Annotated in this window: 46 protein-coding genes and 1 pseudogene (1 of these 47 only partly in view); 12 read left to right on the top strand and 35 right to left on the bottom strand. The window is 43.3% G+C overall.

Annotation, left to right across the window (positions count from 1 at the left end; all coding sequences use genetic code 11):
• Window positions 1-191 precede the first annotated feature (191 nt).
• From ACFQ21_RS25165 to frr, 3 genes are all read left to right on the top strand, one after another.
• Entirely contained in the window at window positions 192-686 is a 495-nt protein-coding gene (locus tag ACFQ21_RS25165; protein ID WP_377584037.1) for an acetyl-CoA carboxylase biotin carboxyl carrier protein subunit, read from the top strand.
• Between the two features lie 251 nt (window positions 687-937).
• On the top strand, window positions 938-1,645 hold the full coding sequence (gene pyrH, locus ACFQ21_RS25160; RefSeq protein ID WP_377584034.1) for a UMP kinase: 708 nt from the start codon (window positions 938-940) through the stop codon (window positions 1,643-1,645).
• Between the two features lie 65 nt (window positions 1,646-1,710).
• Window positions 1,711-2,265 carry a ribosome recycling factor gene (gene frr, locus ACFQ21_RS25155; protein WP_377584031.1) on the top strand — a complete coding sequence of 185 codons (555 nt, stop codon included), beginning with the start codon at window positions 1,711-1,713 and terminating at the stop codon, window positions 2,263-2,265.
• A 157-nt stretch (window positions 2,266-2,422) separates the two neighbouring features.
• Here frr and rodA read toward each other — a convergent pair whose 3' ends face one another.
• The 15 genes from rodA to ACFQ21_RS25080 form a co-directional block, all read right to left on the bottom strand.
• Complete coding sequence (gene rodA, locus ACFQ21_RS25150; RefSeq protein WP_377584029.1) at window positions 2,423-3,694, bottom strand: rod shape-determining protein RodA; 1,272 nt, start codon at window positions 3,692-3,694, stop codon at window positions 2,423-2,425.
• A 47-nt stretch (window positions 3,695-3,741) separates the two neighbouring features.
• Window positions 3,742-5,565 carry a penicillin-binding protein 2 gene (gene mrdA, locus ACFQ21_RS25145; protein ID WP_377584027.1) on the bottom strand — a complete coding sequence of 608 codons (1,824 nt, stop codon included), beginning with the start codon at window positions 5,563-5,565 and terminating at the stop codon, window positions 3,742-3,744.
• A 144-nt stretch (window positions 5,566-5,709) separates the two neighbouring features.
• Window positions 5,710-6,069, bottom strand: coding sequence for a Rod shape-determining protein MreD (locus ACFQ21_RS25140; RefSeq protein ID WP_377584024.1), 360 nt, complete (start codon window positions 6,067-6,069; stop codon window positions 5,710-5,712).
• A gap of 149 nt (window positions 6,070-6,218) precedes the next feature.
• On the bottom strand, window positions 6,219-7,055 hold the full coding sequence (gene mreC, locus ACFQ21_RS25135; RefSeq protein WP_377584021.1) for a rod shape-determining protein MreC: 837 nt from the start codon (window positions 7,053-7,055) through the stop codon (window positions 6,219-6,221).
• Between the two features lie 69 nt (window positions 7,056-7,124).
• Entirely contained in the window at window positions 7,125-8,150 is a 1,026-nt protein-coding gene (locus ACFQ21_RS25130) for a rod shape-determining protein (RefSeq protein ID WP_377584018.1), read from the bottom strand.
• Window positions 8,151-8,381: 231 nt separating this feature from the next.
• The gene (gene purH, locus ACFQ21_RS25125; RefSeq protein ID WP_377584016.1) at window positions 8,382-9,908 is read right to left on the bottom strand and encodes a bifunctional phosphoribosylaminoimidazolecarboxamide formyltransferase/IMP cyclohydrolase; all 1,527 of its coding nucleotides are present in this window, start codon (window positions 9,906-9,908) and stop codon (window positions 8,382-8,384) included.
• 188 nt (window positions 9,909-10,096) lie between these two features.
• Window positions 10,097-10,918 (bottom strand): amidohydrolase, encoded by an 822-nt coding sequence (locus ACFQ21_RS25120; RefSeq protein ID WP_377584013.1) that lies wholly within the window; start codon window positions 10,916-10,918, stop codon window positions 10,097-10,099.
• 81 nt (window positions 10,919-10,999) lie between these two features.
• Window positions 11,000-12,142, bottom strand: coding sequence for a methionine aminotransferase (locus ACFQ21_RS25115; protein ID WP_377584011.1), 1,143 nt, complete (start codon window positions 12,140-12,142; stop codon window positions 11,000-11,002).
• Window positions 12,143-12,169: 27 nt separating this feature from the next.
• Window positions 12,170-12,724: a peptide deformylase gene (gene def / locus ACFQ21_RS25110; protein ID WP_377584008.1), complete on the bottom strand. Its 555-nt coding sequence runs from the start codon at window positions 12,722-12,724 to the stop codon at window positions 12,170-12,172.
• A 100-nt stretch (window positions 12,725-12,824) separates the two neighbouring features.
• Entirely contained in the window at window positions 12,825-14,459 is a 1,635-nt protein-coding gene (locus ACFQ21_RS25105) for a PepSY-associated TM helix domain-containing protein (protein WP_377584005.1), read from the bottom strand.
• Window positions 14,459-14,764: a hypothetical protein gene (locus ACFQ21_RS25100; RefSeq protein ID WP_377584002.1), complete on the bottom strand. Its 306-nt coding sequence runs from the start codon at window positions 14,762-14,764 to the stop codon at window positions 14,459-14,461. The genes ACFQ21_RS25105 and ACFQ21_RS25100 overlap by 1 nt, the downstream gene beginning before the upstream one ends.
• 1 nt (window position 14,765) lies before the next feature.
• Window positions 14,766-15,047, bottom strand: a complete 282-nt coding sequence (locus ACFQ21_RS25095; protein ID WP_377583999.1) for a hypothetical protein — start codon at window positions 15,045-15,047, stop codon at window positions 14,766-14,768.
• A 30-nt stretch (window positions 15,048-15,077) separates the two neighbouring features.
• Window positions 15,078-17,480 carry a TonB-dependent siderophore receptor gene (locus tag ACFQ21_RS25090; protein WP_377583997.1) on the bottom strand — a complete coding sequence of 801 codons (2,403 nt, stop codon included), beginning with the start codon at window positions 17,478-17,480 and terminating at the stop codon, window positions 15,078-15,080.
• A 422-nt stretch (window positions 17,481-17,902) separates the two neighbouring features.
• Window positions 17,903-18,316, bottom strand: a complete 414-nt coding sequence (gene ruvX / locus ACFQ21_RS25085) for a Holliday junction resolvase RuvX (RefSeq protein WP_377583994.1) — start codon at window positions 18,314-18,316, stop codon at window positions 17,903-17,905.
• Window positions 18,317-18,346: 30 nt separating this feature from the next.
• The gene (locus ACFQ21_RS25080) at window positions 18,347-19,102 is read right to left on the bottom strand and encodes an iron-sulfur cluster repair di-iron protein (RefSeq protein ID WP_377583991.1); all 756 of its coding nucleotides are present in this window, start codon (window positions 19,100-19,102) and stop codon (window positions 18,347-18,349) included.
• Window positions 19,103-19,329: 227 nt separating this feature from the next.
• Between ACFQ21_RS25080 and ACFQ21_RS25075 the strand changes: the two genes are divergently transcribed.
• Window positions 19,330-20,949 (top strand): S41 family peptidase, encoded by a 1,620-nt coding sequence (locus tag ACFQ21_RS25075; protein ID WP_377583988.1) that lies wholly within the window; start codon window positions 19,330-19,332, stop codon window positions 20,947-20,949.
• 178 nt (window positions 20,950-21,127) lie between these two features.
• Window positions 21,128-22,333, top strand: a complete 1,206-nt coding sequence (locus ACFQ21_RS25070) for an NAD(P)-dependent oxidoreductase (protein ID WP_377583985.1) — start codon at window positions 21,128-21,130, stop codon at window positions 22,331-22,333.
• A 6-nt stretch (window positions 22,334-22,339) separates the two neighbouring features.
• On the opposite strand, the gene ACFQ21_RS25065 is transcribed toward ACFQ21_RS25070, so the two are convergent.
• The 8 genes from ACFQ21_RS25065 to atpB form a co-directional block, all read right to left on the bottom strand.
• Complete coding sequence (locus tag ACFQ21_RS25065; protein ID WP_377583982.1) at window positions 22,340-22,948, bottom strand: class I SAM-dependent methyltransferase; 609 nt, start codon at window positions 22,946-22,948, stop codon at window positions 22,340-22,342.
• Between the two features lie 5 nt (window positions 22,949-22,953).
• Window positions 22,954-23,757, bottom strand: coding sequence for a UbiA family prenyltransferase (locus ACFQ21_RS25060; protein ID WP_377583979.1), 804 nt, complete (start codon window positions 23,755-23,757; stop codon window positions 22,954-22,956).
• Window positions 23,758-23,836: 79 nt separating this feature from the next.
• Entirely contained in the window at window positions 23,837-24,724 is an 888-nt protein-coding gene (atpG, locus tag ACFQ21_RS25055; protein WP_377583977.1) for an ATP synthase F1 subunit gamma, read from the bottom strand.
• Window positions 24,725-24,788: 64 nt separating this feature from the next.
• Window positions 24,789-26,369, bottom strand: a complete 1,581-nt coding sequence (gene atpA / locus ACFQ21_RS25050) for a F0F1 ATP synthase subunit alpha (RefSeq protein ID WP_377583975.1) — start codon at window positions 26,367-26,369, stop codon at window positions 24,789-24,791.
• Window positions 26,370-26,421: 52 nt separating this feature from the next.
• Entirely contained in the window at window positions 26,422-26,982 is a 561-nt protein-coding gene (gene atpH / locus ACFQ21_RS25045; protein WP_377583972.1) for an ATP synthase F1 subunit delta, read from the bottom strand.
• Between the two features lie 2 nt (window positions 26,983-26,984).
• Window positions 26,985-27,479: a F0F1 ATP synthase subunit B gene (atpF, locus tag ACFQ21_RS25040; RefSeq protein ID WP_377583970.1), complete on the bottom strand. Its 495-nt coding sequence runs from the start codon at window positions 27,477-27,479 to the stop codon at window positions 26,985-26,987.
• Window positions 27,480-27,559: 80 nt separating this feature from the next.
• Complete coding sequence (gene atpE / locus ACFQ21_RS25035; RefSeq protein ID WP_377583967.1) at window positions 27,560-27,805, bottom strand: ATP synthase F0 subunit C; 246 nt, start codon at window positions 27,803-27,805, stop codon at window positions 27,560-27,562.
• Window positions 27,806-27,874: 69 nt separating this feature from the next.
• Window positions 27,875-28,924 (bottom strand): F0F1 ATP synthase subunit A, encoded by a 1,050-nt coding sequence (atpB, locus tag ACFQ21_RS25030; protein ID WP_377583964.1) that lies wholly within the window; start codon window positions 28,922-28,924, stop codon window positions 27,875-27,877.
• Window positions 28,925-28,994: 70 nt separating this feature from the next.
• Between atpB and ACFQ21_RS25025 the strand changes: the two genes are divergently transcribed.
• On the top strand, window positions 28,995-29,315 hold the full coding sequence (locus ACFQ21_RS25025) for a hypothetical protein (protein ID WP_377583962.1): 321 nt from the start codon (window positions 28,995-28,997) through the stop codon (window positions 29,313-29,315).
• Between the two features lie 110 nt (window positions 29,316-29,425).
• Here the strand turns inward: ACFQ21_RS25025 and ACFQ21_RS25020 are convergent, their stop codons facing one another.
• A complete protein-coding gene (locus ACFQ21_RS25020) occupies window positions 29,426-29,617 on the bottom strand; it encodes a hypothetical protein (RefSeq protein WP_377583960.1) in 192 nt (63 codons plus the stop codon).
• A gap of 27 nt (window positions 29,618-29,644) precedes the next feature.
• Window positions 29,645-29,878 (bottom strand): AtpZ/AtpI family protein, encoded by a 234-nt coding sequence (locus tag ACFQ21_RS25015; protein ID WP_377583957.1) that lies wholly within the window; start codon window positions 29,876-29,878, stop codon window positions 29,645-29,647.
• Between ACFQ21_RS25015 and ACFQ21_RS25010 the strand changes: the two genes are divergently transcribed.
• Complete coding sequence (locus ACFQ21_RS25010) at window positions 29,853-29,927, top strand: hypothetical protein (RefSeq protein ID WP_377584070.1); 75 nt, start codon at window positions 29,853-29,855, stop codon at window positions 29,925-29,927. The genes ACFQ21_RS25015 and ACFQ21_RS25010 overlap by 26 nt on opposite strands.
• 3 nt (window positions 29,928-29,930) lie before the next feature.
• On the opposite strand, the pseudogene ACFQ21_RS25005 reads toward ACFQ21_RS25010, so the two are convergent.
• Window positions 29,931-30,266: pseudogene (locus ACFQ21_RS25005) on the bottom strand (bactofilin family protein); the annotation flags it as partial.
• A gap of 15 nt (window positions 30,267-30,281) precedes the next feature.
• On the bottom strand, window positions 30,282-31,145 hold the full coding sequence (locus tag ACFQ21_RS25000; RefSeq protein ID WP_377583955.1) for a M23 family metallopeptidase: 864 nt from the start codon (window positions 31,143-31,145) through the stop codon (window positions 30,282-30,284).
• A gap of 107 nt (window positions 31,146-31,252) precedes the next feature.
• On the opposite strand from ACFQ21_RS25000, the gene porW reads away from it, so the two are divergent.
• From porW to uvrC, 3 genes are read left to right on the top strand one after another with little or no spacing between them, the layout of a single operon-like run.
• Window positions 31,253-33,865: a type IX secretion system periplasmic lipoprotein PorW/SprE gene (gene porW, locus ACFQ21_RS24995; RefSeq protein ID WP_377583952.1), complete on the top strand. Its 2,613-nt coding sequence runs from the start codon at window positions 31,253-31,255 to the stop codon at window positions 33,863-33,865.
• Entirely contained in the window at window positions 33,816-36,149 is a 2,334-nt protein-coding gene (locus ACFQ21_RS24990; RefSeq protein WP_377583949.1) for a transglycosylase domain-containing protein, read from the top strand. Before porW ends, ACFQ21_RS24990 begins: the two co-directional genes overlap by 50 nt.
• A 4-nt stretch (window positions 36,150-36,153) precedes the next feature.
• Window positions 36,154-37,962: an excinuclease ABC subunit UvrC gene (gene uvrC / locus ACFQ21_RS24985; protein WP_377583946.1), complete on the top strand. Its 1,809-nt coding sequence runs from the start codon at window positions 36,154-36,156 to the stop codon at window positions 37,960-37,962.
• A gap of 47 nt (window positions 37,963-38,009) precedes the next feature.
• Here uvrC and porN read toward each other — a convergent pair whose 3' ends face one another.
• From porN to ACFQ21_RS24950, 7 genes are all read right to left on the bottom strand, one after another.
• Complete coding sequence (gene porN / locus ACFQ21_RS24980; RefSeq protein WP_377583944.1) at window positions 38,010-38,924, bottom strand: type IX secretion system ring subunit PorN/GldN; 915 nt, start codon at window positions 38,922-38,924, stop codon at window positions 38,010-38,012.
• 9 nt (window positions 38,925-38,933) lie between these two features.
• Window positions 38,934-40,520 carry a type IX secretion system motor protein PorM/GldM gene (gene porM, locus ACFQ21_RS24975; protein ID WP_377583942.1) on the bottom strand — a complete coding sequence of 529 codons (1,587 nt, stop codon included), beginning with the start codon at window positions 40,518-40,520 and terminating at the stop codon, window positions 38,934-38,936.
• A 42-nt stretch (window positions 40,521-40,562) separates the two neighbouring features.
• Window positions 40,563-41,381: a type IX secretion system motor protein PorL/GldL gene (porL, locus tag ACFQ21_RS24970; protein WP_377583940.1), complete on the bottom strand. Its 819-nt coding sequence runs from the start codon at window positions 41,379-41,381 to the stop codon at window positions 40,563-40,565.
• Between the two features lie 60 nt (window positions 41,382-41,441).
• On the bottom strand, window positions 41,442-42,533 hold the full coding sequence (porK, locus tag ACFQ21_RS24965) for a T9SS ring complex lipoprotein PorK/GldK (protein ID WP_377583938.1): 1,092 nt from the start codon (window positions 42,531-42,533) through the stop codon (window positions 41,442-41,444).
• Window positions 42,534-42,660: 127 nt separating this feature from the next.
• Entirely contained in the window at window positions 42,661-43,611 is a 951-nt protein-coding gene (locus ACFQ21_RS24960) for a PorP/SprF family type IX secretion system membrane protein (RefSeq protein WP_377583936.1), read from the bottom strand.
• A 208-nt stretch (window positions 43,612-43,819) separates the two neighbouring features.
• The gene (locus tag ACFQ21_RS24955) at window positions 43,820-44,596 is read right to left on the bottom strand and encodes a uroporphyrinogen-III synthase (RefSeq protein WP_377583934.1); all 777 of its coding nucleotides are present in this window, start codon (window positions 44,594-44,596) and stop codon (window positions 43,820-43,822) included.
• 23 nt (window positions 44,597-44,619) lie between these two features.
• Complete coding sequence (locus ACFQ21_RS24950; protein ID WP_377583932.1) at window positions 44,620-45,726, bottom strand: DUF4271 domain-containing protein; 1,107 nt, start codon at window positions 45,724-45,726, stop codon at window positions 44,620-44,622.
• Window positions 45,727-45,795: 69 nt separating this feature from the next.
• On the opposite strand from ACFQ21_RS24950, the gene hemW reads away from it, so the two are divergent.
• Window positions 45,796-46,926 carry a radical SAM family heme chaperone HemW gene (gene hemW, locus ACFQ21_RS24945; RefSeq protein ID WP_377583930.1) on the top strand — a complete coding sequence of 377 codons (1,131 nt, stop codon included), beginning with the start codon at window positions 45,796-45,798 and terminating at the stop codon, window positions 46,924-46,926.
• A gap of 62 nt (window positions 46,927-46,988) precedes the next feature.
• Window positions 46,989-47,357: a hypothetical protein gene (locus ACFQ21_RS24940; RefSeq protein ID WP_377583928.1), complete on the top strand. Its 369-nt coding sequence runs from the start codon at window positions 46,989-46,991 to the stop codon at window positions 47,355-47,357.
• 44 nt (window positions 47,358-47,401) lie between these two features.
• On the opposite strand, the gene ACFQ21_RS24935 is transcribed toward ACFQ21_RS24940, so the two are convergent.
• Window positions 47,402-47,529: the 3' portion of a LytR/AlgR family response regulator transcription factor gene (locus ACFQ21_RS24935; RefSeq protein WP_377583926.1), read on the bottom strand. The gene runs 595 nt beyond the window's last position; 128 of the gene's 723 nt are visible here — the last part of the coding sequence; its start codon lies off the right edge, out of view — the gene reads right to left on this strand; the stop codon is at window positions 47,402-47,404.

The following is a 47,529-nucleotide window of genomic DNA, read 5'->3' as shown; positions in this document are numbered from 1 at the left end:
CGACTGTCTGTTTAAATTCTTCGCTAAAAAGACGTCTGTTCGCTAATGTAATTCGCTTTGTCATAAGTTAACCTTTTGTGGTCAACCTATTTCAGGGACTGACAAAATGCAGAAACAGAAGCGTGTTGGCGTTGTTTGAGTGTCGGGATAATTTTGCACATTTACAGGATGTATTAATTTTTTCTGCGTGTATGTATAAGGCCATCGTAAATAAAAAATCGTTCGACATCACTTCTTCGGAAGATGGTTTTGTTGTTAATGGCAAACCTGTGGCATGGGATCTTGTAAAAGTTGACGATGGTTATTTTCACATTCTGCTCGAACAAAAAAGTTACCGCGCTGAACTTGTCAAGGCCGATCACGCCACTAAAACATTTACCCTTAAGATCAACGGAAAGATCTATACTGTTGCGCTGAAAGACCGGTTTGATCTGCTGCTCGAAAAGATGGGTATGAATAATACTTCGTCCGGCAAGATCAATTCATTGAAAGCTCCGATGCCGGGTCTCATCATCGATCTGAAAGTAAAAGCCGGAGATACCGTGAAGCAAAACGATCCGCTTCTTATTCTCGAAGCCATGAAGATGGAGAACATCATCAAGTCGCCAGGCGAAGGCGTAGTAAAGCTGGTGAAGATCAAGAAGGGCGACAGTGTTGAAAAAAATCAGGTGCTGATCGAGTTTTAAATTTCTGTCTTCAAATCCTTCTTTCGTTTTTAAAATCTTTTCTGCGCATAGGCCAACGGTGTTATTAACCTCAACACAAGGTTGATTGTGTCGAAAGTTCGTTTACAAATGTTGAATGAAGCGTAAGTCCGTGCACGGTGCAAGATGTATTATGCGCAAAATAAAGCTGTGTACTGCTCCGGGAATTTTACAAAGCCCTGTGCTTTGAATATATTGCGCCAATTTCGCTGCATAACCAATCCAACTTACGAATGAAGTACAAACGTATCCTCCTCAAACTCAGTGGAGAAGCATTACAAGGCTCGTCCAAGAGCACAAACATAGACCCGAATGTGCTGGAGCAGTATTGTGAAGAGATCAGAACCATTAAAGATCAGGGTGTAGAAATTGCGATCGTGATCGGGGGAGGAAACATCTTCAGAGGCGGCCAGGCAGAAGCACTCGGAATAGATCGTGTACAAGGCGATTACATGGGCATGCTTGCTACGGTTATCAATGCTATGGCATTGCAAAGTGCGCTTGAGCGACATGGTATGTTTACCCGCTTAATGGCAGGTATAAAAATGGAACAGGTGTGTGAACCATTCATCAGACGCAGAGCCATACGCCACCTTGAAAAAGGACGCATTGTAATTTTTGGTGCAGGTATTGGTAATCCTTACTTTACTACAGACTCTACAGCAAGCTTGCGTGCTATAGAAGTACAGGCAAGTGTTGTATTAAAGGGTACGCGCGTAGACGGTGTTTATACCAAAGACCCTGAAAAGTTTCCGGATGCTGTGCGGTATAACAAACTGTCGTTCCAGGAAGCGTATGAAAAAAATCTGAACATTATGGATATGACAGCCTTTACGCTTTGTAAAGAAAACAAGTTGCCGATCATCGTGTTCGATATGAACAAGAAAGGCAACCTGCTGAAAGTTGTTAACGGTGAAGAGGCCGGTACACTGATCAGCTAAAAAGTAAGACACAGAAATTTTTCTAACAGTATAAAAGAAGTCATACTTATTTATATTTTATTTCTATGGAAGAACTTGAATTATACCTGGAAGATGCACGCGACTCTATGACGAAAGCACTTAACCACGTAGGTCACGAACTCACCAAAATCCGTGCAGGAAAAGCAAATCCCACCATGCTGGATGGTCTGCTGGTAAGTTATTATGGAGCAATGACTCCGCTACAACAGGTTGCTTCTGTTACCACACCCGATGCCCGCACGCTCTTTGTTAAGCCTTGGGAAAAAGGTATGATACCTGAAATTGAAAAGGCAATCATCAATGGAAACCTTGGTCTTAATCCGCAGAACGATGGCCAGCAGGTAATCATAAATATACCGATGCTTACTGAAGAAAGACGGAAGCAACTGGTAAAACAGGTTGGCCAGGAATGCGAACATGGCAAAGTAAGCATCCGTAACATTCGCAAAGACACGAATGAACAACTTAAAAAAATCAAAGGTGTATCGGAAGATGATGTGAAGAATGCCGAAGAGAAAGTTCAGAAAATGACTGACGACTATATTACCAAAATTGATAGCCTGATGAAAAAGAAAGAAGGCGAGATCATGACGGTATAGTATATGAAACTCGATCTATACTATAAATAACAAAAAAGTCCTGGAGTTTTCCAGGACTTTTGTTTTTGGTATTGGCCTCCCGCAGGGCTTTGCTGTCACGTTTTTTGATTCCGCGAATATTGCTCAGTCTGCGGGAGATATATCTTTTAATGCATTATTATAATCGTTGCAGTACGTGCATACGATGTGCATCCAGTTTCAGCAGTATGAATAACAGAATGGTAAAACTCCAGAGCGATGAACCACCATAGCTAAAGAATGGCAGAGGTATACCAATTACCGGGAACAACCCGATGGTCATAGCTATATTGGTAGCAAAGTGAAAAAAGAATATACAGGCAACCGAATAGCCATATACCCTGGCAAAACGATTCTTCTGTCGCTCCGCCAGAAATACTACACGCAGCAACAGGCCCATAAACAATGCGATCATCAGTAAACTTCCGATCCAGCCCTGCTCTTCTCCTATCGTACAGAAGATAAAGTCAGTATACTGTTCTGGTACAAACTTCAGTTTTGTCTGTGTGCCTTTTAAAAATCCTTTACCAATTATACCACCACTACCAATCGCTACTTTTGATTGGTATACGTGATACCCGGCTCCTAGCTGATCGAGCTCCGGATTGATCAATACCATTACGCGTTTCTGATGGTGTTCTTCCAGCAGGTTACTGAAAATGAATTCAACACTGGTAATTGTAAACGCCAGCACCAATGCACCCGCAGTAATAATCGCAAGGCGTTTAATTTTCTTTCTGCGGTTCATATACATGGTAATGCCCCATGCAGCACCAATCATTCCGAACAATATCCAGTTGTTCTCTACTAACAATGTAAGTATAAATATGACAGCAACTCCCAATCCCACCAGCAACAAAAATGGCGACATACCTTCTCTGTAAAACACCAACAGGAAAACCATGAACACCATGGCCGTCCCATAGTCTTTTTGTAGCAGGATCAACATTATAGGCGCACCAATCAATGCGAAGAGTATAACCTGGTTACGAATGTTATCCATTCTGAAACCAATGGTACCTATAAACTTAGCCACTACGAGTGCTGTAGCAAACTTGGCAAACTCAGAAGGCTGCACGCCAAACGAACCAAAACCCAGCCATGCACGGTTACCGCCTACTTCTTTCCCTATAAAGGGCACCAACAACAACAGGAACAATACTACACCATAAATTATGTAAGCAAACGTTTCGTAAAAACGCATGTCTATAATAAGTATAGCGAGGATGAGTATCGATGATGTGATGATGAACATCATCTGGCGACCGGAGTTCAATGACAGGTCGAAGATCGATTGTGTTTCATCGTAGGTAGCGGAGTATATATTCAGCCAACCCCAGAGCACCATAGCTCCGTAGATCATCACCGTTACCCAATCAATCTTGTGTGATATAATTTCGTCTTTCCTCAATGCGCTTAACTGTTAAAGGGTGAGCGTTGTTTTTACAGGTATATATTTTAGTGAAGGAATTTACCCTTCAACACATATTCTTCGATGTTGGGGCGTTGCGTTCCGCCCAGCAGGTATTTCTCAATCATGAGACTGGCGATCGAAGCCGCGGCTCGTCCGCCCTGACCAGAATATTCAACGTATACTGATATTGCAATTTTAGGATTCTCTTTCGGTGCGAATGCTATAAATACCGAGTGATCAGGATTCGGTTCGTTCTGTACTGTTCCGGTTTTACCACATACCACTATATCTTTCAGCTTGGCGCGGTATTGTGCTGTACCAGCCTCCACCACACGCTCCATAGCATCGCGCGCTATTCTGAAGTTTGCAGAGTCGATTGTTGTATAATGTTTTTCCAGGTACTGTGGCAACGGCATGCCTGTGCTGCCAATAGATTTGATCAGGTGTGGTGTAAAGTAATATCCTTTGTTAGCAACGGTGGCGGCAAAGTTTGCCATTTGCAACGGCACCACCATGTTCTCGCCTTCACCAATCGCGATGGAGTATATATTTGAGAATTTCCAGGGGCGTCCTCCGTAAGCACGGTCGTAATATTCGGGACTTGGCACCAGACCACGCTTTTCATTCGGAAGATCTATACCTAATCTTTTTCCAAAACCGAAGCTCATAATGTGTTTGTCCCATTCGGCCAGACCTATACGTGTATCATCAAACGGATTGCCGCCTTTACCTTTATTCAGCATTCTGCGCAGCACGTTATGGAAATACGGGTTGCATGAGTTGGTAATGGCTCCACGAAGATCTTCGTTGGAGTGCGGGCCGTGACAGTTAATGATCGAGCGATCGCAACGTATGCGTGTCTCCGGAGTAATAACACCTTCCTGCAACGCTACCATCGCCTGTGCAATTTTAAATATAGACCCCGGGCGATACTGCGCCATCAATGGTCGGTTAAACAAAGGCTTGAGACTATCGTTGCTGATGAGTGCGAAGTTCTTGCTATAGTTTTTACCCGTGAGCAGATTCGGATCGTATGACGGGCCTGATACCATCGCCAGTATTTCTCCGGTTGAAGGTTCAATAGCAATGATACTTCCTGCTTTACCATTTAGAAGAAACGCTCCGTATTCCTGCAGCGTCAGATCGATGGTTGAGACAAGGTCCTGACCGGGTACAGAAAGTGTATCATATTTTCCACCTTCATAAGAGCCCTTGATAACACCATCTTTGTTTCGCATCAGGTGTTTTACTCCACGCTTGCCGCGTAAGTATTCCTCGTAGTAAGCTTCTATACCGCTTTGCCCGATGTAATCTCCCTGGCGGTAAAATCCACTTTTATCCTTCTCAAGTTTATTTTTTGATATTTCACTTACATAGCCAATGGCATTCGCAACCGCTTTACTGGCATACGCACGTGTTGTTCTGTCTTGTATAAAGAAGCCGGGAAATTCATCCATGTGGTCCTGCACTTTGGCAAGATCCTGTGTGGACAATTGGCGAAGGAAAGGGAAAGGCTGAAACTGGTTTGCCTTTCGGTTTCTGATCTCGGTTCTGAAATTGTTAAAGAGGTCGCGAAGTTCCTGCGGAGTTTTTTCGAATACCTGGCAAAAGCGGGTGCTATCGAAATGTTTTACCTCGTGCAGAATAACCATGAGGTCAAACTCCGGATTGTTATATACTATAAGTTTACCATTACGGTCTTTAATAATTCCGCGAATCGGGTATTGAGGCTCTTTACGGATGGCGTTTACACCGGCCATCTCTTTGTAGCTGTCTTCAACAATCTGTATGAAAAATAACTTTACCAGGAAGATAAAGCCTACCAGTAGAAAAACGAGCTGTAAAACTTCTTTCCGACCTTCATTCATAGTATATAATAAGGCAAAGTTAAGGTATAGTAAAAGTACACGTGACGCGAGTTTCTTCGATACATTACGTGTGCATAAATGTTTGAAGAGACTCTCTATCTATACTCTGAGTTTCTATTGGAAGAGAACGTCAGCATAAACCTATTAGCGTCTTCTGCTCGGAAACAAAAATTGAGCAATTAAAATTACCAGCATTGTAAAAAAAGTGCTGGTGATAATTTTCCACAGCGTAAACCAGAACATTCCGAAGCCGCCAGCTTCCATAAAAAATAAAACTGAATGGTGTAAAAATACAAGCGGCAACGAATAGATGATAAACCACTGGAACCCACCCAACGCAAGAGACGGTGTAGAATTACTGTCATATCCGCCCTGGGGCGTCATGGAGTTAAGCCAGAAGTTTCGCACATACATAATCAGCACACATGCAAAAGCATGTAACCCGATGCTTTCATAAAACATGTCTACGGCAAAACCCATCAGAAAGCCAATACCCATTAGCATAAGTGGGTTGGTTTCCACCGGCAACAACAACAGATATAGTATATAAAGAAAACAGAATGCAGTATGAAATAAAACTACGTTTTGCAGGATCAATACCTGGTAGAACAGGTAAATGAAAAACGCTATGACCTGATAAATCATCCCCCTGCTCATTTCTCCAATTCGTTAACAGCCTGCTCTAAAGAATCCAGTTCGTGCTTCAGCTCACTCTTAACAACGGTTACATACGAGAGCTTGCGGAAATCTTGCGACAATTTCACACTCAGATCGTACGAAAGTGCTTCGTTACCCAGCTTTACATCTGTAACCGTTCCGATCATGATGCCCTCCGGGAAGATGGCGTTGAAACCGGAAGTAACAACCGTATCGCCTACCATCGGATTTACGTGACGAGGTATATATTTCAATTTAACAAGTCCGGGATCGTGACCTTCCCATTGCACAGAGCCAAAATGACCGGTGCGTTTCAACACGGCAGACACCATCATATCGATGTGTAATAAAGATGTTACTACACCATAATGACTGGAAACCATTTTTACTTTACCCACAACACCTAACGGACTGATCACTGCCATGCCGGCAGTCACGCCTTCATCTTTACCTTTATTTATAGTGATAAAGTTTTTGAACTGATCTACGTGGTTGTTTACCACCTTGGCACTTACAAAGTCAAATCGCCTGGTGAGTGTTGTGTCGCGCAGGGCCAGCGTATCCATTTCCAGGCGCTGGTTGTCTTGTTCCACACGTCTGCGCAGCACAGCGTTCTCTTCTGCGAGCGTTGTGTTTACATCGCGCAGCAAAAAGTAATCGCGTATACTTTGCGAGAAGTTGTTCAGGGATGCTACTACCGTATTGGAAGAGTTAAAAAACTTGGCTCCCTGGTATGCGTTGTTTTCTACCACGAGCCAAAAGCAAAATACTTCCAGCACGATGAAGGTAAAGAAGGCCCTGTACTGATAGATGAAATAAAATAGACGCTCCATTAAACTCCAGTTAAGGTGCGTTTAGTCTCTGATAATATTCGTACCTCACCCATTCGCAACCGCCCAGGCTTAAGTCATTAACACAGCACGGAACTGTGCAATATTCTTTAATGCCTGACCTGTTCCGCGAACAACGGCACGAAGCGGATCATCGGCAACGTGAATCGGAAGTTTGGTTTTAAGGGCAAGACGTTTGTCCAATCCTCTCAGCAAGGCTCCACCGCCAGTCAGATATATACCGCGTTCGTATATATCAGCCGAAAGTTCAGGAGGAGAAGTTTCCAATGCTTTGAGTACAGCTTCTTCGAGTTTGGAAACAGATTTATCCAATGCGAAGGCAACTTCAGAATAAGATATCTTGATCGTCTTGGGTATACCGGTCATCAGATCTCGGCCGCGGATTTCATAATCGTCTGGTCCGTCATCAAGTTCCGTTAAGGCGGAACCCACTTCTATTTTAACCTTCTCGGCCGAGCGCTCACCAATCAACAGGTTGTGCTGGCGTCTCATATAGTCAAGGATATCACGGTTGAAAGTATCACCTGCTACGCGTATGGACTGGTCGCACACAATACCCGAAAGGGCTATCACGGCAATATCCGTTGTTCCACCACCTATATCAACAATCATGTTACCAATAGGCTGTTCGATATCTATACCTGTACCAATCGCAGCCGAGATTGGTTCATAGATCATATATACTTCTTTGGCACCGGCATGTTCAGCCGAATCGCGCACGGCACGTTTCTCAACTTCGGTTATACCAGACGGGATACAAATCACCATTCTGTAAGATGGTGGGAAGAGACGTTTACCGGTATCTACCATTTTGATAAGACCGCGCAGCATCATCTCGGCAGCCTGGAAGTCGGCAATTACACCTTCCTTCAGCGGGCGTATAGTCTTGATGTGATCGTGCGTTTTCTCATGCATCTGCATGGCTTCACGACCAATGGCAAGCACCTTGTTGTTTACTTTGTCGAGAGCGATGATAGAAGGCTCATCCACTACGATCTTATCTTTGTGAATGATAAGGGTGTTTGCTGTTCCCAGATCTATTGCAATGTCACTGGTGAAGAAATCAAAAAATGCCATGTATCTGTATTCCCTATGTTTAAAAATTGTGTCTTAGAACTAACCAAGATAGCGCCTGTAAAATTGCATTTAATTTACCAAATTAATGAGTATCAGTATAAAAATGTAATTTTTTTAGGAGCGCCTGAACATTCCAGTCGGTGAACGACAATGGTTCAAGGTTGCGGGCTCGCGGTTTCACGTCTAACGAATGGCTATACCTAAAACCTTGCGCCAACCCGGAGCTATATATCAATGTTTAAAGTGACGTGTACCGGTAAATACCATTGCCATACCGTGCCCGTCACAATAGTCGATTGAGTCCTGATCTTTTACCGAGCCTCCTGGTTGAATCACGGCATGGATACCGTGCTGATCCGCGATCTCCACACAATCCGGGAACGGGAAGAAAGCATCCGATGCCATCACAGCTCCTTTCAGGTTAAACCCGAAAGCACCTGCTTTTTCAATTGCCTGTTTCAACGCATCAACCCGTGAAGTCTGTCCTACTCCGCTCGCCAGCAACTGACCGTCTACTGCGAGTATAATGGTGTTTGATTTTGTGTGCTTGCAGATCTTGCTCGCAAAGAGTAAAGCATTTACCTCGGCTGTAGTAGGTGGTACCTTGGTGACTACTTTCAAATCGGCCTGTACGTCTGTCTTCAGATCGAGGTCTTGTTCAATGACACCGTTCAAAATGGTTTTGCTCTGTTTAGTCTCGGTGAGTTGTTTCTTCTGCAGCAGGATCATACGATTCTTCTTGCTTCGTAACAGCGCCAGAGCATCATCAGTATAGGCAGGGGCAATAAGTATTTCGAAGAACAGTTTGTTGATCTCTTCTGCTGCCGCTATATCTATGGTTTTATTGGTAGCGAGAACACCGCCAAACGCAGATATAGTATCTGCCTGGAATGCCTTGAGGTAAGCATCTTTCACCGAAGTGCCAGTAGCCACGCCACATGCGTTGGTGTGCTTGATGATAACGAAAGCCGTTTCACTTTCAAACTCTTTTACCAGGTTTACGGCTGCATCAACATCCACCAGGTTGTTATAGGAAAGTTCTTTACCGTTAAGTTGTTCAAACAGTCCGTCAAGGTCACCATAGTATGTTCCTTTCTGATGAGGATTTTCCCCGTAACGAAGTACACGTCCCTGCTGGTAACTTTTTTTATAGCTTGGTAGCTGGAATTCGTTGTTGAAGTAATTAAATATAGCCGAGTCGTAATGCGATGTAACATCAAACGCCATCGCGGCAAACTTCTTGCGATCGGCTAAATCAGAAGCACAGTTCTTCGCCTGTAACAACGCGAGCAGTTCGCTATACTGGTTGCGTGAAGCAACAATAAGCACATCGTTAAAATTCTTGGCTGCTCCACGAATGAGGGAGATGCCCCCTATATCTATCTTCTCAATAATGTCTTCTTCCGATCCGCCTTTAGCAACCGTTTCTTCGAACGGGTACAGGTCTACAATCACCAGGTCGATCGGGGCGATGTTAAACTCTTTAGCCTGCTTCAGGTCACCGGCATCTTCGCGTCTATAAAGTATACCTCCGAATATAGCGGGATGTAATGTTTTAACACGGCCTCCGAAAATAGAAGGGTATCCCGTAAGGTCTTCAACCGGTGTTACAGCATAGCCCAGCTTCTCAATAAATTCCTGCGTGCCTCCGGTCGATACAAATTCTACTCCCTGTTTGCCGAGCGCATGTACTATAGGCTCCAGGTTATCTTTATAAAAAACAGAGATAAGAGCTCGGGTAATTTTCTGGGTAGCCATGTTCAGGAATAGATTTAGTAATTTAAAATGAGGTGCAAAAGTAGTTTTTGATGCACGATTTAAGAAGGAGCCGTCCGAATTTTCTTCACGAAATCAAATGCCCGTAGGGTCTGCCGCGGGTTAAAAAGAAAAGGCCCTGCATTACCAGAGCCTCATCATGTATACTTAATCGCGAAGTGTAATCAGGATCAGAATTCTGATTCCTCGTACTCTTCAAACTCAATGGTAAAATCATCGGCATCAATATAGGCCGGAAAGCGATCGCGGAAAGCGTGCAGTGCATTCGCGCTTAGTTCCATAGTGCGCACGGCTTCTCCGCCTTCATTGGTATAAATCACTTCGCCTTTCGGACTGATAATCGAAGAGTGACCGTTATATTCTATACCGTGATCATCCTGCCCCACACGATTCACACCTACTACATAGCTCAGGTTTTCAATGGCACGTGCCTTCAGCAGGGTGTCCCACATCTCGATGCGTGTAACCGGCCAGTTGGCAACATAGATAGCCACATCGTACGATAACTTTTGATTGACCCGATCCCAACGATTACGGCTCCACACCGGGAAGCGCAGGTCGTAACAGATCAGCGGGCATATCTTCCAACCTCTCCAGGTACCAATGAGCAGACTCTCTCCGGCAGAGTAAGTCTTGTGCTCGTTCTCCATTCTGAAAAGGTGGCGCTTGTCGTATGTCTTGAAATTTCCTCCGGGCTCCATCCAGAGCAGGCGGTTGTAGTAACGGTCGTGTACACTTACAATATAGCTACCGAGTATAAGCGCTCCGGTCTGATCGGCCATTTGTCTCATCCACTTGAACGTGCGCATGTTCATAAGTTCCGCTTTTTTAGGAGCGGCCATGGTAAAACCGGTTGTAAACATTTCGGGGAGCACGATCACGTCCGTGGAACCGGGGATCTGCCAGATCTTCTCCTCGAACATCGCCAGATTAGCTTCGATGTCTTCCCAGTGCAAATCGGATTGGATCAGCGTAATTTTAAGGTCCTGCATGGCTTGTGGATTTCGCCTGCAAAGAAACGCAATGAACCGGAATTTGTCTAAGGAAACTTTTGCGAATGGACTGCAATGTTGCTATATCTTGCGCAGTATCTCGCCTGCTTTTGCCAGCGTTTCTTCTTTTTTGGCAAAACAAAAGCGCAGCAAATGATTATCGGTTTTGTCATTGTAGAAAACAGAAACCGGAATGGCAGCCACCTTGAAATTCTTTGTCAGGTCTTCGGCCATCGCCACATCACTCTTTTTAGAAATATTTTTATACGACACTACCTGAAAGTACGAGCCACTGCACGGCAACGGTTCGAACGATGAACCTTCGATCTGCTTCAAAAAGAAATCGCGCTTCTGCTGGTAAAATTTTCCGAGCGACTGGTAATGTTCCGGAGTGCGCATATACTCCGCCAGTGCAAGCTGTACCGGTGTGTTTACACTGAACACAATGAACTGGTGTGTCTTCCGAACTTCTTTGGTGAGATATTCAGGTGCTACTACATAACCTGCTTTCCACCCGGTAGCATGAAATGTCTTCCCGAATGAAAACACGGCAAGACTCCGTGAGGCCAGTGCCGGGTAACGCAGTACACTTTGGTGCGTGAGTCCATCGAATATGAGGCGTTCGTATACCTCATCGCTTAACACGAGCAGGTTGTGCTCGAGTACAATCTTTTCCAGTTCCAGCAAGTCACGTTCATGCAACACAGAGCCGCACGGGTTATGCGGAGTGTTGATCATGACCATGCGGGTGCGCGGAGTAATTTTAGCACGCACAGCATCCCAATCAATAGAGAAATCAGGAGGATATACATTGATGTGAACCGGTATCCCTCCGTTGAGGCGTATGGCAGGACTATAGGAATCGTAAGACGGATCGAACAAAATTACTTCATCGCTTGCGCTGATAAAGGCCGCGATGATCGAAAATATACCTTCGGTAGCTCCGGCTGTAATGGTAATTTCGGTTTCCGCATCGATCTTCCGGCCATAGGTTGCTTCTACCACCTGCGCTATGATGGTGCGCAAGGCAGGTGTGCCGGGCATCGGTGCATACTGGTTGTTTCCTTCCAGCATATACCGGCTTACCAGCTGGATAATTTTTTCGTCAATGCTAAAGTCAGGGAAGCCCTGTGAAAGATTAATGGCACCGTTGTCCAGCGCCATCTTCGACATGACTGAAAATATAGAAGTACCTACATCGGGCAAGCGCGAAGGAATGTTCATATATACACCGGACTTACAGCGTGAACATTACTTTTTAAGCGGAGCAATGATTCTATACTCGGTATCGACTTTGCCTTTGGATATATCAGCGAGTTTACCTTTCAGCAAACGCTTCTTCAAAGCCGGCAGATAGTCTACAAAAAGTTTTCCTTCAATATGGTCGTACTCGTGCTGGATGATACGTGCCTTCATGCCATCGTATTCTTCTTCGTGCAGGTTCCAGTTCTCATCGTAGTAACGGATCTTCAGTCGTTCTTTACGCGAAACGTTTTCACGGATGTTGGGTATACTCAGGCAGCCTTCTTCAAACTCCCACGGAGTGCCTACTTCTTCCAGTATCTCCGGGTTAACAAAAGCCTTCTTAAAATTTTCCATGCCTTCTTCATCTTCCAGCACAGTACCATCTACTACAAACAGGCGGATGCTCTTGCCAATCTGCGGAGCTGCCAGGCCTATACCACTGGCCCCGTGCATGGTTTCAAACATGTCATCGATCAACATCTTCAGATCTGTGCCCTGTTCAATATCTTTTGCGCGTTGGCGAAGCACCGGGTCGCCATACATTACTATCGGATAAATCATGGGGGCAAAGTTAATCGTTATCCGTTAAAAAGTTATTCGTTAACGGGTGTCGGTTAACAGGAAAAAAATAAAAAGCCGGGTAGAAAAAGAAGGTTATGACTCAGAGTATGGTTTCCGTTACAACCCGTGGACTCTTTTTTGCCGGAGGTTCGATCGTGTCTTCCGCTGACGGGTCTTCCTCTCCAGGCGATGGCTTAACGCTCTTTAACCGGTACACGGTGTAAAAAGAAATCAACGAAAGTCCTATCCACAAGGCATCGACTATAAAAATATCGAAGTGCCGGTGCGTCATCGTATACCAGATCCAGTTTCCGGTTGAAACACCATTCACCACCGGTATGACCATGCCGAGTATAGCACCCGACAACAATGTATACTTGTTGATATAGAAGTTGCTCTGCTTCCACGAAAGGAAAATGGACAGTAGTAACCAGCTTCCAAAATATACACTGTACAGAATGGGTTGACGCGATGTGCCAAGATCGGCCGGAAGAAAACGGACTACTATAAATGCCAATGCTGTAACCGGGTACATTGCCAGGCAGATGGCCAGGTATATATTGCTCACTTTGTTATTGAATCGCTTCTTCTTTTCCGGAACGTTCTTTTTGTTCCGCGCTTCCAGCCATATCAGAATGCCGGAGATGATAACGAAGCAAGAAAGGAGTCCTAACAAAAAGCTCGCGACCTTCAGGCCATAGCCACCATAGTCTGCAAAGTGCAGTCGGTATAGTATATTCTTTACACCATCCAGGTAGGTGGTCGGCTCGTATGGATCTTTCTGATGAACAATTTCACCGGTGGATGCCCTGTACGTTACCTCGCCTGTGCCGGTAAACCTGGTGGCGCGCTCCAGCTCCCCGGAAACAATAACATGCATGGCTTTATCGCCATAGTGCATGATGTGTACTTCCGTGACATGAAAGTTATTCCACTTGTGTTCAACTTCCGCCACCATGGCATTGACTGTAACGGGCGCATTCAGTTTCTGATGTTCGAATGTGAAAGACGGATGCGCGTAGCCCAAGTCTTCATATATCTTTTCGCGATCGCCATCATACAGAAAAAGTACATCGGGTATAACCAGAAATATATTGATCATGAAGAATGCGCCGGTAATAGCATATACCACCTGGAATGGCAAACCGATCGTTCCCAATGCTGTGTGAGCATCTGTCCATATTGTTTTGAGTTTTGCAAAAGGACGGAAGAGGTAAAAGTTGGAGATGATCTTCTTCCAGTGAATTAATATACCGGTAAGTACAATAAAGAACAGGAACAACGCTGTAAAGCCCGACAGATAATAACCAACCGGGTACGGTATCTGTGCAAAGAAGTGCAGGCGGTATAAAAATTCTCCAAGGGTGTAAGACGATATATAGTCGTGTGACTGAAATGTTTTTGTATCCATGTATAAGAAAGCGCCTGCTTCCTTGTTGGTAGTATCGATGGAGGCGGATACGTTTATTCGCACTCTCCGCTCATCGTATCCTTTGTGGATGGATACTTCGCGTCCGTAAAGAGTATATTTCTTCGCGATTGTATCGAGTGCTGCATCAACGTTAATATCAATTGCTCCTTTGGACGCTACTGTCTCATTTCGTTCCCAGTTCACAATCTCATCGCGGAAGAACGAAAACGATCCGGCAAAGAAGATCACGAACAGCAACACACTCAGTACAATGCCGCTTACGGTATGGAGATCGAAAAATATATTGTATGGTCTCTTTTCCATCAATGCATAAAATTAGGGTTGTACATTTTACCCATCCAGGCTATAGCACCAAAAAGCAGTGTAAGTGCTATATAAAGTAACCACACGCGCCAACCGCTTCTGGCTAAAAAGGCAAGCACCATCAAGGCAACCCAGAGTATAAATCCGGAGAAAGTAGAGGTGATGAGCACATTGACATGATTGAACCACGCGGCAAACGCGACATGTACCGCTGCTGAAACTAGATAGCCTCCCAATATACCGGCTGAGATTTTACCGGCCCGTTGCCATGGCGATGCCGTGAGATGTTTAGGATTTGCCGGCATATCAGTGTTTGTGCGAGATTAATGGAGAAAGAATAATGATCAAACACCCCACTGCCATCAACAGTATAAATCCCGTAAGGATGCCTGCTCCTATACCCTGCTCTGCTACGAGCAATGCGAATGATATAAGCAGGAAAAGTATGCCAATAACTTTTGAGATGTTCCGGTTATGCTGCAACCATACACTGACACGATCTTTCTGCAACACCGCCTTTTCGGATGTGTTGTAGAGTGCGTAGAATCCTGCTATCAAAACCAGGGTTGAGGCCACTAGTATATACATACTCGTATCGAAATAAATAAACTATATCTGTCAGAACTTATAGGCCATGCTGATCACAAAGTTGCGCGGCTTCTGCGGATTAACCGACCAATAGCCGATGTAGTATTCTTCGTCCAGCACATTATTTACATTCACGGCAATGCGGAATTTTTCGGGACTATAAAATACACTTGCATTGAGTACGATATAGCTCGGCAAATCGAACACACCGGTTATACTGTTGTCGATCACGCGGTATTCGCTGGCATAGTTCCCACCGAAACCAAAGCCTGCATTTTGCAAACTGCCGCTACTTACTTTATAAGTAGCCCACAGGTTAACCTGATCTTGCGGCCCCTGTCCACCAGGTGCCCTTCCAGCCTCGCTATAGAAGTCGGTGCCGAAGCCGGCCATGTTCTTTGTCTCATTGTGGCTATAGCCCGCGATTACGCTAAGCCCGGTAAAAAGATTAGCCGTTACATCCAATTCGAAACCTTTGCTCTCTACTTTACCACCCTGCACATAGTTATAGAAGTTGCCAGCATCGCCAATCACTTTGTTCTTTATGCGTATGTCGTAGTATGATACCGTTGCAAACAACCTGTCTTTAAGCAGGTTTGTTTTTACACCTGCTTCCCATTGGTTAGCCTGCTCCGGATCAAAATTTTTTAATCGTGGGTTGCTGCCGTCTTCATCGGCTACAGTCATCGGAGCTACATTGTTAAAGGAGTTCTGGTAATTCGCGAATACAGATACCCTATCAAGTATAGGCTGGTATACCAGGCCAAACTTGGGCGATAATGCAAACTGATCATAGTCTTCCGCTTCCGAATCGTAGTAATCGGCACGAACACCTGCCATTAAAGTAATAGCTGGTGTAATGTTGAGCACGTTGGAAATATAGGCTCCATACGTTTTGTTCTGCAGTTTGCTGTTGTTAACCGATGTTGTTGCCAGCAACGCATCAATATAGGGTCTTGATATAGAATCTGAACCAAGTTGTTCACCCGTATAAGGACTAATGCCCTGCGGGGTAACGGTGCGAGCGTAAACATATCCGAGGCCGTTGTTCACAGCTTCCTGTTCAAAGTAATCGAGGCCTACCAACAGGCGATTACGCATGCTGCCGATAGTAAAATCGCCATTAAAGTTTTGTTGTATATCGGTAGTGGTACGAGTTTCTTTTGTGTATGTAAAAGACTGACTGAAGTTGTTATCGCCTTCAGCATCGGCCCATATATAGGTATAATATCCATCGGACTTAGCAGAGCCTCTCGATAAAACGGTTTGTGAACTCCACTGGTCTGATAATTTATATACCATTTGCGCCTGCAGGTTGGTGCGTGGGTTTCTGATCGAAAGATCATTGTTGGTGAATGATAGCTCCGGGTTAAGACTTAGCTCATCAATTGTTTTAAACGTAAGCGGCTCTTCACGATTGGAGTGAAAGAATACGGGCGCTACTGCGCGCTCTTCCTGCAGTATTTCTGTTACTACCAAAAACTTCAGGCGATCGTTTACTTCATACGCAAGCGTTGGTGCCAGGAAGAATGACTTCTTGAAACCGGCATTCTGAAAACTTCCTTCTGAATGATATGCTGCATTTATTCGCAGTGCTACTTTATTCTGCTGACTGAGCGGAGCATTTATATCTGCGGTAACACGATTCAATCCAAAGCTTCCAACATTGTAACCAATCTCGCCACCCGAAGTAAAGTACGGTTTCTTGGTAATGGTATTGATAACGCCACCATAGCTGGTATAGGATGTTGCATTGGCTCCGAACAATGTTGCTGACGGGCCTTTCATTACCTGTATCTCTTCTACATTTGCCGGATCAAGATTACCATTGGTTATACCAGGCAAACCATTTACCAGCGCGGGTTGTCCTTCCAATCCTCTCAAGGCAAAGTATGATGCACCATCGCCATCGCGTCCGGTTGATTCCCAGGTGCGAAATACTCCGGGTATATTTCGAAAGGCATCATCGTAACTGGTAACGGCTTGTTGCTTTAGTATTTCAGATGATACGCTGTTATATACCTGCGGGTTCTCCATTTTACGCAGCGGCATCTTCGCTACATAATTATCTTCTTTGTTGAGGACCGCACGGCCCGAAATGATAACTTCTTCTAATTGTTGTGAACTTTCTTTCAGTATAAAATCTATCGTTGTTACTTCGTCTGCTTTTACTTCGACAGACCGTTGTGTGTTTTCAAGTCCGATGAAAGAAGCAACCAATATATAGTTTCCGGGTGCTACATTTCTGATCTCGAATTTTCCGTTCTTATCCGCTATATCTCCTTTGGCAGTTCCTTCTATAGCGATGTTTACAAATTCTGCAGGATTACCATCGGATGTCTTTACCACACCGCGTATAGATCCTGACTGGCTCCATACCAGCAGCGGGCTTGTGAGAAATACTAAAATCAAAAACAGGTAGATATATTTCATATCGTGTTCGTTGTAGCTTATGTGCAGGTTGTTATAGAGAAAAGGAACTCTGCCCCCAACCAGAACACGGTGGGTAAGCAGAGCCCTGGTTTCCTTATTCAGGTCATATACTCACTCCATTGGTCCATTGGTGGGTGAGCCTCCTTGTCATATACAGTATTCGATCTTCTTTAACCTGACAAGGAGCCTCCCCATAAATTGGTTGCCCTGTTTATTCTACTCATGCAGAACGATTCAAATATGGCATAGCCACAGCAAAACCTTGATAATTTATTTAGAGTATTTCTAAATAGAAATGAAAAATACCCTCTACAGGTGATTCAGTTATAACCAGGTTAAGGTATAAATGAATATTTCAGAATTAGCTAATAGGGTGGTGATAGAATGGGAGAGCGGGGCAACGCTTACAAACAACGGCATGGCTACCGGACGGCATCGAGGAAAGACTGCAGTATAATGGTAGCACTGATCTTGTCTACATTACCTTTTTCCTGGCGATCTTTCTTTTTCATACCACCGTCAATCATGGCGCGCATCGCTATACTGCTGGTGAAACGTTCGTCTGCGAGATGAACGGGTTTATCCGGGAAAGTCTTTTTGAGTTCTTCTACAAATTTTCGAACCAACGGTGCTATGGCAGAGTCTTCGTTCTTGAGCGTTTTGGGCATGCCCACAACAAACTCGTCAACAGTTTCCTTTTGCAAATAGGCTTTTAAAAAGTTGAGCAGCTCCGGTGTTGCAACAGTATCAAGAGGCGTGGCAATAATGCGCAAGGCATCTGTTACTGCAATGCCGGTTCGCTTGGTGCCATAATCAATTGCCAGGACTCTTCCCATACAGCTATACTATAGATATACTTTAGCGGATCAGTTGAATTTTACTTTATCGAGAAAAGCCTTCTTTACTTTGGCTTCCAGCGCCATCGCCTTGGGGAAAAGAATTTCATTTTCGATACGTGCGTGTGTAATCAGGCTTGATTCAAATGCCTTCAATTCATTATACAGCACTTTTATATGCAGTGGCGTTTCTGCTGTAATCAGATAGTCTTTTGTAATTCTGCGGATGCCTTCCATTTCATCGTCATGCGTTTCATGATCTACTGAAAATTTCTGCACCGAATTTTTCTCGAGCAGGAAATATAGTTTGGTAGGAGTATATTTTCCTTTGGAGGCACGCTCAAGCATTTGAATGAAGCGGAAGAATGTATCTTCTTCTTCATAGATATGCTGAATGAAGTCTTCCACAAAAAGCGGGAACACCAGTTTCAGATCGCGCTCTACACCAATGTAATCTTCATGGTTCGCGCGAAAACTCTCTACGAGTCTTGCTATATAGGGAAGCTTATGTTTTACAAACAGAAAATGCGAATGCTTAAGATACTCGATGATCAGATCGATTGGGTAAGAGACCAGCGGCAAATCTGCTTCCCGCAAATGCGTAGGCGATTCCAATTCGCGCACCACTTGCTCTACGCGTAAACCACGTTGCTTGCAAACCTGATCGAGTGTTAACTCAGAATATTCGTAAAAGCTTATACCAAAATAAAACAACACGTAAGCGTGCACGTAGTTTCTGTCTACGAGTTCTGAAATACGAATATCTTTTAGTGCCGCCTTACTCATGGTTCTGGTAAAGATAAGCTAAAAAAACACCACAGTCAGCTAACCGGCCCCGAAGAAAATCGAAGTCTAGTCCAGGTGGTAGGAATACACGGTGCCTCACTCTACAAATCGCCCTCAACGGGCAGAAATGCCACTTTTTTTGTTACGGAACATGTTCTTCACCGAGGGAATATTTCCGGCCAACATTTATTTTCGGAGTTCGTTAATAGATTATTTATTATTGTCTTATGAGTGAGAATAGAAATTCCAAATATCAGATAAGCCTGCCTATTGTATTGTGTCTGGGGCTGGCAGCCGGTGTTTTTGTGGGATCGAGTTTCAGCAGCCGGAAAAGTACGGCCGAAGTAGGCTCTGATGTGCAAAAGCTGCGAGAGGTTTTAACGAAAGTGCATGACGAATATGTAGACACCGTAAACACACGCAACCTGGTGGATGAAGCCATCACCGAAATGCTTCACAAACTGGATCCGCACTCATCGTATATACCAGCCCAGGATCGCATTGCTGCCAACGAAGACCTGCGCGGAAATTTTGATGGCATTGGTGTAGAGTTCAATATTTTTCAGGACACCATTGTTGTGGTAACACCTTTGAGTGGTGGCCCTTCGGAAGCATTGGGTGTTCAATCTGGCGATAAAATCATTCGTGTTGATGATAAAAATTTAGCCGGTATAGGTGTAACCTCTGCCGATGTTATGAAAGCATTGAAAGGACCGAAAGGCACCGAAGTAAAAGTAACGATACTGCGCAGAGGCAAAGAGATAGACTATAAAATTGTTCGTGATAAAATTCCGCAGTACTCAGTAGATGTATCATACATGGTTGATAACCAGATCGGATATATAAAAGTAAACCGCTTCGCTGCTACAACATACGATGAGTTTCACCAGGCTTTGGCCAAACTGAAAGAGCAGGGCATGAAGAAACTTATACTTGACTTGCAGGGCAACCCCGGTGGTTATATGAATATAGCAATTGATATGGCTGACGATTTTCTGAAAGCCGGTAAAAAGATTGTTTTCACAAAGGGTAAAGACAGAAAGAATAACTCGGAAGCATTCTCAACGGATCGCGGTTCGTTCGAGCAAGGTGATTTGATTGTGTTGGTAAACGAAGGCAGTGCATCTGCTTCTGAAATTGTTTCGGGTGCTTTACAGGATAACGACCGCGCGTTGATTGTTGGTCGCAGAAGTTTTGGTAAAGGACTTGTACAATCGCCATTCGATCTGAGTGATGGTTCAGAGTTACGCTTAACGGTAAGTCGCTACTATACTCCAAGTGGACGCTCTATTCAGAAACCTTACCAGGACGGTGATGAGTATGCACTCGACATTATAAGCCGCTACAATCACGGTGAGTTCTTCCATGCGGACAGTATCAAGTTTAACGACTCACTCAAGTATATAACACCGAACGGAAGAACTGTATACGGTGGTGGTGGTATTATGCCTGATTACTTTGTGCCGCTGGACACTTCGCTGAACAGCCACTATCTGAACGAACTATATACTTCCACTTCCATTCAGGAGTATACATTTGATTATGCCGAACGACACAAGGAAGAACTTGAGAAGAAAGGATACGAAGACTACCTGAAGAACTTTAAAGTTACCGACAAGATGATAAGCGAACTCATTAAAGTTGGTGAACGCAATAAAGTAAAACCTAATACCAAAGAACTGAAGGAGAAGAAAGAGTTATTCCAGGTGCACATCAAAGCTCAGATTGCACGCAAGCTCTGGGGCAACGATGGGTTTTACCCGGTGTTTAACGAAACGAACGAGGTATTCAAGCAAGCTGTTAAATTGTTTGATCGCATACCCGAACTCGATCGAAGAAAAATGTAACAAGTATGTATAGATATACCCTGTCGCTCTGTAGTGGCAGGGTATTTTTTTATTAGGAGAGTGTCCAATGTTTTTAAATTCAAACCGCTGGTGCTTATCTCCCAGATAACCTATATTTTTATAGTCTTGTAATTGTTCATCATTTACATTTTCAAAAGCCCACTACTTTACACTGTATATGAAAATCGGATTGATTCGCGAAGGAAAGATTCCTACTGATAAACGAGTTCCGTTTACTCCCCTGCAGGCAGAAGAGATCCAACTGCGTTTTCCGGATATCAAAATGCTTTGCCAGGAGAGTGATATTCGTTGCTTCAATGACGATGAATACAGAACGCATGGTATTGACGTAAAGAAAGATGTAAGTGAGTGCGATATACTGATGGGTATAAAGGAAGTTCCGATAGATTTACTCCTCGAAGGGAAAACCTATTTCTTCTTTTCGCACACGATAAAAAAGCAGGCCTATAATCGCAAGCTGTTGCAGGCTGTATTGAAAAAGAAAATTAAACTTGTCGATTACGAAGTACTAACCGATCGTCAGGGCAATCGTCTTGTTGCTTTCGGAAGATATGCGGGTATTGTTGGGGCCTATAATGGTTTGTGGGCCTATGGCAAACGCTTCAATCTCTTCTCACTTCGAAGAGCTCATGAATGTTTCGATGTAAACGATTTGAAACTGGAACTGCGAAAAGTAAAATTACCTGCTGTTAAAATTATCTTAACCGGAGCGGGACGCGTGGGTAAAGGATCGATGGAGACATTGGACAGCGCAGGTATACGAAAAGTAAATCCACATGATTTTCTGACGCGCAGTTTTTCTGAGCCTGTATATGTTCAGTTAAGCAGTGCCGACTATCACACGCACAAAGAGGGACGCATCTTTAACCGCGAAGAATTTCATAAATACCCGGAGCGGTATACTTCAAACTTTCATGAGTTTACCAAGGTAGCGAATATACTCATGGCCGGTGCATACTGGAACCCGAAAGCTCCTGTATTATTTACCCGCGAAGATATGCTTTCACCAGATTTTCGTATACAGGTTATAGCTGATATTACCTGCGATATAGATGGCTCTATACCCAGCACCAAGCGCGCCACAACAATAGCTGATCCTTTGTATGATTACGATCCGGCAACAGATTCTGTTCAGCCTGTACTTAGCAATGAAAAATTTGTAACGGTAATGGCGGTTGATAATCTGCCGTGTGAGTTACCACGAAGCGCATCAGAGGAATTCGGACATGATTTGATCAACAAAGTTTTGCCTTTGCTCAACAACATCGATCACGATGACATTATCAAACGGGCAACCATTGCTGAAGACGGACACCTTACTGCTAACTACGAATACCTAAGCGACTACGTGTCGGGCTCTTAAGTATATTTACTTTTGATATATAGCGGTCTCGATAAAGCCCACATAAAAATGCTTCTCTTCAACTTTTTGCATACCGTCTTCTGCGAGCAATAATGACCAGGGCGGAAGTGTAGTGGCTTCAATTTTACTTATGCGCTTGAAGAACCAGTACATCAGTTGAAGCAGCAATCGCTGCCAAAGCTTTCCTCCATCTACAAAATCAGTCACGATCCAGCGACCGTCATGCTTCATACGATCCTTTAGTTGATGAAGGATTGATACCAGTTTATGAGGTGGAAAGAGATCGAGAAAGAAATTAGTAATGATAACATCATACGATCCTTCCGATGGCATCTCGGATTGAAATAAAAATTTTACACGAGGCTGATCATCTGCATCAACACGTGCCTGTGCTTTTTGCAACATCTTTTGAGATGCTTCCAGGTATACTATCGAGCACGTTCTGTTCACCTCGAATATCGCATCAATGATCCACCCGGTGCCTCCTCCTACAATTAAGATATGCGAACCCTCCGGTATATATTTTAAAAAATGATTCTGAGCTGCAACAATACTCTTGCCGTACACCATGCGCGAAAGCGAGTCGTATACCGGTGCTATACTATCAAAGCTCATCCGAATTAAAATAAAAGGTATACTACTGGAAGTATAAATACAAAATCTCCCAGAATGCGGAAGCGATCGTGTATCGAAAAATGCTGATGAAATATAAATATGATCAACAGCAAAGCATTCATCAACAGAATAACAAACCCCGCTGGTGATAATGAGATAACTGAAAGAAACGTTACCACTAAAAACAACAATACTATAACTGTGCGGCTCGTTCGTTCACCTAACACAGTCGCAAAAGATATATTTCCATCGCGAAGGTCACGCTCATGATCAAACCACGAGAATAAGATAAGATTGATCAGCGCTGTGCCCAGAAAGCTCGCAATGATCACCCACGGCCACTCATGTACGGGCTGCTGCGTTACCGATACAGAAGGCAGCAGTACACCAATGGTATATACGATCGCGATAAAGACTTCTTTCATAAACTTCAGATAGCGATTAATCAGAAAATATATACCTACGATGGCAGCTATATATAGTCCTGCTACCAGAACACGATGTCGGATAAAAAGAATGATAACACCGTTGATGATCATGGCAATTACGAGCGTGAAGAGCAGTGACTTGAAATGCAGCTGGTGGAAACGGTGTCGCGCAGTTGCTGCCGGCAATTTTATTTTCAATGCATCGAGTAAATGATCGGCTGTGTAGATGATCCATACCGAAAGCCCCAACGCGATCAATCCATACGAAAGAATATGTACCTGCAGAATCTTCGCGAAGAAGAGCGCTGAACATACGGAACCCAGAGCAACATCAATGCTCAAAAGATTAAAAAGTCTATATAGTAGCTTCAGGTATTGCATCTGAACCGTTCACTAAAACTTCCTGAAATAAAAAAGTCCTCCGATTTCTCAGAGGACTTCAATGATACGAAGAATATTTTTAAGCTGACTTCAACGCTTCTGCACCACCTACGATCTCGAGGATCTCTTTGGTGATGGCTGCCTGACGCGTACGGTTGTACGAGAGCCGCAGTTGTTTCAGAAGTTCGCCTGCATTCTCAGTTGCTTTATCCATTGCCGTCATGCGGGCACCATTTTCAGCCGCGCTGGAATCCAGCAACGCCTTGAAGAATTGTACCTTCAGCGATTTAGGAATCAGACCGGTAATGATCTCCTCCTGGTTAGGAAGGTAAATATAGTCAGTCTGGTTTGTGTTGTTGTCGGTAGTCTGTGCAGGTATAATTGGCAGCAACTGCTCGGTGCGCAGAATCTGGGTTGCTACGTTTTTGAACTCGTTATATACCAACTCAACTTTATCGTACTTACCAGCTTTAAATGCTTCGATGATATAGTCCATGGCGTTGGATACATTCTCGAATGTAAGGCTGCTATAAAGTGTAGCGTAGTCTGTTACCGTCTGGAATTTTCTTTTTGTAAAGAAGTCTGTCGCCTTTCTACCTACCGGGAGAACAGTAACATTTCCTTTCGCGTGCTGCGCGCTATATTTCTCATCGATCAGACGAAGCACACCTTTGATAACCGTTGTGTTGAATGATCCGCAAAGACCGCGATCAGAACTGATCACAACGATCAATACTTTTTTCTCCTCGCGCGCTATACTATACCAGTTCTCATCGTCAGAGTTGCTTTGTGCAGCCGACAGATTTTTCAGTATTGCATTAAGCTTCTGCGCGAAGGGGCGTATCTGCGTAATTCTATCTTGTGATCTGCGCAGTTTAGCAGCCGCCACCATTTTCATGGCTTTGGTTATCTGCTGCGTAGACATTACGGAGGTTATCCGGTTCTTTACTTCTTTTAAGCTGGGCATACTTTTATGTGCGTATGTGTTGAGGTGTTGATGTGTTGAGGTTTAACGTCACCAAAACCTTTTGCTATGCTGCGAACTTGCTTGACAGATCGATTGCTACTTTCTTAATCGTATCAACGTCTGCATCTTCAAATTTACCGGCACGCAGGTTTTCAAGAACACCCCGGTAATTAGCGCGCAGTAATTCGATGAAGTCTCTTTCGAACGCTTTCACTTTACCTACTGGTACTTTATCCATGAAACCACGTGTTGAAGCGGTGATAATTGCTACCTGCTCTTCTACCGGAACCGGAGCATACTGATCCTGTTTCAGGATTTCTGTATTTCTTCTACCGCGTTCGATGGTAAGTTTTGTAGCAGCATCCAGGTCAGAACCGAATTTCGCGAAAGCTTCAAGTTCGCGGAACTGAGCCTGATCAAGTTTCAATGTACCGGCAACTTTCTTCATGGATTTGATCTGAGCAGAACCACCCACGCGTGATACCGATATACCTACGTTGATCGCAGGACGAATACCGGAGTTGAATAAGTTTGTTTCAAGGAATATCTGACCATCGGTGATGGAGATCACGTTAGTCGGGATATAGGCTGATACGTCACCAGCTTGTGTTTCGATGATAGGAAGTGCTGTTAATGAACCACCACCTTTTACCAAATGCTTGATAGAAGCAGGAAGGTCGTTCATGTTCTTCGCGATAGCATCGTTGTTGATAACTTTCGCAGCTCTCTCTAACAGACGAGAGTGAAGATAGAATACGTCACCAGGATAAGCTTCGCGTCCAGGAGGTCTTCTCAAAAGCAGAGACACTTCGCGGTAAGCAACGGCCTGCTTAGACAAATCGTCATAAACAACCAGTGCAGGACGACCGGTGTCGCGGAAGAACTCACCGATAGCAGCGCCTGTGAATGGAGCGAAGAACTGCATTGGAGCAGGATCAGAAGCTGATGCTGATACAATTACAGTATAAGGAAGTGCTCCTGCTTTTTCAAGTGCAGCAGCCACGCTCGCTACGGTAGAAGCTTTCTGTCCGATCGCTACATATATACAGTATACAGGCTGACCTTTTTCGTAAAATTCTTTTTGGTTGATGATTGTATCCAATGCCACAGCTGTTTTACCAGTCTGACGGTCACCGATGATCAACTCACGCTGGCCACGACCGATCGGAATCATCGCATCGATCGCTTTGATACCCGTTTGCAGAGGCTCATTTACCGGCTGACGGAAAATTACACCAGGAGCTTTACGTTCCAGTGGCATTTCGTACAAGTCACCTTTCAAAGGACCTTTTCCGTCTACCGGCTGACCCAACGTATCCACTACACGCCCGAGCATACCATCGCCAACTTTTACAGAAGCGATTTTACCAGTACGTTTTACAGTATCGCCTTCGCGTATACCTTTTGATTCACCCAGCAATACGGCACCTACGTTATCTTCTTCGAGGTTCAGTACAAGTGCTTTCAGTCCGGTTTCGAACTCAAGCAACTCACCTGCCTGCGCTTGTGTAAGTCCATAAATACGAGCCACACCGTCACCTACGGTAAGCACGGTTCCAACTTCTTCGAGTTGTGCATCCGTACGGGACTGAGAAAGTTGTTCGCGTAAAATCGCTGATACTTCTTCGGGTCTGATCTCTGCCATGATATCGTTAGTCGTTAAGTCGTTAGTTAGTTTATTTGTCAGGTATGTGATTTTAAAATTCCTTCACATAAGGATTCTCACTGAATTTTACTTTCAATGCTTTCAGTTTGTTTTTGATAGAAGCATCAATCTGCTTATCATCTATATTCAGCACAAAACCACCGATCATCTCCTTATCAATTTTTTCCAAAAGCTCTACCTGAGTTTTATTACTCAGATTTTTTACAAGTTGCTCAAACTCTGCTTTCAGCTTAGCATCCAGCGGTACAGCTGTTGTAATGGTAGCCTTGCGGATACCTTTATATTCGTTGTAAGCGTTATGAAATTCTTTTGCTATAGCAGGCAAAAGAGGCTCGCGGTTTTTCTTGGTAATGATATCGAAGATCGACATCGTAAGCGGATGTACTTTTCCTTTGAAGAGTTTCTCGAGTATATCTCTCTTCTTATCGTGCTTTACGATCGGGTTCTTCAGCAGAAGTTCAAATTCACGGCTGCTATCAACTGTCTTACTAAACAATTGCATATCTGCATGAACCTGATCCAACGCGTTCTGCTCCACAGCCAGGCCGAGGAGGGACTTTACATACCGGGATGCTGCCCTTGACTCTACCATGCTTAGTTAACTTTTATATCTTTCAGATAAGCTTCTACTAATTCTTTCTGTGACTTGTCGTCAGCCAGATTTTTCTTCATCAACTTCTCTGCAACTTCAAGTGAGAACATAGCAACCTGAATCTTTACTTCTTTCAGAGCAGCCTGCTTCTCGATGTTGATCGCAGCGCGGGCATCTTCTATAATTCTATCGGCAGCTTTTTTCGCTTCGAGTTGTGCTTCGTCTTTCAAACGGTTTGCAGCTTCGCGCGCTCCGTGTAGAATCTTATCGCGCTCTTCGCGTGCTTCCTTCAAAAGCTTTTCATTGTCAGACTTAAGTTGTGCCATTTCTAGGCGCGCTTTCTCTGCCGTTGACAATGCTTCCTGAATAGATGTTTCACGTTCTTTCAGTGAGCTGATGATTGGTTTCCACGCGAGTTTGCTTAAGAGGAGAAACAGACCTACAAAAACAATTAACTGCCAAATGATGAGTCCCGTGCCTGGGGTAAGAAGTTCCATATCTTTATTTAAAGTCTGATGTAGTTACATTAAAAAGAAACCTGCCCGGCCAAGCGCCTAAGACAGGTTTCTAAAGCTTTTTAGCTCTTGAACGAAATCAACAAGCAAATTACAAGCGCGAAAAGAGCGGCCACCTCGATAAGAGCGGCAATGATCAACATCGCACCTTGAATCTTACCAGAAGCTTCAGGTTGACGTGCCATACCTTCCATCGCAGAACCACCGATTTTACCGATACCGATACCAGCGCCAATCGCTGCCATACCTGCACCGATACCAGCGCCCATAATTGCATAGCTGATGTCCAATAAAAGTGCTAATAACATAATGTTAAGTATTTAAATTGTGAAACAAGCCCTTACGGCATTTACCGCACGGGATACCTTTATATATGATTAATGATGATCGTGATCTGCTATAGCCATACCGATGTACAACGATGTGAACAGCGTAAATACATAGGCCTGGATACCTGCCACCAGTAGCTCAATCAAACTAATAAACAATAGTATTAAAGAAGATCCGAAACCAACCCAGATGCTTCCGAAAATAAATGTCAAACAGATCAGACTCAACATTACAATGTGACCTGCTGTGATCGCCACAAAAAGACGTATGGTCAATGATATAGGCTTGGTAAATAAACCGAGTATCTCTACGGGAAGAATTACAAGTCTCAACGGCAGCGGAACACCGGGTGTCCAGAAAATGTGAGACCAGTATCCTTTGTTACCACTCACATTAGTGATGATGAATGTTAACGCAGCAAGTGTAACGGTTACTGCTATATTTCCGGTTAAGTTACCTGCGCCTGGCAACAGACCAAGCAGGTTTCCGAAGAGTATAAAGAAGAATAATGTAAGGAGGTACGGAAGGAATTTTTCATAGTGGTGGCCGATGTTTGGCTTCACTACTTCATCGCGTACGAAAACTATAATCGGCTCGAAGAAAGATTGTATACCGCTGGGAGCTTTACCTTGATTTTTCTTATAGCCTTTGGCTACTGCCAGGAACACCAGAATAAGAAGTGTTGCATTGATGAGCAACATCGCTACGTTCTTGGTGATAGAAAGATCAAGAACTGCTTTTTCGGTACCAGCTAACAAAATATGGTTGTGCTCCAGTTTATACCCATTGTATTCTACAACATTGTGGTGCTCATCATAAAAATGGTGAGATGAGAAAACATCCAGACCTTTTTCCGAAGAGTATACAATTACCGGCAGGTAGATTGTACCATAGTGACCATCAAACAAGTGCCAGATGTGGTCATCCAACACGTGGTGAATGATCACTTCACTCGCGTTAAATTCTTTCTGGTTTTCTGTTTGGTGTTCATCAAACTCAGGCATTGGTTCTTCCTGTGCGTTCGCGACAGAAAATAGCAGAACAAACAGTAAACTGAGTATAGAATTTCGTCTTAGAATGCAGGAGAAAACGCTCATTTTGGCTTGTTTCGGAGGCTTTTCAATTCAGACCGCAAAGGTATTAATTATACCTCCACAAAAAAATGTTTTGAAAAATATTTGGCTCTCCGTAAAGCAGTTACTGGCGCATGATTTTGCGGTAAAGAAAAACAATCTCCAGGATGGTAAAAATGAAGTAAACGATCATGAAAAACGCCACGTTTGGGGCAGCGCTGGGTCGGTCTTCCAGAATCACGAACAACATGTAAGCTCCGTACGCCAGAAATTTAACCATCATGGTAAGCAGGTACAATTGCACAAATATATCCGGCTTATCCAGTTTATAGAGGTATCGGTAAATCAAGGCGGTACCGAACACAAGAAACACAAGGGTCTGATAAAAAAAGGATGGCGTGTTTTCCAGTATTAAAATAGAAAAGCCGGCAATAACACCAGCTGTTATAAAAAGAGCAATCAGGAATCGGGTCAACGTAATAACTTCTTTATTGAAATACGAAATGAAAAATGTGTTACGTAGCTTTATTGTTTTTTAAAATTCCGCTTTATCTCCTGAAGTGCTTCGCCCAGCGCAACATCATCATCTTCCTGGTCGGCTTCCAGCAAATCGTTTTCAGCTTTACGCTGATCGATCAGATTGGTAATCGCCTGCAACAATCCGGGATCGTCAATCTGTTCGATCCGTTCTTTTAACCACTGCTTCTTTTCTTCCATATTCATAAAAATCAACAGAGAAGAAATTCATTGGTCTTTCATTACAGACCTATATATCTGGTATATCATTCCGCCAAAAGCAATGAAACCGAACAGCAGCATAAATGCAGGAAACTTCCATTGCAGATATTGATCGAGTTTGTACCCGGCCCATCCGGCTATACCTATAGCTGCAAGCAACTGAATGCCCAGGCTGCTATACTTGAGGTAATTATTATACGGTTTTAATTTCGGGTTGTGTGACGGCTCTGTTGAGTCCATTGTCAGCTCCTATTTTTATATCTTTCACCACAGCACCCATTTTGCATGAACCGTTGAAAACAGCACCAGGTTCAACCACCATCTTACCGGTTATAATATCGCCGTTGATAACGGCTGTTGCTTTTAACACAAGTAATTCTGATATCTCGATCTTTCCTTTTATCTCTCCTTCAATATCAGCATTCTGCGCAATGATGTTGCCTTGCACATGTGATTGAGGACCTAGCGCAACCTTCGATTTCGATTTGATATTACCAGTTACTTTTCCTTCAATGCGAATGTTTCCGTATGTCTCAATGTTGCCCTCCAGGTAGGTGCCTTTACCGATGGTATTGCTTGAGTTACTGATCTCATCGGCTGCGCGTTTTTGTTCTTTAGAAGTTAGCATGATGTTCTGGTTTTTTTAAAAAGTTACAAATTCTTCAGGATTCAATGAGTTTCCGTTGTACCACAATTCAAAATGAAGATGTGGGCCGTTGGTGAGCTCACCGCTGTTGCCAACTATGGAGATAATCTCTCCACCATTTACAAAAGTACCAACTTTTTTCATGAGTTGTGCATTGTGTTTATAGGCGGAGATCAGGTTGCCCCGGTGTTGTATCATAATAACATAGCCTGAATCTTGTGTCCACGATGAAAAGATAACCGTTCCATCGGCTATACATTTTACCGGCTCGTTGGCTTTGGCAACTACATCAACACCCATGTGTCCTTTGCTTGCATCATATGGATCGGAAACAAATCCGGATAACGGAGAATAAAAAAATGTTTCCTGCAGATCGCGATATTTTACGTTGGCCAGAGTGATGAGCGAGAGATCAGACTTTTCAAATTCTTTTCGGAAGGATGAATCCGAAGCTGTTGCATTCAGGTCGGTTGGTTTGGTTAGTGTCTGACCTTCTCCTTTCAACATTTCAGCCGGGTCTTTAAAATTACTGGTGTCGCCACTGAGTACTCGTTGAAAGTTTGCAATGAACTGTTCTTTCTGTTCTATTTCTATTGCGAGCGAATCTACTTTATTACTCAGATCCAGTAGCTGTTGGTTGAGTACCATCTGTTCGTGCTTCGGGTCAAACCATTTGGCCAGAATTGTTTTCGACAGAAACAAACTCATCACAAAGAGACCGGTGAATAAAATCACCGAAAAAAGAATAACTTTCGAATAGGTAAAGCCCAGACTGGTTTTCTCTGCGAAGTTCTCTTCGTTCCTGATAATCAGTTGATATCGGGTAGTAAGCCAATTCGATAATGTTTTCTTTGGTTTCATTCAGTAATGAAATTGATTTTCTTTTTTTTGCACAAAATTAGATATTCCAGTCCATTAAAATATGGAATGTCAGTTTTTTGCGTTTTACCATCACAAATTGCAGTTGATTGAATATCCTGAACCGATACCTCTTCATTTTCATTACACTTGTCCTGCTGTATAGCTGTTCATCGGAAAGAAATACGTGGACCAGTAAAGCCTATCATAATACAACAGCACATTACAACGGATATTTTTATGCACGTGAAGAGATTGAAAAAATAGATAAAACACTCTGGTCAAATCTGAAAGATGATTACAACCGGATTCTTCGCCTGTACCCGGCTCTCGACTCCAGTCAAGCCAAGAGTTACGACAAGGAAGTTCAGGAGGCAATCAAGATGGCTTCGATCGCCATTCAACGACACCCCAACAGTAAATGGGTTGATGACAATTATATACTGGTGGGTCGTGCGAGATTCTATAGTCTTGACTGGGGCAACGCTATTGAGACATTCAAATATGTAAACAATCCGAAGCTCACGAAAGATAAAGATGCGAGACATCGCTCGTTAATATTTCTGATCCGTACGTTTGTTGAACATAAAGAGTATAACAACGCTCAGGCTGCGATTGATTATGTACAGAAAGAAGAGCTGAACAAAGAGAATCGTAAGAACCTGTTATTACAAAAAGCATACTTTCACCAGGAGCAAGGTGATTATGATAACATGGTGCGTAGCCTCACGGAGGCAGTACCTCTGCTAAAGAAAAGAGACAAACCCGGACGAATATATTTTATCATCGGCCAGGTATACCAGAAGTTAGGCTTTGAAGCAGAAGCCTATAATTACTACAAGAAATGCCTGGCGACAAATCCTGAATACGAAGTGGATTTCTATGCCCGGCTATATTTAGCACAGGTAACCGAAATATCACGAAGCAAAAATGTTGCAGCAGCGCGCAAGTCGTTTAAGAAGTTGCTGAAGGATAGCAAGAATAAAGATTTCAAAGACAAGATATACTATGAGATGGGGATCTTTGAGTTGAAGCAGAAAAATCTCAATGATGCCATTGTTAATCTGAATCGCTCGGTCCGCGAAGGCAGCAACAAACGCATTGATGGCGAAGCGTATCTGCGCTTAGGCGAAATATACTATGACACGCTGCGCAAGTATGAGCTCTCGCAAGCGTACTACGATAGTGCTATACGTTCGTTACCTACAGACTACGAAGGTTACACGCAGATAAAAGCGCGCGCTGAAATTCTCAACGAGTTTGTTAAGCATCTCAATACAATCAAGTGGCAGGATAGTTTACTGGCGATGGCTTCGCTGGATTCTGCACAACTTCGTGCACGGATAGATTCTGCTTACCAGGCAAAAAAAGCCGCTGACGAAAAGAGAGCCGGCAAGAAAAAGAAAAGATCCAATCGCATCGAGATCGACTCCAACGACAACAACAATATATTCGCTCGTACTGATGAAGAAGGAAATATATCGCAGGAAGAAGAGGAGACAACCGGCTGGTATTTTGGAAATACATCAGCCTTGTCGTTAGGTCAAACAGAATTCAAACGTATCTGGGGCGATGTACCGTTAGAAGATAACTGGAGGCGATCTTTACGCTCGTCTGCTACGGCAGCCAGCAACCGAAATCAAACCTTACAACCAGATGATCCGAATCAAGGTCAACCAACAGAAGCTCCGGCCGAGCCGGCAGATCCGGTTGCTGCCGAATATGATCGCGTCAGCAAACAGATTCCAAGAACCGATGAGCAAAAGAAAGAAGCTCTTGGTAAAATAGAGAATGCATATTTCAACCTGGGCGACATCTATTACTTCAAACTTCTTGAGAATGATAATGCTGTTGCATCGTATACAACATTGTTGAAGCGCTTTCCGGAATCAGAGTATGAACCTGAGGTACTATATAAATTGTATCTGATCTTTAAAGATACCGATCCATCAAAAGCAGAAACGTATGCTTCACGGTTAAAACAAAAATATCCAGAGTCTACATTTGCCAAAATTCTCATCAATCCGAATTATCTGCAGGAGTCGAGTCTTGCTGTTGAAAAACAAAAGACACTCTATAAAACTGCCTATACTCATTTTGAAAATAAAGAATACAGGGCAGCCGTGCGCGTGATTGATGAAGCACTGTTGCTCGGAGAAACTTCGTTTGTGCCCAACCTGGCGTTGCTCAAAGTTCTGATCATTGGTGATACAGAAGATATAAATCAATATCAGTTTGCATTGGATGAGTTCAGCAAAAAATATCCGGAGAGCAGTCTTGCCGAGTATGCCAAAAAACTTTTACAAGCGTCCAAAGACTTTCAACTGTCGCAGGAGAAACGTCAGGGCATTCAGTATATCCGCTCTTTTGAAGAACCTCACTATTTCGTAATGGTGTACAGGAAGGAAGAAAAGATATTTGCATCGGCTGCACTGGAAAGATTGAACGAGCAGTCCTTCCGGGATCTGCGCCTGAAGACCAGCAACCTGGTGTTTAACGATGACTATACGCTTACGCTTGTAGACGGACTTCCCCGTGTAAGTTCAGCGATCGAATACTTTCAGACATTCAACGAGAAGCGCAGTACACTTGCTGAACTGCGGAACCATAAATTCTATACCTTTGTAATCACGAAAGACAATTTCGATATTTTTTATAGAACAAAAGGTTTAGATGAGTACATCCAATTCTTCGAAAAAAATTACCCTGCAGAAAATCAATAAAGTTCTGCTCATCCGGAAGCCGTGGTTTAGAAAAGTTGTTAAAGGAATCTGGATATTTTTCCTCTGCATCATTCTCGGATTCCCGCTATATGTATGGTCCGTAAGTAACGATCTGTTTGGATTGTTTGGAGGAATGCCGAGCCTCAAGGCCATCGAAAATCCGGAGAATGATTTGTCGTCAGAACTCGTCTCTGCAGATGGTGTTTCGCTCGGTCGTTACTTTCGTTTCAACCGCAGCCAGGTAACATACGATCAGCTCTCTCCGCTTTTAGTAAAAACGCTTGTACTCTCGGAAGACCATCGTTTCTATGATCACTCCGGTCTTGATTTCTGGGCGTACCCGCGTGTACTCTGGGGTGTGATGACATTCAATAGTCAGGGCGGTGGTAGCACCATTACACAACAGCTCGCCAAGAACTTATATACTCTTGAACTTGATGGCCCGGTTGCCCGACTCGGAAAACTTCCGCGAAGGATCATACAGAAAACAAAAGAGTGGGCCATCTCGCACCAGCTCGAGAAGAACTATACGAAAGAAGAAATCATTACCATGTATCTTAACACCATCGAGTTCAGCAGCAACGCGTATGGTATAAAAGTAGCATGCGAAACATATTTCAATAAACAACCGGATAGCCTCAATATACAGGAGGCTGCAGTTATTGTAGGCATGTGTCAAAACCCATCACTCTACAATCCGCAACGCTTCCCGGAGAATGCATTGCGCAAGAGAAACCAGGTATTGTATAAACTATACGATCATAATTTCATCTCACGCAATGCTTACGACTCATTGAAAGCATTACCAATTGAATTAAAGTTTGCTGTACAAAATCAGAATCAGGGTATAGCTACGTATTTCCGAAATGTATTAAGGAGCGAACTCCTGACATGGTGTAAGGACAACGGATATGACTTGTGGGAATCTGGTCTTAAAATATATACTACCATTGACAGCCGCATGCAACGTTATGCTGAAGAAGCTGTAGCTGAACACATGTCTGGTCTGCAAAAGCAATTTGACCGCGAATGGAAACAACGAAATCGTAATCCGTGGGTTGATGATAACACCGGAGGTGAAATCAAAAACTTCCTTCAGAAAAAGATCAAGCGTACAGGCACGTATAAAAGTCTTGTAGAGCGATACGGTGCAGACTCTGACTCAATCGATATCATGCTCAACAAGAAAAAGCCCATGACTATATTTACCTGGAAGGGCGAGCGTGATACACTGTTCAGTTCGATGGATTCTCTCAATTACTACAATCGCTTTTTGCAAACTGGTGCGATGGCGATGGACCCCAAGACCGGAGCTATAAAAGCATGGGTGGGTGGTATTAATCACAAGTACTTCAAGTACGATCACGTGCGTCAGGGTACACGTCAGCCAGGCTCTACGTTCAAGCCCTTTGTATATGGAACAGCCATCGAAGCCGGTTATTCACCTTGCTTAAAACTGCTGGATATATCCCCCACTATAAAAGTATCAGGGGGTACATGGAGACCGAAGAACTCGGAAGGTGATTATGGCACTGGTGAAGAAATGACCATACGCCAGGCCATGGCGCGTTCTATAAATTCGATCACAGCTCAGATGATTGATCGCGTTAAGCCAGAGAATGTTGTTGACTATGCGAAACGTTTGGGTATAACCAGTCCGTTGGAAGCAGTGCCATCACTTTGCCTCGGTACAAGTGATGTATCACTTTATGAAATGGTAGCAGCATACTGCAGCTTTGTAAATCTGGGTATATATATAGAACCTTATTATATCACACGTATTGAAGATAAGAATGGCAATGTAATTGCGAACTTTGTTCCGAAAACGCGCCAGGCTATGGATGAACGCACGGCGTATAAAATGATATATATGCTCGAGGGTGGTGTAACAGACGAGCAAGGTACATCCAGAGGGCTAAGCTATGATCTTAAAGTTGATAATGAGATTGGTGGTAAAACAGGAACAACCAATAAAGCATCCGATGGTTGGTTCATGGGGATAACGCATAATCTTGTTACTGGTGTATGGGTTGGTGGTGATGAACGCAGTATACACTTCCCATCGTGGAACTTCGGACAAGGTTCTAAATCTGCACGTCCTATATGGGATAAATTTATGACGAAAGTATATCGTGATAAAAGTACAGGTTACGGTAAGGGCTATTTCAGACGTCCGGCTACCGGCCTTGACATGACATTGGATTGTAGTCAACACATTCGGTTATCCTCTGATTCAACGGTTGAGGTGAAGGATGAACCAGCATGGGACAGACCACGTTACTAACGCTATGGATGAAATCAGAGAAGCGGTAAGTAGATTGCCAGAATCCCCTGGTGTATACCGCTTCTATAATACAGAAGACGAACTCATTTATGTTGGGAAAGCCAAGAGCATCAAGAAGCGCGTAAGCAGTTACTTCTCGAAAAGCACGGGCGTTAACCGAAAAACCCTCAAGCTTGTATCCGAAATAAGACGCATCGACTATACTGTATCCAATACAGAGTTCGATGCGCTGTTATTAGAGAACAATTTCATTAAACAAAATCAACCCAAGTACAACATCCTGCTGAAGGATGACAAGACGTTCCCTTATATCTGCATTCTAAAGGAACGTTTCCCGCGCATTATATATACCCGTAAATATATACCGCAGCAAGGCGAGTACTTCGGTCCCTACTCCAGCGTTGTGGCCATGAAGAACGTACTGGATCTTGTTCGAAAGCTATATACGATACGTACCTGTAACCTGTTGTTAAGCGAGGCGAACATTGAGCAGAAGAAACTCAAAGTATGTCTCGAGTATCACATTGGCAATTGCAAAGGACCTTGTGAAGGATATCAGTCTGAACAATTATACCAGGATGAAATTGATCAGGCCAGGAATATACTGAAGGGAAACATCAGTATAGTATATCAATACTTTACCGATCAGATGAAGCGTGCTGCTACTAACATGGAATTTGAGCGCGCACAGCTTTACAAGGAAAAACTGGATACACTGGAGCGCTTCCAGATCAAGTCACTCGTTGTAAACCGTGATCTGACCGACATCGATGTATTTACCATTGCCAGCATTGAAGCGTATGCATACGTAAACTATATGCAGATTAAAGAAGGCTCTATCGTTTTCTCCAAGACGATAGAACTTAAAAAGAAACTTGATGAACCAGACGATGAATTACTCAGTATAGCTGCAGTTGAATTACGTGAGCAAACGCATAGTCCTAACAAAGTTATACTTAGCAATATACCCATCATCGTAATTGAAGATGGCGTTGAAAATGTTATACCCAAAATTGGCGACAAGAAAAAACTCATTGCACTGTCGCTGAAGAATGCACTTGAACTCAAGAAGGAGAAAGAAATTCTTCGTGAGGGTAAGAAATCAAAACAGAAAGAAGTACTCATTACGTTGCAAAACGACATGAAGCTTCCTTCCCTTCCTTCGGTTATTGAATGTTTCGATAACTCTAACTTTCAAGGTACAACACCAGTAGCATCCATGGTCCGCTTTGTTGATGCGAAAGCTGACAAGAAAGGATATCGTCACTTCAACATCAAGACCGTAGAAGGTCCTAACGATTTTGCTTCCATGAAAGAAATTGTTGGCCGCAGGTATAAACGTATTCTCGAAGAAGGAGAAAAACTTCCGGACCTCATACTTGTCGATGGTGGTAAAGGACAGCTGAGCAGTGCTTGTGAAGCATTGAAAGAGTTAGGTGTATATGGTAAAGTTCCTATAGCTGGTATCGCGAAAAAACTCGAAGAGATATACTATCCAGAAGATCCGCTCCCACTACACATCAGCAAGAAATCACAAGGGTTATTATTGCTTCAACAGATTCGTGATGAAGCTCATCGTTTTGCTATTACCTTTCACCGCCAGAAGCGAAGCAAGAAAACATTTACTTCAGAACTCGAAGGATTGGAAGGCATTGGTAAAAAGACAACCGAGAAGTTGCTTCAACATTTCAAGTCTGTCAAGAAGATCAAGGAAGCACCGCTTGAAGAGATCGCGAAGATTGCCGGCATGAAGAAAGCCGAACTTATCAAGGGGCAAGAAACTATTAAAGGGCAGGAAAATATACAGGCCTAAAAAAGAAAAGGAGGCTCTCACCTCCCTTTCCAATATCAAAAGCAAAATTAAAACTCCCAGAGATTGTGCTCTTTTTCCATGAGCATCATTTCCGTCCACTCGCGAGCCCAAACGCCCTCACGATATGGTCTTCCGTTTGCACGATACGTATCATCGATCGTTTCGTCATCCGGATTCTGAACTTTATAGATCGAACCATGGAATAATCTCAGCAAGAATGCATCTGCAAAGTTTTTGTTCTGTGCAGTGTTTTGCCAGTTAAACCAAACAGCTTTCGGAATGTTATTTCTGAAAAGCTTCTCAAGATCTTTATACTTGAACCAGCCTAATGATACATCTATACCAGTGTTGGTTTTAGCACCTGGAATGATGATCTCCATCGCCTGGATATCATAGTATAGTCTTGATCTTCTTCTGTCGAAGATAATATCCTCCACCATGTGAACAGTACTCATATCAGCAATCTGATATTCGATACCGCTACCTTGTGAAGTTGCAGACCAGTCTTCGTCTGAATTTTCTGAACCTGGTGTTACACCCTTGTTATCACGAAGGGCTCTGTAATTTTTGCCATTGTATGATACGAGATCATCTGTATAAAAATCACGACCTGGCTCCCATGGATCATATTGTTGAGCCTGCTCAGCAACCAAACGTCCTAAGAAATCCTCTTTGGAAATTTTAGTTGTCAACGAATCGGATGCATATATATCTGTGATCTCACCTGACTTCACACCGTCAGAGATCAATCTGCTCAACTCTCCGTTCTTCGCGAAGAAGCCTTTGTTCTGCTTTTCTTTCAGATCTAAGCTTCTCCATACGCGCACTTTATAGTGCTGCTCATATAAAGGGATCGGATTAAGGGAGTTCGGGTTGTACTGAACTTCCAAGTCCTGCACCTCTTGTGCTTGCGCCACAAAACAGACGGCAGAAAGTGCTGCAAAAAATACTATCTTCTTCATAACAATTTTTTAATTCACAGGAATCATAATGATACCGCTGGAACCTTTAGGAGTAACTTTCTCTTCGTCATCCTTATATGTTCTGCGAATCACATCTTTGATATCGATCACAATACGATCGCCCGGGCGAGCCTGGCTGATCCAGGAACGTAAATCAGGGTTTTCGTTTGTTGCATTCAAGCGTTGTACACCGGCTGTTCCACGACCAAGAATAATCTCAGCACGTTTAATTCTGTAGCGAGCATCTTTCGGTACCTCTTCTTTGAAGTTAGTTTCAGGCTCAGCAACAATTCTAAGATTACCTAATTGGTTAGCGCGGATACCTTGTCTTAAATCAACAGGATTGTTTCCTACATACGCTATATACTTAGGATCTGGAACGTTCTTAACATCAAACGCCTGGTTACCGATTGCTGCACCACCGTTGCTAACAGCCACAGTAATTTTTCTTTGCTTCGGAATGATGGTTACGCGACCAGGCTTATCACCTTTAATGATCTCAGCTGCGCCACCTGCAGAGAAAGAAGGATTGTAGTTTGTACCTAATGCTGGTACTTCAATGTTTACGGTGTTACCGCAGTTCATATAAAGTGTAGGAGCATTACCTGTTGTTACACGAATTACAGGCTGAGCAACCATGTACTGAATCTCCTGCTCGTAAGGCGTACCATCAATTACAATTTTCGCTTTGAAAGATTGCTTTGAGTAACCTTGAGGATCGTAGCTTCCACCTTTAGCAGTGAATTTTACTTTACCCATCTTAATACCGCCTTCGTCTACAACCTGAAGTTTAGATCCGTTGTAAAACATTTCCGGAACAAGACCAGAAGCTGAAGCAGATATAAACATATCCGCAGTATACTCAGCACCAGCAGCTACGATACTTGACTTTGGTAATACCATCGGTACAAGTTTATCGAACTTAACCTGTCCTACGTTTGCCTTCTTAGAAAGCTCATCCAATGCAAGCGCTTCGTACTCAAGGATCTCAGTTTGTATCTGAGTTACTGATGCATAAGCTGCTACCGGAGGTGTATTCTCAAAAGTAAAAGTCAAGAAGTCCTTGTTTGCATGCTTTTCATCATTAGCAAAAGCAGGTATATCTTTAGGAGTCTTTGCCAGCGTAGCAAATTTCTTCCCGCTTAACGTTTCCAGTTGTTTTGTATAATCATTCAGGCGCTTCACAAATTCTGTTCCTACACCTGTTTTCTTATCCATCATCATGGTAGCCACTTCAGAGCTGTGGTTGTTGATAAACTTTTCGTCTATCTCAGGTGAGCCCGCTTTCTTTTTCATTTCATCCTTAACGGTCTCAACATATTTTACGATCTCTTCGGTAAGCTGTCTTACTTTTTTTGCATTCGCTACTGCCTCTAATACGTTTGGTTTATCGCTAGTACCGGCATCCTTTACGATCTGAGTAAGATGAGCGTTGTTTTTACCACTGCTCTCATGAATAAGTCCTTCAAGGGTTCCGTTGATTATAGCGAATTTCTCCAAAACTGCATTACTAACCTGCAGCGCCAGAAGTGCGGTAAGTACCAAGTACATCATACCGATCATCTTCTGCCTGGGGGTTTCTTTTCCGCCTGCCATTGTTGGTTGTTTTTAATATTTAACGTTAGAAACCTTCATTCATTATGCTTTTCCGCCACCTTTCATGGCTGTCAGCATGCTGCCGTAAACAGTATTCAGGGCAGTCAAGTTATCGGTGAGCTTACCAAGTTCAGAAGTGAATTTAGCTGTATTATCACCAACTTTAGAAAGTCCGTTCATAGCACCTGTCAGACTTTCGTAGAACTTGTTCATGTTCTTAACATGGCTATCAGCATCCTTCAATTCCATTTCATATACTGTGTTCAGTGCAGAAAGATTCTTTGTTACTTTCTGTACTTGTGAGTGATACTCACCAGCATCTTTTGAAGCTTCTGACATGCTTGATACAGCTTTGATTGCTACATCGTAAGATTTGTTCATCTCCAACAATTGAGTTGAAGCTTTCTTCACGTTGTTAGCATAGTCATTTGTAGCAACTGCTGCATCAGAAAGGTTTGACATTTTCTTAGCAGACTCAGCAAGGTTAGTTAAACCTTTACCAAGGCTATCTAAAAGTTCAGGACCAATCTTAGCTTTTTCCAAAGAAGCATCTAATTGTTGTGTTAAAGATGCTGTTGGTTTGTTTGATATTCTTGTCGGAGCTGCTGGAGCTTCGTAATCTTCTGAAAGTTCAGGATATACTTTTGACCAATCTGGCTCTTGGTGAGGCGGCTCAAAAGCACTAAGAAAGAAGATGACAGCTTCTGTTGTAAGACCGATCATCAGCATTTGGTCAGCACCTGTTAAGTGAAGGATCTTGAATAACGCACCGATAATTACTACTGCTGCACCTATACCGTATATTTTAGGCATTATGGTTTTGTAGAGAAGCTCGGTAAATCCGCCTTTTTTCTTGCTCATTTTAGTAATGGTTTAAGTTTTTGCCTTTTGATATTATTAAAGATAGATAGAGTTTCTTATTTAAAATTCCTGACCTGACGAGCGACCGAGGTGAGTCATAGCACATCTGAAACCTATGTAAGCTCGTGTAGAATCTTTGAATTCGTATGTACGTGTACCTGTTTCGAGGTAGTAAGCAACATCTTTCCAGGAACCACCACGTACTACTTTCTTCGGTGGAACTTTAGGATTGTATTGTGATCCTTCAGGGTTCGTTCTTGGATCTATATACTGAGGGTTCAAATCCCAGACAGTAGGAACTGATGCAGGGTTGAAATCATCAAGGCACCACTCTGATACGTTACCGGCCATATCATACAGACCGTAGTCGTTCGGGAAGTAAGCCTGAACAGGTGATGTATAGGCAAAACCGTCATCGTAGAAGTTACCACGACCTGGCTTAAAGTTAGCCAGCATACAACCTTTTGAATTACGGATGTACGGGTTACCCCAAGGATATTTCGCCATGTCGCGACCACCACGTGCTGCGTATTCCCACTCTGCTTCTGAAGGCAGACGGAACGCTGGCATTTGGAAATCACCAACACTTTTTCTGTAGTCATTGAGATAAGCTGTTCTCCATTTTCCGAAGAATACGGCAGCATCCCAGTTTACACCTACAACCGGATAGTCATCGTATCCCGGGTGCCAGTAATAGTAGTCCTGAATTGGATCTCCCATGTGGTGCGCAAAATCACGAACCCATGAAGCAGTATCCGGATAATACTTTTGGCGGAAAGTTTCAGCATCAACAGTTTCAAAGCCTTCTATAGTCCCGTTATCAACGAGGAAGAAGTTAGTGAACTGACGATACTCGTTGTTGGTTATCTCAGTGTCATCCATGAAGAATGAACCGATTGTAACCTGCTTGTTGAAGTTGATTTGTGTAGATGCAGGGTCTTCATCTGCCTGACCCATGTGGAAAGTACCTGCAGGAATTGGCACCATTCCATAGGGAATAGTCATTACCCAACCTTCGCGGCCTGGAACACCAACCAGTTCGCCCTGGTCATTTCCGCCACCTTTTCCACCTCCTAAGCCCAGCAAGCCGCAAGCACTGGCTACTGCGCCCGAAAGTACTAACACTACTTTTGAAAGAACCGATTTATTCATACTGCTATCTCAGTTTGTCTACACTAAAAAAATTTGGGGACGAAAGTTACTTTTTATTCGCTTTATTTTTTGAAGAAAGTAAATACAAATTCCATAAATTCTTAAAAATACTGAAATCAAATGTCGCTTAGTGTCTATACCTAGGGGTTCGAACGACTTTTTTACCGCTGCCCGGATTCACTGGTAAATCATAGCTCAACATAACTTCAAGTGAAAAATTTTCCTTGGCATCGCGGTCCTTAATAATAAAGTCAACAGCGGTTCCAAGTTTCAACGACTTATCCTTCAGCAAAGCATATCCCAACAACAAACTTCCGGCTTCACCTTGTCTGAACGCTAATCCTCCCCACATCGTATCCTTTAAATATGCTATACCTGCAAAATCCAGTTGAGTCTTATTTAAATCAGTACGAACTGCTGTGCTGAACTGTACGCGCAGGTCAAAACTTACTTCGTAAAAATATCCTCCGGTAAAATTGATATGGTTCTCTAATGCTCCTCTTACGCTATCGGCACCAAAATCAAATTGAGAACGCAGCAAGTGATTGAATCCTACACCTGCATAATATTTCTCTGCCCTATAAAATATACCTAAGCCTAAGTCTGGTCGTACCTGTGATTCTTTGCCTGTTGTAATCAACGGATCGCCATCATCTATATACCGGTAATACTGCCCATTAACAGATTGAGAATATATTCCGGCTTTGATACCAATACTAAGTTTGGTTTCCTTGATACCTAAGTGATAGGCATACATGGCCTGCGCTTCGAGGTTGTTCTGCGGACCAAGTTTGTCGTTCATTACATACGCACCAAAACCGCTTCGCAGGCGATATATAGGTGTGTTGAAACTTACCATTTGTGTTGTAGGAGCTCCGCCATCACCAAAGCTGGATTGGTATCCGAGCCATTGGCTTCTGTGAATCGCTGTTAAGCGAGTAACTCCATCAACACCGGCATACGCTGGCGTCATGTACAGGTTGTTGAACATGTACTGTGTGAATAGGGCATCTTGCTGAGCGAAAACACCTGATCCAGTCAGTGCCAACAGGAGGGTATAAAAAGTCTTTTTCAGCATCGAGGTTAAAAAGTAGATTTAAAGTAAGCGCTTTTTTACGACACTATCAACAAATGTAATTAAAGTGTAATAAAAAATGTGACTTTGTAATATTCAATGAATGAAGCAGTTATTTACTCAAGTCAGTGTCTGTTACGCCACAATTAATTGTTCCTGAATATAAACAATTGAACGCGTGAGTACTAACCGTTCAGTCGACAATATTTCTCTACTTAATGCCATTAGCCTTCTTAATATAGAGCTCGAGAGCCCCCGTCATAGAAGGTGCGTTGGGAAGCGGTGCCTCGATGTCAAGCAGGAGACCTGCATCCCTGACAGCCTTGGCCGTTGTAGGACCAAACGCTGCAATGCGCGTGTTATTTTGCTTAAATTCAGGGAAATTGACGAACAGCGAGTTAATACCGGAAGGACTAAAGAAAGCGAGTATATCATAGAACACTTCCTTGAGATCAGAAAGATCTGCAGCAACGGTGTGATAAATGATCGCCTCAGTATGATTGTAGCCTCCATCTCTGAGAAAATCAGGGATGTCGTTCTTACGAATATCCGAACAAGGGAAGAGATATTTCTCGTTCTTGTGTTTCTTCAGAATCTCAAGAAGATCCTGCGCGGTTTTTAAACCTGTAAAAATTTTACGCTTACGTATAACGATATACTTCTGAAGGTAATTGGAAGTCTGCTCCGAGATACAGAAGTACTTCATCTCCGGAGGCATCTCCAATTTCAATTCCTGACAGATATGAAAGAAATGATCAACCGCATTGCGGCTTGTAAAAATAATGGCGGTGTGATTGAGTATATCAATCTTCTGCTTGCGGAACTCCTTTACCGGCACTGGCTCAACCTGAATGAACGGACGGAAGTCGATCTTCAGGTTATATTTTTCAGCGAGCTTTAAGTATGGAGAGTTAGCATCTGCCGGAGCTTCTTGGGTTACCAGAATGCTTTTCACTTTGCGCATTCTGTCAGTAGCAATTTCACTCATATCAACACGTAGACGAATTCAGGCTAATTGTACAATACCTTAAGTGTAATCAGAAAGGGTATCAATTCTGTAGCACAAATGTACGAAAATAAATGAAAAACAGATCGTCCCATTCGGGTACTTAGTTTCAATGCAATCAAGATCATCCAACCTGCCAGCACCCACGCCAACAGTTGAAGCAATGTGGTGAAGAAATTTACCTGCTGACCGTGCATGATAAAGTAAACTGACAACACAATGGTTAATGCTCCGAAGAATATCAACACTACACGTACCCAGTTAAAAAAATGAATGCTTGCCAGCTCGCCTGAACCAAACATGGCCGTAAGACCATAGATCAATATAATCTTCAAAAAGAATGCAGCCAGTACTATACCGCTTAATTTAAACCACTGAAGCATGGCCATACCAAAGCTTTGCGAGTGAAATGAATATGCTATAGGGTGATGCTGCGGCACGAAATGAAAAATGATCATCAGGTAGTACGATAGCATCAGGCTGCAGAAAATATAAAACAGAATATTGGTACTGCTGGTGATGCGTGAGTATACCTGTGCTTCATCAGATTCACGCAGGAAAAATATTTTCGTAATAGAAAAATAATCTGACGCGAGCTTCGGGTTAAGTCGAACAATGGTGATCAGCATAATCACCAGGATCATAAAACTGACAATGGCAAAGTCGCGGAAAGATGATGATCGTGCCTCAAAGTCTATTTCACCTTTTTGCGTCAGCGGCATGGATGATTTGATCTGCGTTACCAATGTTTTTGAAATACCAGCCTTCTGATGAATGGCACACGTGATAACTGCTGATGAAAAAACTTTTCGAAGACTATCTATTTTTAGGGTGAGGTGTTGTGTGCTGGCAACAAACTTTCCGTTTATAAAAAGACTGAAGGTTTCTGTATCGTGCAGATACAACAGATCCTTGCTGAATTCTGCAAGTCTGATTTGAAAGTAAACAGACGATGCTTCTTCGTCAGCTTCTGTATATAAACTGTATTGATCGTCTTGATAAATTTTCCAATCTGACTTCAGATCTTTTTTTACGATCAGCTTTTGCGCATAACACAATTGTGTGCCACACGCCAACAGCAAGATCAGAAAGATGTACTGGTTTATCTTCATAGATAACAAAGCTTCAAAAATATTAGAATTGGACTGATATCGGAAATGCTGGTAAGTTTACATCACTTTATGGCAGGAATTTACTTACATATTCCTTTTTGTAAGCAGGCTTGTTACTACTGCGATTTTCATTTTTCCACCAATCTCACAACAAAACGTGAGCTGGTGGAAGCTATTGCGCGCGAGCTCATCCTTCAAAAAGACTACGTAAATGGAGAGCGTATCAATACCATTTATTTTGGTGGCGGCACTCCTTCGCTGCTTACTGAAGAAGAACTGGATTTGTTATTCGATACAATACACGAAAACTTTTCCGTGAGTGATGCTGCCGAAATTACACTCGAAGCAAATCCGGATGACCTTTCACTATCACGGTTGAGGCAACTGCAAAGTCAGGGCGTGAATCGTCTCAGTATCGGCATACAGTCTTTTGATGATAAAGTGCTCCAGTTTTTAAATCGCGCACACAACAGTCAGTCTGCGACAGTATGCGTTGAGGAAGCGCGTAATGCCGGCTTTCAAAACATTAGTATAGATCTGATCTATGCGATTCCCGGGCAAGACGATGATGCCTGGAAACAAAATATCGCACAGGCTATACGTCTTTCTCCAGAGCATATTTCGTCATACTCGCTTACCATTGAAGACAAAACTGTTTTTGGAAGATGGGCTGCAACCGGAAAACTGAAAGTTACCGAGGACGATGTTGCTGCGTCACAACTTGAGACACTGGTAACATTGCTTGGAGATGCAGGTTTTGAACAATACGAAGTATCGAATTTTGCACGACCAGGTTTTGAGTCCAGACACAACAGCAGTTATTGGAAACAGGAAAGATATTTAGGCGTGGGGCCGAGCGCGCATTCGTATAATCAAAGCAGTCGCCAGTATAACATCAGCAATAACGCAGCGTATGTTCGAGGCATGCAGCAGAATATTATTCCGTTTACACTGGAGAGTTTAACACGCGAAGACAAGATCAACGACTTTCTGCTCACAACCCTGCGGACACAATGGGGCACTGATCTGAAAAAACTTCAACAGCTTTATCAATATGATTTGCTGGCCGATCATGAGCAGTACATAAAATCTTTATGCGAACAAAAATTTGCGCTGCTGCAAAATGATACGTTGCTGCTAACGAAAAGCGGGAAATTGCTCGCTGATAAAATTGCTTCGGATTTATTTATGCTTCGGTAACCGGATCGCCTTTCAAGCTCTGCGATAGTTTCGTATTTTTCGAATTCCTGCAACCCAAAAAAATGAAATCCCCTGAAGAAAAGAAGGTGTTTATGCTTCTGAAGTCTGTGATCTTTCACTATCACGGACTGGATGAAGAAGAGAAGAATGATCTTGATAAAACTGCCGATGAACTGGACGCTCACAACGAATACGCCTGGGCACTTGATTTCATTGCACAAGACTATATAACAGCGTTCGATCGCGCCCGCGATTACCTGAACGACATCATTGGCGATTACTCGAAAGAAAAACGCATCGAGTTAATCAACATGGTATGGCAGGCCAATAATCTGAAAGGCTACGTTACTGAAATGGAAGCCACCGCGATGCTAAAACTCGCCAAAGACTGGAACGTACAAAAAGAATTAATCGACCTCGTACTAACGTAGCCCCTACACGCTGTGTGCATTTCAACCTAAGCACATAGGCACATCTAGAGGCTCATCATATCCTTAAACTTGGCTGCCTGCCTGCGACTCACTTCAACTTTATCACCACCGCGAAGCTTCACCATAAGACCTCCATTAAACCATGGCTCAATGCCTTCTACCCAACTCAGGT

It is taken from the genome of Ohtaekwangia kribbensis (assembly GCF_042676245.1).
In the GTDB taxonomy this organism is placed as follows: domain Bacteria; phylum Bacteroidota; class Bacteroidia; order Cytophagales; family Cyclobacteriaceae; genus Ohtaekwangia; species Ohtaekwangia kribbensis.
The sequence above is the reverse complement of the archived record's forward strand: the minus strand, read 5'-3'. Positions and strand labels throughout refer to the sequence as shown.

Coding starts and splice junctions, on each gene's coding strand:
- ACFQ21_RS25095 (WP_377583999.1), bottom strand. CDS start 15,047: ATGTATATACTAGTGGCCTCAACCCTGGTTTTGATAGCAGGATTCTAC.
- ACFQ21_RS25120 (WP_377584013.1), bottom strand. CDS start 10,918: ATGCAGGACCTTAAAATTACGCTGATCCAATCCGATTTGCACTGGGAA.
- atpH (WP_377583972.1), bottom strand. CDS start 26,982: ATGGTAGAGTCAAGGGCAGCATCCCGGTATGTAAAGTCCCTCCTCGGC.
- atpF (WP_377583970.1), bottom strand. CDS start 27,479: ATGGAACTTCTTACCCCAGGCACGGGACTCATCATTTGGCAGTTAATT.
- ACFQ21_RS24955 (WP_377583934.1), bottom strand. CDS start 44,596: ATGAGTGAAATTGCTACTGACAGAATGCGCAAAGTGAAAAGCATTCTG.
- ACFQ21_RS25060 (WP_377583979.1), bottom strand. CDS start 23,757: ATGCAATACCTGAAGCTACTATATAGACTTTTTAATCTTTTGAGCATT.
- atpA (WP_377583975.1), bottom strand. CDS start 26,369: ATGGCAGAGATCAGACCCGAAGAAGTATCAGCGATTTTACGCGAACAA.
- ACFQ21_RS25140 (WP_377584024.1), bottom strand. CDS start 6,069: ATGCTAATGGGTATTGGCTTTCTGATGGGTTTTGCCGTAGACATGTTT.
- frr (WP_377584031.1), top strand. CDS start 1,711: ATGGAAGAACTTGAATTATACCTGGAAGATGCACGCGACTCTATGACG.
- ACFQ21_RS25065 (WP_377583982.1), bottom strand. CDS start 22,948: ATGAGCTTTGATAGTATAGCACCGGTATACGACTCGCTTTCGCGCATG.
- ACFQ21_RS25100 (WP_377584002.1), bottom strand. CDS start 14,764: ATGCCGGCAAATCCTAAACATCTCACGGCATCGCCATGGCAACGGGCC.
- mreC (WP_377584021.1), bottom strand. CDS start 7,055: ATGGAGCGTCTATTTTATTTCATCTATCAGTACAGGGCCTTCTTTACC.
- ACFQ21_RS25130 (WP_377584018.1), bottom strand. CDS start 8,150: ATGGCATTTTTTGATTTCTTCACCAGTGACATTGCAATAGATCTGGGA.
- purH (WP_377584016.1), bottom strand. CDS start 9,908: ATGGCTACCCAGAAAATTACCCGAGCTCTTATCTCTGTTTTTTATAAA.
- ACFQ21_RS25015 (WP_377583957.1), bottom strand. CDS start 29,878: ATGGACTCAACAGAGCCGTCACACAACCCGAAATTAAAACCGTATAAT.
- ACFQ21_RS25115 (WP_377584011.1), bottom strand. CDS start 12,142: ATGAACATTCCTTCGCGCTTGCCCGATGTAGGTACTTCTATATTTTCA.
- ruvX (WP_377583994.1), bottom strand. CDS start 18,316: ATGGGAAGAGTCCTGGCAATTGATTATGGCACCAAGCGAACCGGCATT.
- uvrC (WP_377583946.1), top strand. CDS start 36,154: ATGGATGAAATCAGAGAAGCGGTAAGTAGATTGCCAGAATCCCCTGGT.
- ACFQ21_RS25165 (WP_377584037.1), top strand. CDS start 192: ATGTATAAGGCCATCGTAAATAAAAAATCGTTCGACATCACTTCTTCG.
- ACFQ21_RS25090 (WP_377583997.1), bottom strand. CDS start 17,480: ATGAAATATATCTACCTGTTTTTGATTTTAGTATTTCTCACAAGCCCG.
- porL (WP_377583940.1), bottom strand. CDS start 41,381: ATGAGCAAGAAAAAAGGCGGATTTACCGAGCTTCTCTACAAAACCATA.
- ACFQ21_RS25105 (WP_377584005.1), bottom strand. CDS start 14,459: ATGGAAAAGAGACCATACAATATATTTTTCGATCTCCATACCGTAAGC.
- ACFQ21_RS25000 (WP_377583955.1), bottom strand. CDS start 31,145: ATGAAACCAAAGAAAACATTATCGAATTGGCTTACTACCCGATATCAA.
- porK (WP_377583938.1), bottom strand. CDS start 42,533: ATGAATAAATCGGTTCTTTCAAAAGTAGTGTTAGTACTTTCGGGCGCA.
- ACFQ21_RS24990 (WP_377583949.1), top strand. CDS start 33,816: ATGAGTACATCCAATTCTTCGAAAAAAATTACCCTGCAGAAAATCAAT.
- ACFQ21_RS24940 (WP_377583928.1), top strand. CDS start 46,989: ATGAAATCCCCTGAAGAAAAGAAGGTGTTTATGCTTCTGAAGTCTGTG.
- atpE (WP_377583967.1), bottom strand. CDS start 27,805: ATGTTATTAGCACTTTTATTGGACATCAGCTATGCAATTATGGGCGCT.
- porM (WP_377583942.1), bottom strand. CDS start 40,520: ATGGCAGGCGGAAAAGAAACCCCCAGGCAGAAGATGATCGGTATGATG.
- ACFQ21_RS25070 (WP_377583985.1), top strand. CDS start 21,128: ATGAAAATCGGATTGATTCGCGAAGGAAAGATTCCTACTGATAAACGA.
- mrdA (WP_377584027.1), bottom strand. CDS start 5,565: ATGAATGAAGGTCGGAAAGAAGTTTTACAGCTCGTTTTTCTACTGGTA.
- atpB (WP_377583964.1), bottom strand. CDS start 28,924: ATGAGCGTTTTCTCCTGCATTCTAAGACGAAATTCTATACTCAGTTTA.
- ACFQ21_RS25020 (WP_377583960.1), bottom strand. CDS start 29,617: ATGGAAGAAAAGAAGCAGTGGTTAAAAGAACGGATCGAACAGATTGAC.
- ACFQ21_RS24950 (WP_377583932.1), bottom strand. CDS start 45,726: ATGAAGATAAACCAGTACATCTTTCTGATCTTGCTGTTGGCGTGTGGC.
- ACFQ21_RS25080 (WP_377583991.1), bottom strand. CDS start 19,102: ATGAGTAAGGCGGCACTAAAAGATATTCGTATTTCAGAACTCGTAGAC.
- porN (WP_377583944.1), bottom strand. CDS start 38,924: ATGAAGAAGATAGTATTTTTTGCAGCACTTTCTGCCGTCTGTTTTGTG.
- atpG (WP_377583977.1), bottom strand. CDS start 24,724: ATGCCCAGCTTAAAAGAAGTAAAGAACCGGATAACCTCCGTAATGTCT.
- ACFQ21_RS24960 (WP_377583936.1), bottom strand. CDS start 43,611: ATGCTGAAAAAGACTTTTTATACCCTCCTGTTGGCACTGACTGGATCA.
- pyrH (WP_377584034.1), top strand. CDS start 938: ATGAAGTACAAACGTATCCTCCTCAAACTCAGTGGAGAAGCATTACAA.
- ACFQ21_RS25075 (WP_377583988.1), top strand. CDS start 19,330: ATGAGTGAGAATAGAAATTCCAAATATCAGATAAGCCTGCCTATTGTA.
- hemW (WP_377583930.1), top strand. CDS start 45,796: ATGGCAGGAATTTACTTACATATTCCTTTTTGTAAGCAGGCTTGTTAC.
- def (WP_377584008.1), bottom strand. CDS start 12,724: ATGATTTATCCGATAGTAATGTATGGCGACCCGGTGCTTCGCCAACGC.